Source organism: Streptomyces sp. GL_140 (assembly GCF_057834465.1).
In genome coordinates this window covers 8,214,706-8,272,376 of sequence record NZ_CM174404.1, presented here as the reverse complement: position 1 = coordinate 8,272,376, position 57,671 = coordinate 8,214,706, and the positions used below count along the sequence as shown (strand labels likewise).

Sequence of the window (57,671 nt, the reverse complement as noted above, 5' to 3'; positions counted from 1 at the left end):
AGTGCGACCTCGGCGTAGACCTCCTCGCCGAGCCGCCAGGCCGCCCGCAGGCCCTGGAACACCGGCCCGTATCCGAACCCGGCCTCGGCGAAACGCTCGTACACCTCGGACACGGCGAGGGGCTCAGCGCCCGCGGGGGGCCAGGCCGCCGCGTCGAACACCGGCTCCGGGACCGGGGACACGGCGAGGAAGCCCTCGGCGTGGCGTCCCCATCCGCCGTCGGAGCCGGTGTCCGGGCGTGAGTGCACACTGACCGGCCGGCGGCCGGAGCCGTCCGGCTCCCCCACCCAGACCTGCACCTGTACGCCGCCCTCGGCGGGCAGCACCAGCGGCGCGGCCAGCGTCAGTTCGTCCACCGCCGCGCAGCCGACCTCGTCCCCCGCCCGTATCACCAGTTCGACCAGTGCGGTGCCGGGCACGAGTACGGCGCCCATGACCGAGTGGTCAGCGAGCCACGGGTGCGACTGCACCGACAGTCGTCCGGTGAACAACTGTCCTGCCGATCCGGCCAGTTCGACGGTGCCGGTCAGCAGGGGGTGATCCGCGGGCTTGAGCCCCACGGATTCGGCGCCGCCCGCGTACGCCATGACCGTCGGCCAGAACCGCCGGTGCTGGAAGGCGTAGGTGGGCAGGTCCACGCGCCGGGCTCCGCAGCCCGCGTAGCAGGCGGACCAGTCGACCTTCACACCGTGCGCGTAGAGGCGGGCCACGGCCAGCCGTACGGCGGACTCCTCGGAGGTGTTCCTGCGCAATACGGGGACCAGGGCGGCACCTTCGGTGGCCGACTCCTCGGCCATGGCGGTGAGGACGCCGTCCGGTCCGAGTTCCAGGAAGCGGGTCACACCCAGGGCGGCCAGGGTCCGGATGCCGTCGGCGAAGCGGACCGCCTCACGGACGTGGCTCACCCAGTAGTCCGGGGTGCACAGCCGCTCGCTCTCGGCGAGTTCGCCGGTCAGGTTGGACACGACGGGGATCGAGGGCTTCGAGAAGGACAGTCCGGCCAGGACCGTGCGGAACGCGTCCAGCATCGGGTCCATGAGCGGCGAGTGGAATGCGTGGGAGACCCGCAACGGGGTCGCCTTCCGGCCCCGGGCCTTCAAGTGGGCCCGTACGGCTTCCACTTCCGCCTCCTCGCCGGATACGACCACGGCCGACGGACCGTTGACCGCGGCGATGGACACGGACGACGCGCCCAGCAGCGGAAGGACCTCTTCCTCCGAAGCCCGCACGGCGAGCATCGCGCCACCCGCGGGCAGTGCCTGCATCAGCCGGCCACGCGCCGCCACCAGCCTGCACGCGTCGGCCAGCGAGAACACCCCGGCCACATGGGCTGCGGCCACCTCGCCGATGGAGTGACCGGCCACGAAGTCCGGCGTCACGCCCCACGACTCCACCAGCCGGAACAGCGCGACCTCGACCGCGAACAGCCCGGCCTGCGCGAACACCGTCCGGTTCAGTTCATCGGCGTCCTCGCCCCAGACCACATCCCGCACCGGGACATCCAGCTCCGCGCACACCGCCTCGAAGGCCGTCGCGAACACCGGGAAGCGCGCGTACAGCTCACGTCCCATCCCGAGGCGCTGCGAACCCTGCCCCGAGAAGAGGAAGGCCAGTGGTGCGGCGGTCGCGACGGCCATGGCCGCCTCGCCGCGCGCCACGGCTCCGAGACCGGCGAGGAGTTGATCGCGGTCCGCCGCCGGGAACGCCGAGCGGTGTTCGAGTGCCGCCCGAGTCGTGGCGAGCGAGTGACCGAGGTCGGCGGGACGTATCCCCTCGGTCTCGCGGACCAGCGCCAGCAGGCGTCCTGCCTGGGCCCGCAGGGCCTCCGGGGTCGCGGCGGACACCACGATGGCGGCCGGGGCACCGGCCTCGTCGCCGGGGCCTGAATCGGACGCGGCGACGGGAGCTGCCGGGGACGTCGGGCCGGTCGGGGCCTCCTCGATGATCACGTGTGCGTTGGTGCCGCTGATGCCGAAGGACGAGACGCCCGCGCGGCGCGGTCGCCGGCCGTCGCCGGCCCAGTCGCCGGCCCAGTCGCGGGCCTCGGTGAGCAGCCGTACGGCCCCCGTGCTCCAGTCGACCTCGTGGCTCGGCTCGTCCACGTGCAGGGTCGCCGGCAGGGCCTCATTGCGCATGGCCATGACCATCTTGATGACACCGGCCACGCCGGCGGCGGCCTGCGAGTGGCCGATGTTCGACTTGACCGAGCCCAGCCACAGCGGCCGGTCCGCCGGACGCGCCTGACCGTACGTGGCCAGGAGGGCCTGGGCCTCGATCGGGTCGCCGAGCGTCGTGCCGGTGCCGTGGGCCTCGACGGCGTCGATCTGGTCGGCGGCGAGCCGCGCGTTGGCGAGGGCCTGCCGGATCACCCGGCGCTGCGAAGGGCCGTTCGGGGCGGTCAGGCCGTTGGAGGCGCCGTCCTGATTGACGGCGGAGCCACGGATCACGGCGAGCACCTGGTGCCCGTTGCGTACCGCGTCCGAGAGCCGCTCGACGACGAGGAAGCCGGCGCCCTCGGCGAATCCGGTGCCGTCGGCCGCCGAGGCGAACGACTTGCACCGGCCGTCCGAGGCGAGACCGCCCTGGCGGCCGAACTCGGCGAACACGCCCGGTGTCGCCATCACCGTCACACCACCGGTCAGCGCCAGCGAGCAGTCGCCCTGCCGCAGCGCCTGCACCGCGAGGTGCAGCGCGACGAGCGAGGACGAGCAGGCGGTGTCGACCGCGACCGCGGGGCCTTCGAGGCCGAGCTTGTAGGAGACCCGGCCCGAGACCACACTGCCGTTGCCGTCACTGCCCGGGTAGTCGTGGTACATCACGCCGGCGAACACGCCGGTGCGGCTGCCCCGGAGCGAGGTCGGGTCGATGCCCGCGCGCTCCAGTGCCTCCCACGCCAGCTCCAGGGTGATCCGCTGCTGCGGGTCCATGGCGAGGGCCTCACGCGGTGAGATCCCGAAGAAGGCCGGGTCGAAGTCGGCCGCTCCGTCGAGGAACCCGCCGGTGCGCGTGTAGTACGCGTCCGGGCCGGTTCCGTTCGGGTCGCGCAGGGAGGACAGGTCCCAGCCGCGGTCGGTCGGGAACGCGGAGATCGCGTCGCCGCCGGAGGTGACGAGCCGCCACAGGTCATCGGGGCTGGTCACACCGCCGGGGTAGCGGCAGGCCATGCCGACGATCGCGATGGGCTCGTGCCGGTCGGCGGCGAGCTTGCGGTTGTCGGCGCGCAGCCGGGCGGTCTCCCGGCGGGCGGCCGCCAGTGCGTCGCCGTCGGCGGCGCCCGTGGTGTCCTGGCCCTGGCCCTGGTCCTGGTCCTCGGCGAGGTCCGCGGGGGTGACCCGGACCTCCGCGAGTTCCAGGAGGCTGTCCATCAGCCCCGCGTCGCGCAGCCGGCTCGTCGGGATGGACCGGAGGGCCTCGCGGACCTCGTCCTCGCCCGGGATCCCGCCCGTTGCGTCGGCGCCGAGGAGGGTGAGGACGTGGTCGGTGACGGCTTCGGAGTTGGGGTGGTCGAAGGCGAGGGTGGCGGGCAACCGCAGGCCGGTGGCCCGGTTCAGGTGGTTGCGGAGCTCGGTCGCGGCGAGGGAGTCGAAGCCAAGTTCCTGGAAGGCCCGGTCCGCGCCGACCGCCTCGGCCGACGCGTGCCCGAGCACGGACGCCACCTGCGCCCGGACCAGGTCCAGCACCGTGCGCCGCCGCTCCCCCGCCGACAGACCGGACAGCCGGTCGGTCAGGGTCGGCTCGGCGGAGGCCGTGCCGCTGTCGGCCGTCGCTGCCCGCCGTACGACCGGGGCGAGGGCGCGCAGCAGGGCGGGGACCTCGTCCTTGCGGCTGCGCAGGGCTGTCGTGTCGACCCGTACGGGAACGACGTTGGCGCGCCGGGACCTCAGGGCCGCATCGAACAGGGCGAGGCCGGCCTCGTGGGTCAGGGGCGGTATGCCCTGGGCGGCCATCCGTTTGCGGTCCATGTCGCGCAGGTACGCGCCGAGTCCGCCACCGACCTCCCACAGGCCGAATGCCATGGAGGTGGCGGGCAGGCCCTCGGACGCCCGTTGTGCGGCGAGGGCATCGAGGAAGACGTTCGCAGCCGCGTAGTTGCCCTGCCCGGCGGTCAGCACCAGACCACCCGCCGAGGAGAACAGCACGAACGCCGCCAGGTCCATCCCGCGCGTCAACTCGTGCAGATACCAGGCACCATCCGCCTTCGGCGCGTAGACCGTGTCCACCTGCTCGTGTGTGAGCGCGTTCATGACGGCGCTGTCACCGACGCCGGCGGCGTGGAAGACGGCGGTCAGCGGGCGCTCCGCGACCGTCTCGGCGAGCAGTCGCGCGAGCGCCTCCCGATCCGACACATCACACGCGGCGACACGCACCTCCGCACCCAGCCCCGACAGCTCGGCCACCAACTCCTCGGCACCCGGAGCCGCCAGACCGCTCCGGCTGGTCAGCAGCAAGTACCGCACGCCGTAATCCACCACCAGCCGACGGGCCACCACCGCACCCAGACCACCGGTGCCACCGGTCACCAGGACCGAACCCTCGGCGTCGAAGGCGGGCATCACATCACCGGAGGAGTCCAGCCGGACCAGTCGCGGTACCCACACCTCGCCCGCACGCACCGCGGACTCCGCCTCACCAGCCGCCAACGCGCACACGGCCTCCTCCACGTCCGCACCCGGCTCCACATCCACCAGCACGAACCGGCCCGGATTCTCCGCCTGCGCCGCACGCACCAGACCCCACACCGGAGCCTGCACCACATCCAGACCGACGCCCTCCGACACAGCAACCGCACCACGCGTCACCACCACCAGACGCGACGCCACGAACCTTTCATCGGCCAGCCAAGCACGCACCACATCCAGCACCCGGTACGACACCGCACGCACCCCGGACGGAACATCCGACACAACCCCGGCCCCACAGTCCAGCACCACCACACCCGGCACCGGACCCACGGACGACAACTCCTCCCAACCCACCCACGACACATCCGCCCCACCCGAAACCACCGGAAGAACCGACCAGTCGATCCCGAACAACGGACCCCCGGAAGCCCCGAGCTGCTCCGCCGAGACCGGCCGGCTGACCATCGAGCCGACCGAGAGCACCGGAGCTCCGGTGACATCGGCGAGCGCCAGCGTCCAGCCGTCCTCGCCCACGCGGGTCAGCCGCACCCGTGCCTCGCAGGCGCCGACGGCGTGCAGGGCCACGTCGTTCCACACGAACGGGATCGCGGTCTCGCCCGAACTCGTCAGGATCGCCGCGTGCATCGCGGCATCCAGAAGCGCGGGGTGCAGGCCGAACCGGCCTGCCGCGTCCCGCTCCTCCACCGGCAGCGCGACCTCGGCGAACAGCTCCTCACCGCGCCGCCACACCGCCCGCAGACCACGGAACACCGGCCCGTACCCGAACCCGGCCCCCGCGAAGCCTTCGTAGGCGCCGTCAAGGGACACCGGCTCGGCGCCGGCCGGCGGCCAGGCCGCCGCGTCGAACCCGGTGGCCGTGTCCGCGGAGGCCGTGCCCAGCACACCACCGGCGTGCCGGACCCAGGCTCCGGCCTGCTCCTCGTCCGGCCGGGAGTGCACGGTGACCTGGCGGCACCCGGATCCGTCCGGCTCACCTACCCACACCTGTACCTGTACGCCGCCCTGTTCGGGCAGCACCAGCGGCACGCCGAGCGTCAGCTCCTGAACCACCGCACAGCCGACCTCGGCGCCTGCCCGCAGGGCGAGTTCGAGCAGACCGGTGCCGGGCACCAGAACGGTGCCCATCACCGCATGGTCCGCCAGCCACGGGTGTGTCCGGAGCGACAGCCGGCCCGTGAAGAGGTAGCCGTCGGCGGTGACGAGTTCCATCGCGGCGCCCAGCAGGGGGTGATCCGCTGAGGTGACGCCGACCGAGTCCAGGTCGGCCGCGCCCTGGGCCGCGTCCAGCCAGTACCGCTGTCGCTGGAACGCGTACGTCGGCAGATCGGCCCGGCCGCTGCCCGTGCCGTGGAAGAACGCCCGCCAGTCGACGGCGATTCCGGCGCAGTGCAGTTCGGCGAGCGCCGCGACCACCGTCGCGGCCTCGTCCCGTCCCGCGCGCAGCAGGGGCAGGGCGGGTACGCCGTCCAGGCAGTCCCCGACCATTCCGGAGAGCACCGCGTCGGGGCCCACCTCCAGGAAGCGGGTCACGCCCAGGTCGGCCAGGGTCCGGATGCCGTCGGCGAAGCGGACCGCCTCGCGGACGTGGCTCACCCAGTAGTCCGGGGTGCACAGTCGCTCGGTCTCGGCGACCCGGCCCGTCAGGTTGGAGATCACCGGGACGGACGGTGCGGAGTAGGACAACCCCGACACCACCGCACGGAAGTCGTCCAGCATCGGGTCCATCAGCGGCGAGTGGAAGGCGTGCGAGACGCGCAGGCGGGTCGTCTTGCGGCCCTGTGCCCCGAAGTGGGCCCGGACAAACTCCACGGAATCCTCGGCGCCTGAAACGACCACGGACGAGGGTCCGTTGACGGCGGCGATCGACACGGACCCGTCCAGCAACGGCAGGACTTCCTCCTCGGTGGCCTGTACGGCGAGCATCGCACCGCCCGCGGGCAGCGCGTCCATGAGCCGGCCACGGGCCGCCACCAGCGCACACGCGTCGGCCAGCGAGAACACCCCCGCCACATGGGCCGCGGCCACCTCACCGATGGAGTGACCGGCCACGAAGTCCGGCGTCACGCCCCACGACTCCACCAGCCGGAACAGCGCCACCTCGACCGCGAACAGCCCGGCCTGCGCGAACACAGTCCGGTGGACCAGAGCCACGTCCTCGCCCCAGATCACGTCCTTGACGGGTACGTCCAGTTCCGCGCACACCGCGTCGAAGGCCGCCGCGAACACCGGGAAGCGGCCGTACAGCTCGCGCGCCATCCCGAGTCGCTGCGAACCCTGCCCCGTGAAGAGGAAGGCGCACGTTCCGGCCCCACGGACGGTGGACCGCAGGACACCGCCCGGGAGCACCTGGTCCCCCGCCGCCAACCGGCGCAGTCCCCCGGCCAGTTCTTCGCGTCCGGTTCCGACGACCGCCGCCCGGTGCTCCAGCGCGGACCGGGTGGTCGCCAGCGCCCCGGCCGTCGCCTCCAAATCCAGACCCGGCCGGGACTCGACGTACGTCAGCAGGCGCGCGGCCTGCTCGCGCAGGGCCTCCGCAGTGGCGGCGGACACCAGCCACGGCAGTACGCCGGCCTCCGTCGCGTCGGCACCGGCCGGCCGGGCCGGAAGCTCCGTGGCGGCCTGCTCCAGGATCACGTGCGCGTTGGTGCCGCTGATGCCGAACGCCGAGACGCCCGCCCGGCGGGGCCGGCCGGTCTCCGGCCACTCCACCGCTTCCCCGAGCAACGCCACCGCGCCATCGGTCCACTCCACGTGCGGCGAGGGCTCGTCCACGTGGAGGGTGCGCGGCAGCACGCCCTCCCGCATGGCCATGACCATCTTGATCACGCCGGCGACGCCGGCCGCGGCCTGTGCGTGCCCGATGTTCGACTTGATGGAGCCGAGGTGGAAGGGCCGGTCCTCCGGCCGGTCCTGCCCGTACGTCGCGATGAGTGCCTGGGCCTCGATCGGGTCGCCGAGGGTGGTGCCGGTGCCGTGCGCCTCCACCGCGTCCACCTCGGTGGCGGACAGGCCGGCGGACGCCAGGGCCTGGCGGATGACCCGCTGCTGCGAGGGTCCGTTCGGGGCGGTGAAGCCGTTGCTGGCACCGTCCTGGTTGACGGCGGAGCCGCGGATGACGGCCAGGACCTCGTGCCCGTTGCGCTGCGCGTCGGACAGTCGTTCGACGAGCAGGACGCCCACGCCCTCGGACCAGCCGACGCCGTCCGCGCTGCCCGCGAACGCCTTGCAGCGGCCGTCGACGGACAGGCCGCGCTGACGGCTGAACTCGATGAACATGCCGGGCGTGGACATGACGGTCGCGCCGCCGGCCAGGGCCAGGGAGCACTCTCCCGCCTGCAGGGACTGCACGGCAAGGTGCAGGGCCACCAAGGAGGAGGAGCACGCCGTGTCCACGGTGACGGCCGGGCCTTCGAGGCCCAGCGTGTACGAGACCCGGCCGGACACGACACTGCCGCCACTGGTTCCGGAGGGGTGCGCGCCGAGCGCGTAGTCGTGGTACATCACACCGGCGAACACTCCGGTGCGGCTGCCCTTGAGCGTGGCGGGGTCGATACCGGCCCGCTCCAGGACCTCCCAGGAGGTTTCGAGCAGGAGCCGCTGCTGCGGATCCATGTAGAGGGCCTCGCGGGGCGAGATGCCGAAGAAGGCCGGGTCGAAGTCGGCCGCCTCGTGGAGGAAGCTGCCGCGGCGCGTGTAGCTCCTGCCCTCCTTGCCGGGCTCCGGGTCGTACAGGTCCTCGATGTTCCAGCCGCGGTCGTCGGGCAGGTCGGAGACGGTGTCCCGGCCGTCCATCAGCAGCCGCCACAGATCCTCAGGGCTGGTCACTCCGCCCGGGTATCGGCAGGCCATGCCGACGATCGCGATGGGGTCCTCGTCGACGGGTCCCCGGTGGTCGGTGCCTCGTACTGCCGCGTCCGAGGCCGCCTCGGCCGTGCCGAGGAGGGTGAGGACGTGGTCGGTGACGGCGTGGGCATTGGGGTGGTCGAAGGCGAGGGTGGCGGGCAGCTTCAGACCGGTGACCCGGCTCAGGTGGTTGCGGAGCTCGGTCGCGGCGAGCGAGTCGAAGCCAAGTTCCTGGAAGGCCCGGTCCGCGCCGACCGCCTCGGCCGACGCGTGCCCGAGCACGGACGCCACCTGCGCCCGGACCAGGTCCAGCACCGTGCGCCGCCGCTCCCCCGCCGACAGACCGGACAGCTTCTGTGCCAGCGAGGCGGCTGCGGCGCTGCCGGATCCGGCGGCGGCCCGGCGGGCGCGCCGTGGGGCGAGCCCGCGGAGCAGGGCGGGCATCTCGTCGGTACGGGCGCGCAGGGCCGCGGTGTCGATCGTGGCGGGCACGACGACGGGCCGGGTGGACCGCAGCGCCGAGTGGAAGAGTTCCAGGCCGGTCTCGGCCGACATGACGGGCAGGCCCTGGGTGGCCATCCGCTTGCGGTCCACATCGGAGAGGAGCGTGCCCATGCCGGCTCCCGCCTCCCAGAGGGCGAAGGCCATGGAGGTGGCGGGCAGACCTTCGGCCGCCCGCTGTGCGGCGAGGGCATCGAGGAAGACATTCGCCGCTGCGTAGTTGCCCTGCCCGGCGGTCAGCACCAGACCACCCGCCGAGGAGAACAGCACGAACGCCGCCAGGTCCATCCCGCGCGTCAACTCGTGCAGGTACCAGGCACCATCCGCCTTGGGGGCGAGGACGGCGTCGAAGCGTTCCTCGGTGAGCGCTCCGACGAGCGCGTTGCCGCTGATACCGGCGGCGTGGAAGACGGCGGTCAGCGGGCGCTCCGCGACCGTCTCGGCGAGCAGTCGCGCGAGCGCCTCCCGATCCGACACATCACACGCGGCGACACGCACCTCCGCACCCAGCCCCGACAGCTCGGCCACCAACTCCTCGGCACCCGGAGCCGCCAGACCGCTCCGGCTGGTCAGCAGCAAGTACCGCACGCCGTAATCCACCACCAGCCGACGGGCCACCACCGCACCCAGACCACCGGTGCCACCGGTCACCAGGACCGAACCCTCGGCGTCGAAGGCGGGCATCACATCACCGGAGGAGTCCAGCCGGACCAGTCGCGGTACCCACACCTCGCCCGCACGCACCGCGGACTCCGGCTCACCAGCCGCCAACGCGCACACGGCCTCCTCCACGTCCGCACCCGGCTCCACATCCACCAGCACGAACCGGCCCGGATTCTCCGCCTGCGCCGCACGCACCAGACCCCACACCGGAGCCTGCACCACATCCAGACCGACGCCCTCCGACACAGCAACCGCACCACGCGTCACCACCACCAGACGCGACGCCACGAACCTTTCATCGGCCAGCCAAGCACGCACCACATCCAGCACCCGGTACGACACCGCACGCACCCCGGACGGAACATCCGACACAACCCCGGCCCCACAGTCCAGCACCACCACACCCGGCACCGGACCCACGGACGACAACTCCTCCCAACCCACCCACGACACATCCGCCCCACCCGAAACCACCGGAAGAACCGACCAGTCGATCCCGAACAACGGACCCCCGGAGGACCCGAGCTGCTCCGCCGAGATGAGGCGGCTGAGCATCGAGCCCACGGACAGCACTGGCTGCCCGTCCGTGTCCGCCATCTGCAGGGACAGGCCCGCGTCCCCGACGCGGGTCAGCCGCACCCGCACCTCGGCGGCGCCGACGGCATGCAGCACCACGTCGTTCCACGCGAAGGGAACGACCGTGTCGTCGCTGTCGCCCTCCAGCAGACCCGCGTGCAGTGAGGCATCCAGAAGCGCGGGGTGCAGGCCGAACCGGCCCGCCGCGTCCCGCTCCTTCTCGGGCAGCGCGACCTCGGCGAACAGCTCCTCACCGCGCCGCCACGCCGCCCGCAGCCCGCGGAACACGGGTCCGTACCCGAACCCGGCCTCCGCGAACCGCTCGTAGGCACCCTCGACGGGGATGGCCTCCGCGTCCGCCGGCGGCCATGTCTCCGCGTCGAAGGCGGGGGCGTTCAGCGCGTCCGCGCTCAGCACGCCGCCGGCATGCCGGACCCACACCCCGCCGCCGGTTCCTTCGGTGCACGAGTACACCCCGACCGTACGGCGACCGGTTTCCTCCGGTGCCGACACCCGTACCTGTATCTGTACGCCGCCCTGCTCGGGCAACACGAGCGGTGCGGCGAGCGTCAGTTCCTCCACCACCTCGCAGCCGACTTCGGCACCCGCCCGGAGGGCGAGTTCGAGCAGGCCGGTGCCGGGCACCAGCACGGCGCCCTTGACGGTGTGGTCGACCAGCCACGGGTGGGTCTGCCGCGAGAGACGGCCGGTCAGTACCGTCCCGTCCTCGTCGGCCAGGCTCACGGACGCGCTCAGCATCGGGTGCTCGGCCGCGCCGAGTCCCGCGAACCGCACGTCACCCGCACGCAGCAGCACGCCGGCAGGCCAGTAGCGCTGCCGCTGGAAGGCGTACGTGGGCAGCTCGACCCGGCGGGCGCCCGTCCCGGCGAACAGGGTGCTCCAGTTCGCGCTCACACCGTCGACGTACAGCTCCGCCAGGGCGCGTACGGCCGTCTCCTCCTCGTCGCGGCCCTTGCGCAGGGCGGCGACGAACAGGGCTTCGGGCGCAGCCGACTCCTGTCCCATGGCCGAGAGCACGCTGTCGGGGCCCAGCTCCAGGAAGCGGGTCACGCCCGCCTCGGCGAGGATACGGATGCCGTCGGCGAAGCGGACCGTGTCGCGGACGTGCCTCACCCAGTACTCCGGGTCGCACACCCGGTCCGCGTCCACGGTCATGCCGATCGGCGGAGTCGCGAACGACAGGCCCGACACCACCGCACGGAACTCGTCCAGCATCGGATCCATCAACGGCGAGTGGAACGCGTGCGAAACACGCAGACGGGTCGTTTTGCGGCCCGCGCCCTCGAAGTGCGCACGGATCGCCTCCACCGCGTCCTCGGCCCCCGAGACCACCACGGCCGACGGACCGTTCACCGCCGCGATCGACACGAACTCACCAAGGAACGGAAGGACTTCGTCCTCCGTCGCCGCCACCGCCAGCATCGCGCCGCCCTCGGGCAACGCCTGCATCAGCCGGCCACGCGCCGCCACCAACCTGCACGCGTCAGAGAGGGAGAACACCCCCGCCACGTGCGCCGCGGCCACCTCACCAATGGAATGACCCGCCACGAAGTCCGGCGTCACACCCCACGACTCCACCAGCCGGAACAACGCCACCTCGACCGCGAACAGCCCGGCCTGCGCGAACACCGTCCGGTTCAGCTCATCGGCATCCTCGCCCCAGACCACCTCCCGCACCGGGACATCCAGCTCCGCGCAGACCGCGTCGAAGGCCGCCGCGAACACCGGGAAGCGGCCATACAACTCCCGCCCCATACCCAGCCGCTGCGAACCCTGACCGGTGAACAAGAACGCCGTCCTGCCTGCGCTCGTCCGGCCCTCGATCACCTGCTCGCCGTTCAGCACCACCGCGCGGTGGGCGAAGACCGACCGGCCGAGAGCGGACAGACCCACATCCACCGCCCGCAGCCCCGCCCCCTCCACATACGAACACAGCCGCGCGACCTGATCCTGAAGAGCCTCTTCCGTCTTGCCGGACACCAACCACGGCACCACAACGGGAGCAACCTCCGTTGCCGACACGACATCCGCCGACTCGAACTGCTCCAGCACCACATGCGCGTTCGTCCCGCTGATACCGAACGAAGAGACACCCGCCCGGCGCATCCGGCCCGACTTCGGCCACGCCGTCCTGTCGGTCACGAGCTCAACCGCACCCGCGCTCCAGTCCACATGCGTGGACGGCGCGTCGGCATTGAGCGTCTTGGGCACGATCCCGTGCTCCATCGCCATGACCATCTTGATCACACCAGCAACACCCGCGGCCGCCTGCGCGTGCCCGATGTTCGACTTCACCGAGCCGAGCAACAACGGCAGTTCACGACCCTGGCCATAAGTCGCAATCAGAGCCTGCGCCTCGATCGGGTCACCCAGCGTCGTACCCGTACCGTGCGCCTCCACCACATCCACATCCGACGTGGACAGACCACCACTCGCCAACGCCTGCCGGATCACCCGCTGCTGCGAAGGACCATTCGGAGCCGTCAAACCATTGCTCGCACCGTCCTGGTTCACTGCCGAACCACGCACCACCGCCAGCACCCGATGCCCATTCCGCACCGCATCCGACAACCGCTCCAACACCACCATCCCCACGCCCTCGCCCCAGCCCACACCATCGGCCGAATCCGAGAACGACCGGCACCGGCCGTCGGACGACAAACCACCCTGCCGCGCGAACTCCACAAACGTCGTCGGCGTCGACATCACCGTCACACCACCGGCAACCGCCAACGAACACTCACCCGAGCGCAACGCCTGCGCCGCCAGATGCATCGCCACCAGCGACGACGAACACGCCGTGTCCACCGTCACCGCCGGACCCTCGAACCCAAAGGTGTAAGACACCCGCCCCGAGGCAACGCTGCCCGCGCTGCCGCTGCCCCGGAAGCCGTCGAACTGCTCGGCGTCCAGCAGGCTCCGGTAGTCCGTGTACATGACGCCCGCGAAGACGCCGGTCTGCGAGCCGCGCAACGACGCGGGATCGATGCCGGCCCGCTCGATCGCCTCCCAGGACGTCTCCAGCAGCAGCCGCTGCTGGGCATCCGTGGCCAACGCCTCACGCGGGCTCATCCCGAAGAAGCCGGGATCGAAGTCCGCAGCCCCGTAGAGGAAGCCGCCCGCACGGGCGAACGACTCACCCTCCACGTCCCAGCCACGATCGGCGGGGAAGGAACCGACCGCGTCCACGCCGTCGGCCACCAGGCGCCACAGATCCTCCGGCGACTCCACCCCACCCGGGTACCGGCACGCCATACCCACGATCGCGACCGGATCGTGGGCCGCTACGGCCTCGCGTACGGTCACCGGGGCTTCGTGCCCGAGGACCTCGTCGCGGACGAATCCGGCGAGCGCATCCGCCGTCGGGTAGTCGAAGACCACTGTGGCGGGTAGCCGCAGCCCCGTCACCGAACCCAGCCGGTTGCGGAGCTCGACCGCCGTCAGGGAGTCGAAGCCCAGGTCCTGGAAGGCACGCTCCGGATCGACATCGGCCGCGCTTCCGTGCCCGAGTACCAGCGCGATCTGCGCGCGCACCAGGTCGAGCACCGCCTCGTGCCGTTCCGCCTCGGCGAGGACGGACAGCCTCTTCCGCAGTCCGGCCGCATCGGCCGACCCCGTACGAATGCTGCGGCGCACCCGGGTCCGGATCAGGCTGCGGAGCAGCGCCGGCACCTCACCCTGCGCCCGGATCGCGGCCAGGTCCAGGCGGACCGGCAGGACGACCGGCCGCTCCGCCGACAGTGCGGCGTCGAACAGTGCCAGGCCGTCCGGTACGGACAGCGGAGGCATGCCCAGTCGGGTGATGCGCTCGACTTCGGCGTCGGTCAGCGAGCCGGTCATTCCGCCGGTCCGCTCCCAGGGGCCCCAGGCAAGGGAGACGCCGGGCAGGCCGGCGGCACGCCGGTACTCGGCGAGGGCGTCGAGGAAGGCGTTGCCTGCGGCGTAGTTCGACTGCCCCGCGCTGCCGAATGCGGCGGCGACGGAGGAGAACACGACGAACGCCGCGAGGTCACGGTCCTTCGTCGCCTCGTGCAGGTTCCAGGCCGCGTCCACCTTCGGGCGCAGTACGGCCGAGAGCCGCTCGTCCGTCAACGAGCCGATCACACCGTCGTCGATCACGCCCGCGGTGTGGATCACTGCCCGTACGTCGTGCCGGCCGAGCAGGTCGCGTACGGCAGCGGGCTCGGCGACGTCACAGGACTCGATCACGACCCGTACGTCATGCCGCTCCAGTTCTGCGACGAGATCGGCCGCGCCGTCGGCCGTGTAGCCGCCGCGGCTGACGAGGAGCAGGCTGCGCACACCGTGCTCGGCCACCAAGTGCCGGGCGATCACCCGGCCCAGACCGCCTGTACCACCGGTGATCAGGACCGCGCCCTCGCCCGCCCATTCGGGACCGGCCTCCCGCATTGGCTCGACCCGGGTCAACCGTGCGACGAGGAACCGACCGTCCCGGACCAGCACTTGCGGTTCGTCGAGGGCCAGTACGGACTCCAGCAGACCGGGGGGTTCCTCGCCCTCCACGTCCACCAGCACGAACCGGCCCGGCTGCTCCGACTGCGCCGAACGCACCAGGCCCCACACCGCTGCGGCGGCGAGATCCGTAGCCGAGGCCGCGCCCCGGGTCACCAGCACCAGCCGCGACTCCTCCGGCAGTTCCTGCACCAGGGACAGAGCCCGCGCCGACAGCGCATGCACCGCCCCGGCCATATCGCCTCCGCGTCCGCCTTCGCCGTCGTCGACCAGCCGGTGCACCACCACGTCCGGTGACATCGCCACCGGCGCCGGCACCCGGACCGGCACCCAGTCCACCCCGAACAACCCATCGTTGTGCCGCTCGGCGGAAACCGGGCGCACCGTGAGCGCCGATACCGAGGCGACCGGCTCTCCGGCCGTGTCCGCCATCGCCACCGACACCCCTCCGTCGGGCGTACGGGACAGCCGGACCAGCAGGGCGGACGCACCCGGGGCATGCAGCGACGCACCGGACCAGGAGAAGGGCACGCCGCGTTCCCCCTCACCGAGGAGAACGGACGCGTGCAGGGCGGCGTCGAACAGGGCGGGGTGCAGACCGAATCCGGTCGGGTCCATGTCCTCCGGCAGTGCGACCTCGGCGTAGACCTCGTCCTCGAGCCGCCAGGCCGCGCGCAGGCCCTGGAACACCGGGCCGTACTCGAACCCGGCCTCGGCGAACCGTTCGTACACGTCCGTCACGTCCAGTGCCTCGGCCCTGGCCGGCGGCCAGACCGTCGCGTCGAAGGCCGCGTGCGGAGCCGTGCCGGGCATGAGCACGCCGGTGGCGTGCTGGATCCAGCCGGACTCGTCCGCGCCGTCCGGGCGGGAGTGGACCGTCACCGCGCGGCGGGCGAACTCGTCGAGCCCTCCCACCGTCACCTGTATGGCTACGGCGCCCTGAGCGGGCAGGGCTAGCGGCGTGGCGAGCGTGAGTTCCTCGACGGCCGGACAGCCGGCTTCGTCACCGGCCCGGACCACCAGTTCGACCAGGGCCGTCCCCGGGACCAGAACCTCACCCATGACCCGGTGGTCCGCCAGCCACGGGTGGGTGGTCACCGACAGCCGTCCGGTGAAGAGGAACGTGTCCGAGTCCGCCAGCTCCACGGCTGCGCCGAGCATGGGGTGTTCGGCCGATTCCAGCCCTGCGAGACGTACCTCACCGCCGCGTGCGAAGCCAGTGCCCGAGGGCCAGTAGCGCTGGTGCTGGAAGGCGTAGGTGGGCAGCTCGACCGGGCGGGCGCCGGTTCCGGCGAAGAGGGCCGACCAGTCGGTGGTGCCACCGGACACGTACAGCTCGGCGAGGGCCTGGAGGGCGGATGTCTCCTCGTCGCGATTCCTGCGCAGGAGGGGCACGAGGACGGCGTCGCTGTCTTCGGGCAGGGATGCGGCGGCCATGGCGGACAGGACCCCGTCCGGACCCAGCTCCAGGAACCGCGTCACACCCTGCTCGTACAGGGATCGGACATCGTCGGAGAAGCGGACCGTGTCACGGACGTGCCTCACCCAGTACTCCGGGTCACAGACCCTCTCGGAGCCCGCGACCAGCGCGATCATGGGTGCGGAGAACGACAGACCCGACACCACCGCACGGAACTCGTCCAGCATCGGATCCATCAACGGCGAGTGGAACGCGTGCGAAACACGCAGACGGGTCGTCTTGCGCCCCGCGCCCTCGAAGTGCGCACGGATCGCCTCCACCGCGTCCTCGGCCCCCGAGACCACCACGGCCGAGGGACTGTTGACCGCCGCGATCGACACGGACTCACCCAACAGCGGCCGGACTTCGTCCTCCGTTGCCGCCACCGCGAGCATCGCGCCGCCCTCAGGCAGCGCCTGCATCAGCCGCCCGCGCGCCGCGACCAACCTGCACGCATCGGCCAGCGAGAACACCCCGGCCACGTGCGCCGCGGCCACCTCACCAATGGAATGACCGGCCACGAAGTCCGGCGTCACACCCCAGGACTCCACCAGCCGGAACAACGCCACCTCGACCGCGAACAGCCCGGCCTGCGCGAACACCGTCCGGTTCAGCTCATCGGCATCCTCGCCCCAGACCACGTCCCGCACCGGCACGTCCAGCTCCGCGCAGACCGCGTCGAAGGCCGCCGCGAACACCGGGAAGCGGGCATACAGTTCCCGCCCCATACCGAGACGCTGCGATCCCTGACCGGTGAACAGGAACGCCGTCCTGCCTGCGCTCGCCCGGCCCTCGATCACCTGCTCGCCGTTCAGCACCACCGCGCGGTGGGCGAAGACCGACCGGCCGAGAGCGGACAGACCCACATCCACCGCCCGCAGCCCCGACCCCTCCACATACGAACACAGCCGCGCAACCTGATCCTGAAGCGCCTCTTCCGTCTTGCCGGACACCAACCACGGCACCACAACCGGAGCAACCTCCGTTGCCGACACGACATCCGCCGACTCGAACTGCTCCAGCACCACATGCGCGTTCGTCCCGCTGATACCGAACGAGGACACACCCGCCCGGCGTACCCGGCCCGACTCCGGCCAGACACGCTGCTCCGACAGCAGCTGCACTTCGCCCGCCGCCCAGTCCACGTGTGAGGACGGAGCATCCACGTGCAGGGTCTTCGGGACCAGGCCGTGGCGCATCGCCATGACCATCTTGATCACACCAGCAACACCCGCAGCCGCCTGCGCGTGCCCGATGTTCGACTTCACCGAACCGAGCAACAACGGCAGTTCACGACCCTGGCCATAAGTCGCAATCAGAGCCTGCGCCTCGATCGGGTCACCGAGTGTGGTGCCCGTCCCGTGCGCCTCCACCACATCCACATCCGCGGTGGACAGACCCCCACTCGCCAACGCCTGCCGGATCACCCGCTGCTGCGAAGGACCATTCGGAGCCGTCAAACCATTGCTCGCACCGTCCTGGTTCACTGCCGAACCACGCACCACCGCCAGCACCCGGTGCCCATTCCGCACCGCGTCCGACAACCGCTCCAACACCACCATCCCCACGCCCTCGCCCCAGCCCACACCATCGGCCGAATCCGAGAACGACCGGCACCGGCCGTCGGACGACAAACCACCCTGCCGCGCGAACTCCACAAACGTCGTCGGCGTCGACATCACCGTCACACCACCGGCAACCGCCAACGAACACTCACCCGAGCGCAACGCCTGCGCCGCCAGATGCATCGCCACCAGCGACGACGAACACGCCGTGTCCACCGTCACCGCCGGACCCTCGAACCCAAAGGTGTAAGACACCCGCCCCGAGGCAACGCTGCCCGCGCTGCCGCTGCCCCGGAAGCCGTCGAACTGCTCGGCGTCCAGCAGGCTCCGGTAGTCCGTGTACATGACGCCCGCGAAGACGCCGGTCTGCGAGCCGCGCAGCGACGCGGGATCGATGCCGGCCCGCTCGATCGCCTCCCAGGACGTCTCCAGCAGCAGCCGCTGCTGGGCATCCGTGGCCAACGCCTCACGCGGGCTCATCCCGAAGAAGCCGGGATCGAAGTCCGCAGCCCCGTAGAGGAAGCCGCCCGCACGGGCGAACGACTCACCCTCCACGTCCCAGCCGCGGTCGGCGGGGAGGGAACCGACCGCGTCCACGCCGTCGGCCACCAGCCGCCACAGATCCTCCGGGGACTCCACCCCACCCGGGTACCGGCACGCCATGCCCACGATCACGACCGGATCGTCTTCCAGGACCACCATCCGCGTCGGCAGCGGCGCCGCCGCACGGGGCGTCTCGCCGCCGAGCACCTCGTCCAGGAGGAAGTCCGCCAGCGCCTCGGCCGTCGGGTAGTCGAAGACCAGTGTGGCCGGCAGCCGCAGGCCCGCGGCCGTGCCCAGCCGGTTGCGGAGTTCCACGGCCATGAGGGAGTCGAAGCCCAGGTCCTGGAAGGCACGGGTCGGTTCGACGGCGCCGGCGTCGATGTGACCGAGGACGAGGGCGACGTGCCCGCGTACGAGGTCGAGGAGGACCTCGCGTCGCTCGTCGGCCGTGAGGGCGGAGAGGGTGCGCAGCAGACCGGCCGTCGCGGGCGAACCGGAGGGCCCGGTGGCTGCCGGACGCCGGTTGCGGGTACGAGGCCGGACCAGCCCTCGCAGCAGGGCGGGTATCTCGTCCTGCGTCCGCATGGCCGCGAAGTCGAACCGTACCGGGGCGACCAGCGCCTCGTCCGACCGCAGGGCGGCGTCGAAGAGTGCGGCTCCCTGCTCCGGGGTCAGTTCGGGCATGCCGGTACGGGCGATGCGCCGGATGTCGGCTTCGGACAGGGTGGCGGTCATGCCGCCGTCCCGGGTCCACGGGCCCCATGCGAGCGACGCGCCCGGCAGTCCGGCGGCTCGACGGTACTCGGCGAGGGCGTCCAGGAAGGCGTTTCCGGCGGCGTAGTTGGCCTGGCCGGGCCCGCCGAAGAGTCCGGATACGGAGGAGAAGAGAACGAACGCGGCCAGGTCCAGTTCGCGGGTGGCCTCGTGCAGGTTCCAGGCGGCGTCCGCCTTGGGGCGCAGGACCGTCGACAGTCGCTCGGGGGTCAGCGCCTCGACCACACCGTCGTCGATCACACCCGCCGTGTGGACCACGGCCCGGACCTGATGACGGGAGACCAGCTCGGCCACTGCGGTGGCATCGGCGGTATCGCAGGCTTCTACGACGGCCTCGGCGCCCATCCCGGCCAGCTCCGCGACCAGTTCGGCGGCACCCTCGGCAGCCGCGCCGCTCCGGCTCACCAGCAGCAGGTTGCGTACGCCGTGCTCGACCACCAGGTGCCGGGCGATCGCCCGGCCCAGACCGCCCGTGCCTCCGGTGATCAGGACCGCGCCCTCGCCCGCCCACTGCGGGGCCGTTCCCCGGACCGCCCGGGACCGGGTCAGTCGTGGGGCCAGCAGGTCGCCGTCGCGGATGATCAACTGGGGTTCGCCCGCCGCCAGTACGCTCTCCAGCAGTCCGGTCCCCGGATCCTCGCCCTCGACGTCCACCAGCACGAACCGGCCGGGGTGCTCCGACTGCGCCGACCGCACCAGCCCCCACACGGCGGCAGCCGCCAGGTCCTCGCCGGACACCGCGCCACACGTCACGAACACCAGTCGGGAATCGGCCGACCGCTCCTCCCCCAGCCACTCCTGCACCAGGGACAGCGCCCGAGCCGACAACGCGTGCGCCGACTCCACTACGCCCTCGTCGCCCGAAAGCCGGGCGACGACCACGTCCGGGGAGAGCGCGGGCACCGGCGTCGTCACCCGGACCACCGGCACCCACTCCACGCCGTACACCGGGTCCTGGTCCGCCGGGCGAGCGGCATCGACCGGACGCAGCACCAGCGATTCCACCGATGCCACCGGCTCGCCGGCCGCGTCGGCCACTGCGACGGTGAGTGCGTCCTCGCGCGTACGGGTCACCCGCACCCGGACCGAAGAGGCGCCGGTGGCGTGCAGCGACACGCCCTCCCAGGAGAACGGCACGACTCCGCGCGGCACCCCGTTGAAGGCGGTGACGTGCAGCGCGGCGTCCAGCAGCGCGGGGTGCAGACCGTAGGGGCTGCCGTCGACGCCCTCGGGGAGGGTGACCTCGGCGTACACGTCCTCGCCCCGCTGCCAGGCGGCCCGCAGGCCCTGGAAGACCGGGCCGTAGTCGAATCCGGCCTCGGACATCCGGTTGTAGAGGCCGGTCAGGTCGACGGGGTCGGCGTCGGCCGGGGGCCACGTGCTGCCGGATTCGTAGAGGGCCACGGTCCGCTCGCCGGTCGCCAGTACGCCCGTCGCGTGCGGGAGCCACGCCAGCTCCTCCGCTCCCTCACGGCGGGACCGGATGGTCACGGTGCGGCGGCCGTTGTCGTCGGCAGCGGCCACCCGCAGTTGCAGCTGCACGCCGCCCTCCTCGGGGAGGACGAGCGGCGCGGCGAGCGTCAGCTCCTCGACGGTGCCGCAGCCGACCTCGTCGCCCGCGCGGACGGCGAGCTCCAGGAACGCCGTTCCCGGCAGGAGGGCCGAGCCGCGCACCACGTGGTCGGCGAGCCAGGGGTGCGAATGGGCCGACAGGCGGGAGGTGAACAGCATGCCTTCGGCGTCCGACAGTTCGACGGAGGCGCTGAGGAGCGGGTGCCCCGCGGCGTCGAATCCGGCGGCACGGGCATCACCGGCCGGGGTCGCGCCCGGGGTCGGCCAGAAGCGCCGACGCTGGAAGGCGTAGGTCGGGAGGTCGATGAGGCCGGCGCCCGTTCCGCGCAGCACCGCTGTCCAGTCCACGACCGCGCCGTCGACGAACATCCGGGCTACGGCGGTCAGCACGGCCGTCTCCTCGTCGACGCCCTTACGCAGGAGGGGCACGAGGACGGCGTCGCTGTCTTCGGGCAGGGATGCGGCGGCCATGGCGGACAGGACCCCGTCCGGACCGAGCTCCAGGAACCGCGTCACACCCTTCTCGTACAGGGATCGGACATCGTCGGAGAAGCGGACCGTGTCACGGACGTGCCTCACCCAGTACTCCGGGTCACAGACCCTCTCGGAGCCCGCGACCAGCGCGATCGTGGGTGCGGAGAACGACAGACCGGACACCACCGCACGGAACTCGTCCAGCATCGGATCCATCAGCGGAGAGTGGAACGCGTGCGAAACACGCAGACGGGTCGTCTTGCGGCCCGCGCCCTCGAAGTGCGCGCGGATGGCGTCGACCGCATCCTCGCCGCCGGACACGACCACGGCCGAGGGGCCATTGACTGCGGCGATCGACACGAACTCGTCCAGCAGCGGCCGGACTTCCTCCTCCGTCGCCGCCACCGCCAGCATCGCGCCGCCCTCGGGCAGCGCCTGCATCAGCCGCCCGCGCGCCGCCACCAGCGCACAGGCATCGGCCAGCGAGAACACCCCCGCCACATGCGCCGCGGCCACCTCGCCGACCGAATGACCGGCCACGAAGTCGGGCTTCAGACCCCACGACTCCACCAGCCGGAACAGCGCCACTTCCACCGCGAACAGCCCGGCCTGCGCGTACACGGTCCGGTCGACCGGTTCCGCGTCCTCGCCCCAGATCACGTCCCGGACCGGGACCCCCAGCTCCGCGCACACCGCGTCGAAGGCCGCCGCGAACGCCGGGAAGCGGGCATACAGTGCCCGGCCCATACCGAGACGCTGCGACCCCTGCCCGGAGAACAGGAACGCCGTCTTCCCGCCTCGGGCCACCCCTTCCGCGACCGTCTGCGTGGCGCCCAGCAGCACCGCGCGGTGCCCGAGTACGGACCGAGCGGCCGCGAGGGTCAAGGCGACGTCCACCGAGCGGGGCCCGGACTGCTCCGCGTACGCGTGCAGGCGTGCGATCTGGTCCCGCAGCGCCTCCTGCGTGCGGCCCGTGAGGACCCACGGCACCGCACCGGGCACGGTCGAAGGCCAATCCGTCCCGGTCTCCGTCTGCGCCGCCGCCGCTGACCCTGCCGCATCCGCATCCGCATCCGCATCCGCCGGGGCGTATGCCTCGCCCTGTTCCAGGACCACATGGGCGTTCGTGCCGCTGATGCCGAAGGCGGAGACCGCCGAGCGGCGCGGGCGGCCGGTGGCGGGCCAGTCGGTCCGCTCGGTGAGGAGTTCGACGGCTCCCGCGCTCCAGTCGACGTGCGAGGACGGCCGGTCCACGTGCAGGGTCTCGGGCAGGACCCCGTGCCGCATCGCCATGACCATCTTGATGACACCCGCGACACCGGCCGCGGCCTGCGCGTGGCCGATGTTCGACTTGATGGAGCCGAGCAGCAGCGGGCGGTCCGCCGGACGCGCCTGTCCGTACGTGGCCAGGAGGGCCTGGGCCTCGATCGGGTCGCCCAGCGTGGTGCCGGTGCCGTGGGCCTCGACGGCGTCGATCTGGTCGGTGGTCAGTTGCGCGTTGGCGAGCGCCGCCTGGATGACGCGCTGCTGGGAAGGCCCGTTGGGGGCGGTGAGACGGCTGCTGGCGCCGTCCTGATTGACCGCCGTGCCCCGTACGACGGCCAGCACCCGGTGACCGTTGCGGCGCGCGTCCGACAGTCGCTGCACGAGCAGGACGCCGACGCCCTCGGCCCAGCCGGTGCCGTCGGCGGCCTCGGCGAAGGGCTTGCAGCGGCCGTCGGCGGCCAGGCCCCGCTGGCGGGAGAACTCGGTGAACAGGCGGGGGGTCGGCATGACGGCGACGCCGCCGGCCAGGGCCATGGTGCATTCGCCGGCCCGCAGGGCACGTACGGCGAGGTGCAGGGCGACCAGGGAGGAGGAGCAGGCGGTGTCGACGGTGACGGCCGGGCCCTCCAGGCCGAAGGCGTAGGAGATCCGGCCGGACAGGACGCTGACCGCGCCACCGGTCAGCAGGTGGCCTTCGGTTTCGGTGGTCTGCTTGGCGAGGGAGCCGTAGTCGGTGTCGGCGCCGCCGATGAAGACGCCCGTCTCGGTGCCGCGCAGGGCGGCGGGGCTGATCCGGGCGTGTTCGACGGCCTCCCAGGCGGTTTCCAGCAGAAGACGCTGCTGCGGGTCCATGGCGAGGGCCTCGCGCGGGGCGATGCCGAAGAGGTCGGCATCGAACTCGGCGGCGGCGTCGAGGAAGCCGCCGTGGCGTACGTAGCTCTTCCCGGGGGTTCCCGGGTTGGGGTCGTAGAGCGCTGCGGTGTCCCACCCGCGGTCCTCCGGCAGGTCGCCGACGGCGTCGGTGCCGTCGGCGACCATCTGCCACAGGTCTTCGGGGGAACCGACGCCGCCGGGGAACCGGCAGGCCATGCCCACGATGGCGATCGGCTCGCTGTCCCGGGCCTCGACGGACTCCAGCCTCTGCTTGGTGCGCCGCAGGTCCGCGGTGACCTTCTTGAGGTAGTCGCGGAGCTTGTCTTCGGAGGAGGGGCCGGCCTTGGGTGCCATGGGTGGGAAAACCTCGCAGTCGGTAAAGGGTGTTACGGGTGGTGCGGTGATCGGTCGGATCGGTCGGATCGGTCGGGCCGTCGGCCGACTCGGTCAGGCGAGGCCGAGTTCCTTGTCGATCAGGTCGAACATCTCGTCGTCCGTGGAGGCTGCTTCGAGGTCGGCGTCGGCGTCGGTGCCGTCGGCGTCCCCTTCGCGGGTGTCCTCGGCGGCAGCGTCGAGCTTCCACTGCAGTGCCTTGAGCCGGGCGGCCAGGCGGGCGCGGCCGTCCGCGTCGAGTGCGGAGGCCGCACCGGCCGTCACGGCCTGCTCCAGGTCGTCGAGTCCCGGCAGGAGGGACCCTTCCGGCTCCGCGCTGCCCGGGGAGGCCAGTTGTGCGCGCAGGTGCCGGGCGAGGGCCAGCGGGGTCGGGTGGTCGAAGACCGCCGTCGTCGGCAGCCGGAGCCCGGTGTCGGCGTTCAGGCGGTTGCGCAGTTCCACGGCGGTGAGCGAGCTCATGCCCAGGTCGAGGAAGCCGCGTTCGGCCTCGATCGAGGCGGCCGAGCCATGGCCCAGGACCGTGGCGACATGGCTGGTGATCAGTTGGAGCAGCAGCGCCTCGCGCTCGGCCGCGCCGAGCCCGGCCAGCCGCTGCGCGAAACCGCCGTCCTGCCGGACCCCGTCCGCGGGAGCGGCGGCTCCGATGGTGCTCGCGGCCCTCCGGGTGACCGCCCGTACGGGGGTGAGTGCGCGGAGCAGCGCCGGCGTACGGCCCGCGGCCGCGAAGGCCCTCGGGTCGAGCCGTACGGGGACCAGGAGGGCACGGTCGACGGCCGCGGCGGCGTCGAGCAGGCCGAGTCCTTGGCCTGCCGAGAGCGGCAGCATTCCTGAGCGTTCGAAGCGGGCGACATCCACGGGGGTCAGCCTGGACGTCATTTCACTGGAATCTCCCCAGTATCCCCACGCGAGGGAGACCGCGGTGAGTCCCTGGGCCCGGCGCCGGTGGGCGAGGGCGTCGAGGAAGGAGTTGGCGGCGGCGTAGTTGGCCTGGGCGGGACCTCCGATGACTCCGGCGAAGGAGGAGAAGAGGACGAAGGCGGACAGTTCGGTGTCGCGGGTCAGCTCGTGCAGGTGCCAGGCGGCTTGGGCCTTCGGACGCCATACGCGCTCCAGGTCCTCGGCGGTGAGGTTCTCCAGGAGGCCGTCCTGGAGTACGCCGGCCGCGTGGACCACGGCGGTGAGCGGGTGTTCGGCCGGGACGGCGGCGAGCACCTCGGCGAGGGCGTCGCGGTCGGCGGCGTCGCAGGCGGCGATGGTGACGGCCGCCCCCATCCGGGTGAGTTCTTCGCGCAGTTCCCCGGCGCCCGGGGCGGCGGGGCCCCGGCGGCCGGTGAGCAGCAGGTGCCGGACTCCGTGCTCGGTGACCAGGTGCCTGGCGACGAGTGCGCCGAGGGTCCCGGTGCCGCCGGTGATCAGGACGGTTCCGTCGCCGTGCGTGTCCCACTCCCAGACCGGGGGGCCCGAGCGGTCCTGCGGGAGTGCGGTGCGCCGGAGCCTCGGCACGGTCACCGTGCCGGCGCGCAGGGCGAGGTGGGGTTCGTCGGCGGCCGCGGCGGCCGTGACGGCGGCCGACAGCACGCGTTCGGAGGCCGGGTCCCCGTCGGTGTCGACGAGCAGGAACCGGCCGGGGTGCTCGGCCTGCGCCGAGCGGATCAGTCCGTGAACGGCCGCATCGGTGAGCGCGGCGCCGTCGCCGGGGGCGATGAGAACCAGCCGGGAGTTCGCGCTGCGCGGATCGGCCAGCCATGACTGGACCAGGTGCAGCGTCTCGCGTACGGGGGTGCTGTCCGAGGGGTTCGCAAGGTGGTCGGCCGCGGGCCGGCGCAGCAGCACCGTGTCCGCGAAGGGTGCCGTGTCCTCGGCCCCGAGGACCTCCAGCAGGGCGGGTGGACCGGTGAACGACTGCGTCGTGCCGGTGGCCGGTTCGGTGAGGACGGCAGGGGCCCAGTCGGGCTCCGTCCAGGCGGTTTCGAAGAGTGCCTGGGGTTGCCGGGGTGCCGCGGGCGGGGTGGTGGTGACGGCGGCGGCCGTGAGCACGGCCGTGCCCGTCGCATCGGCGGCGGTCAGGGAGAGGGTGCCGTCCTGGGTGCGGGTGATCCGTACGCGCAGGAGAGCGGCGCCGGTGGCCGTCAGGGTCACCGAGCCCCAGGCGACGGGCAGTTCCGCTCCGCCGCCGGGCCGGGTGGCGGTGGCCATGACCAGGGCGGTCTGCAGCAGGGCCGGGTGGATCCGGAAGCCGGACGCGGCCGTGTGCTGGGCCTGGGGCAGGGCCACTTCGGCGAGGGTGTCGCCGTCGGGCGTGGTCCAGAGCGCGCGGACGGTGCGGTGGAGCGGTCCGGGGTCGTAGCCGCCCTCGGCGAGGACGGCGTACAGCTCGTCGGTGTCGGCCGGGTGTGCGTCGTGCGGCGGCCAGGCCGTCGCGTCGCGGGGCTCGCCCGCCGGTGTGCCCGCCGGTGCGCCCGCCCAGGTCAGCGTGCCGGTGGCGTGGCGGCTCCAGTGTGCGTCCGCGGCGGTCCGGGCGTGGACCGTCAGCGGGCGGGTGCCCGCCTCGACGGCTCCTACGGTCAGCTGGAGTTCCAGGACGTCGTCCTCGGGGACGACCAGCGGGGCCAGTTCGGTGAGTTCCTCGACCATCGTGCATCCGGCCTCGTCGGCGGCCCGGACCGCCCAGTCGAGCAGGGCGGTGCCGGGGACGACGGCAGCGCCGTGCACGGTGTGGTCGGCCAGCCACGGGTGGGTCGCCGTGGCGATCCTGCCGGTGAGGACCAGGGCGCCGTCCCCGTCGGCGAGCCGGACCACGGTGTCGAGGCCGGCGGGATCCGCCGGGGCGGCGGCTGCTGCGGCCGGGGCCGCCTCGAGCCAGTACCGGCTTCGCTGGAAGGCGTACGTGGGCAGGTCCGCCGCCCCGCCGCCGCTCAGGATGCCGCTCCAGTCGACCCGTACGCCGTGCACGTGTGCCTCGGCGAGGGAGGTCAGCAGCCGCTGGGGGCCGCCGTCATGGCGGCGCAGCGAGCCCAGCGCCAGCGCGTCCGTACCGGCGGCGGCGATGGTGTCCTCGATGGCGGAGGTCAGCACCGGATGCGGGCTGGCCTCGACGAACACGTCGTGGCCCTGGACGAGGAGGGTGCGCAGGGCGTCCTCCAGGCGCACGGTGCGGCGCAGGTTCTCGTACCAGTACGAGGCGTCCAGAGGGGTGCCGGCGTCGGCCCACTTCCCGGTAAGGGTGGAGAGGAAGGGGATGTGGGGTTCGCGGGTTTCGATGCCGGCGAGGTCGGCCAGGACGGTCTCGCGGATGCTTTCGACCTGGGCGGAGTGGGAGGCGTAGTCGACGGGGATCTTCCTGGCGCGGACGCCGTCCCGGCCGCAGGCGTCGAGGAGTGCGTCGAGGGCGTCCGGCTCGCCGGAGACCACCACGGAGCCGGGGCCGTTGACGGCGGCTACGGAGATCCGCTCGCCCCAGGGCGTGAGGCGTGCGAGGACGTCCTGGTGGGAGGCGGCGACGGAGACCATGCCCCCGCGGCCGGAGAGCCCGTCGGCGATGGCCCGGCTGCGCAGCGCGACCACGCGGGCGCCGTCTTCCAGTGAGAGCGCGCCGGCCACGCAGGCGGCAGCGATCTCGCCCTGGGAGTGGCCGACGACGGCCGCGGGGCGCAGGCCGTGGGCCTGCCAGACCGCGGCGAGCGCGACCATGACCGCCCACAGGGCGGGCTGGGCCACGTCGACGCGGTCCAGCGGCGGGGCGTCCGGCTCGCCGCGCAGTACGGCGGTCAGGGACCAGTCCGCGTACGGGGCGAGGGCCTGCTCGCAGGCGGCGATGCGGGCTGCGAACTCCAGTGACGCGTCGAGGAGTTCGGCTCCCATGCCGACCCACTGGGAGCCTTGTCCGGGGAAGACCAGGACGGTTTTGCGGTCGCGTCCGGAGGTGTGGCGGCCCTGGGTGAGACCGGGCGCGGGGGCGCCGTCGGCGAGCGCGGCCAGCGCGGCCCGCAGGGTTGCGGGGTCGGCGGCGGTGACGACCGCGCGGTGTTCGAGGACGGCCCGCCGGGTGGCGAGGGAGGCGGCGAGGTCGAGCGGCGCGGCCTGCCTCCCGGCGCGGGTGTCGAGGTGTGCGAGCAGGGCAGCGGCCTGCCCGCGCAGCGCGGGTGCGCTCCGCGCGGACAGCAGCCAGGGCAGGGCCCGGACGGGCAGCGCCTCCGCCCCCTCGGAGGCAGCCGGGGCAGCCGTCGGGGCCGCTGTCGGCGCTGCGGCCCCGGCCGGGTCGGCTATGGGCATGCCGGTGCCCGAAGCCGCCTCGGGCGCTGCGTCCGGGCCCTGTTCCAGGATCACGTGGGCGTTGGTACCGCTGATGCCGAAGGAGGAGACCCCGGCCCTGCGCGGGCGGCCGTCGGCCGTCGGCCAGGCGGCGGCCTCGGACAGGACGCTTACGGCGCCCGCCGACCAGTCCACGTGCGCATTCGGTTCGTCGACGTGCAGCGACTTCGGGAGCGTGCCGTGCCTCATGGCGAGGACCATCTTCATCACCCCGGCGACACCGGCGGCGGCCTGGGTGTGCCCCAGGTTGGACTTGACGGAGCCCAGTCGCAGCGGCTGCTGCGCGTCCCGCTCCCGGCCGTAGGTGGCGAGCAGGGCCTGTGCCTCGATGGGGTCGCCGAGCCGGGTGCCGGTGCCGTGTGCCTCCACCGCGTCGATGTCGGCGCCGGTCAGGCGGGCGTTGGCCAGGGCCTGGCGGATGACCCGCTGCTGGGCGGGGCCGTTGGGGGCGGAGAGTCCGTTGGAGGCACCGTCCTGGTTGACGGCCGAGCCGCGTACGACGGCAAGTATTTGGTGGCCGTTGCGCACGGCGTCGGAGAGGCGTTCCAGGACGATCAGGCCGGCGCCTTCGGAGAAGCCGGTGCCGTCGGCGGCCGCCGAGAAGGGCTTGCAGCGGCCGTCGGCGGCGAGTCCGCGCTGCCGCGAGAAGTCCACGATGATCACCGGCGAGGACATGACGGTCACACCGCCCGCGAGGGCGAGCGAGCATTCGCCGGCCCGCAGCGCCTGGGCGGCCATGTGGAGGGCCACCAGGGAGGAGGAGCAGGCGGTGTCGACGGTGACGGCAGGTCCCTCCAGGCCGAGGGCGTAGGAGACACGGCCGGAGACCACGCTGCCGGCGTTGCCCGTGTTGACGTATCCGGTGAGCGCCTCGGGGATGTCGGCGCCGCGGGTCATGTAGTCGCTGGAGGACAGACCGGCGAAGACCCCGGTCCGGCTGCCGCGCAGGGACCTCGGGTCGATGCCGGCCCGTTCCACGGCCTCCCACGCGGTTTCCAGCAGCAGGCGCTGCTGCGGGTCCATGACGGTGGCCTCGTTGGGGCCGATGCCGAAGAAGTCCGCGTCGAAGTCGGCGGCGTCGTGCAGGAATCCGCCTTCCAGGGTGCGGGAGGCTTCCGGGTGGTCGGGGACGGAGTCGTAGAAGTGCTCCAGGTCCCAGCCCCGGTCCGTGGGGAAACCGCCGATGGCATCGGTACCGGTGGCCAGCAGCGTCCACAGGTCCTCGGGCGAGCGGACGCCGCCCGGATAGCGGCAGGCCATGCCGACGATGACCACGGGGTCGTCGTCCGGGGCGGCCGGGGCCGGGGCCGTCCCGGTCTTGGGTGCGTCGTCGGTCAGCAGGCTGCCGAGGTGTTCTGCGAGGGCGACGGGTGTCGGGTGGTCGAAGACCAGCGTGGCGGGCAGGCGCTGACCGGTCGCGTTGCCCAGCCGGTTGCGCAGCTCGACGGCGGTCAGCGAGTCGAATCCGAGGTCGCGGAAGGCCTTGCCCGCGTGGATGAGGCCGGCGTCGGCGTGGCCGAGTACGGCGGCCGCGTACGTGGTGACCAGCTCGACCAGTTCGGTCCGCCGGTCGGCGGCGGGCAGCCCGGCCAGCCGCAGCGCCAGGCCGCCGCCGGGTTCGGTGCCCGGTCCGGCCTCCACGGCGCGGCGGGCGGTCGCGCCCCGGAACAGGCCCCGCAGGATCGACGGCAACGCCTCGGGGGCGCGGCGACGCAGCACGGCGTGGTCCAGGCGCAGGGGCACGAGCAGCGGGCGGCGGGCCGCGAGGGCCGCGTCGAACAGCGTGAGCCCGTCGCGGGTCGCGAGCGGCAGCGCGCCGGTGGATCGGGCCCGGCCGCGGTGGCCGTCGTCGAGGTGTGCGGTCATTTCGCTGGCCTGGGCCCACAGGCCCCAGGCCAGTGAGGTGGCGGGCAGGCCGGCGGCCCGGCGGTGGCGGGCCAGTCCGTCGAGGAAGGCGTTGGCGGCGGCGTAGTTGCCCTGCCCGGCGTTGCCGAAGGTTCCGGCGGCCGAGGAGAAGAGGACGAAGTCGGCGAGGTCCAGATGCCGGGTCAGTTCGTGCAGGTTCCAGGCCGCGTCCGCCTTGGGGCGCAGTACGGTGCGCAGCCGCTCGGGGGTGAGGGAGGTGACCACGCCGTCGTCGAGCACACCGGCGGCGTGTACGACGGCGGTCAGCGGGTGGGCCTCGTCGACGGAGCCGAGCAGCGCGGTGAGCGCCGTACGGTCGGCGGCGTCGCAGGCGGCGAGGGTGACTTCGGCGCCCAGTTCGGCCAGTTCGGTGCGGAGTTCGGCGGCGCCGGGGCCGTCGGGGCCTCGGCGGCCGACGAGCAGCAGGTGCCGCATGCCGTGTTCCGCGACGAGGTGGCGGGCGAGCGCGCCGCCGAGTTCGCCGGTGCCGCCGGTGATGAGGACGGTGCCCTCGGGGTTCCACGGGCGGGGCACGGTGAGGACCACCTTGCCGGTGTGGCGGGCCCGGGAGACGTACCGGAACGCTTCCGGGGCGTGCTTGACGTCCCAGGCGGTGACCGGGAGCGGGCGCAGGGCGCCCTGTTCGAAGAGGGCGACGAGCTCGGCGAGCATCTCGCCGATCCGCTCGGGGCCGGCTTCGGTCAGGTCGAAGGCGCGGTAGAAGGCTCCGTGGTGGTCCCGGGCGATGTCGGCGGCGTCCCGGATGTCGGTCTTGCCCATCTCGATGAGCCGGCCGCAGGGTGCCAGGAGGCGCAGCGAGGCGTCGACGTACTCGCCGGCGAGGGAGTTGAGTACCACGTCCACTCCCCGGCCGCCGCTCGCCGTCCGGAAGGCGTCCTCGAAGTCGAGGGTGCGGGAGGAGGCCAGGCGGTCGGCGGGCAAGCCGTCGGCGGCGGCGCGCAGCAGGCGCTGCTTGGGCTCGCTCGCGGTGCCGTAGACCTCGGCGCCCCACAGGCGGGCGAGTTGGGTCGCGGCCATGCCGACGCCGCCGGCGGCGGCGTGCACGAGGATCGATTCGCCCTCGGTGAGGCCGGCGAGATCGCGCAGCGCGTAGTACGCGGTGAGGAAGGCTACGGGCACGGCGGCGGCCTGGGCGAAGGTCCAACCCACCGGCATACGGGTGACGACGCGGCCGTCGGCGACGGCGAGAGGACCGAAGCCGCCCACGACCATGCCGAAGACGTGGTCGCCGACGCGCAGGCCGGTGACGTCGGGGGCGGTCTCGACGACGAGGCCGGCGACCTCTGAGCCGAGGAACTCGGCGCCGCCCGGGTACATGCCGAGGGCATTCAGGACGTCCCGGAAGTTGAGTCCGGCGGCGCGGACCTCGATCCGTACCTGGCCCAGTTCGAGCGGCGCGGCCGACTGCGGGGCGGGCAGCAGGGCCAGCTGGTCCAGGCTGCCCTTCTCGGGGATGTCCAGGCGCCAGGGAGCCGTGCCCTCGGGTGCGGTGAGCGCGCCGGAGGTGTGCGTGCGGGCCAGGCGGGGTGCGTACGCCGCCCCCTGGCGCAGGGCCAGCTGGGGCTCGTACCCGGTGGCGATCGCCCGGGGCAGGGCCCGCCAGGAGGCGGGGTCGTCGTCGAGGTCGGCCAGCACGATCCGGCCGGGGTGCTCGGTCTGGGCCGATCGCAGCAGACCCCACAGGGCGGACCCGGGCAGGTCGGTGACCTCACCACCGGGGTCGGGAGTGACGGCCCCACGGGTGGCGACGATCAGCCGGGTCCCGTCGAACCGCTCGTCGGCCAGCCAGGCCTGGAGCGTGACGAGCACAGCGTCCAGGACGGTGGCGGCCCGGGCCGCTGGGGCGTCCGGGCCGGCCGTGTCGGCGGTGAGCAGCACGGCGTCCGGCGTACCGGTCTCGGGCAGCGCGGCCCCGAGGGCGGCCAGGCTGTCCCAGCGTGCCGGGGCTGCGCCGCCCTGGGTGAGGGCGGTCGCGTGGACGAGGTCGTCGGATCCGAGGATCGCCCAGCGGGCGGCCTGCGGCGCTCCGGACGGGGCCGTCGGGGCCGTTGCTCCGGTCGGGGCCGTCGGGAGCGGGGTCCACTCCAGGTGGAAGAGGCCGTCGCGGACCGTACGGGAGACGGCATCGGCGGCGCCGAGGGCGGCGGCGGTGACGGGGCGTACGGCCAGGGCGTCGATGGTGGCGACCGGGCGGCCGAGCGGGTCGGTCATCAGGAGCGACACCGCACCGGGTCCGGCGGGGCGCAGGCGGACCCGCAGGGCGGTGGCGCCGGTGGCGTGGAGGGTGATCCCGGTCCAGGAGAAGGGCAGGCCGGTGCTGCCTTCGGCATTGCCCAGCGGTCCGAATCCGGCCGCGTGCAGCGCCGCGTCCAGCAGTGCCGGGTGGATGCCGTAGCGGGCGGCGTCCGCCAGGCCGGTCTCGGGCAGGGCCACTTCGGCGTACACGTCCGCGCCGAGCCGCCAGGCCGTCCGCAGGCCCTGGAACACCGGGCCGTACTCGTAGCCTTCGGCGCGCAGGGCCGCGTAGTGCCCGTCGATCGCCGGGACGGGCTCGGCCCCGTGCGGGGGCCAGGCGGCGGACGCGTCGGCGAGGGGCTCCGCGCCGGGCTCGGCCAGCGTGCCGTCGGCGTGGTGGGTCCACTGCGCTTCCGGCGCGTCGTCGGGCCGGGTGTGGAGAGTGACGGTCCGCTGCCCGGAGGCGTCGGCGGCGCCGACCGCGATCTGCACCTGGATGCCGCCCCGTTCGGGCAGCAGGACGGGCGCGTGCAGGGTCAGTTCCTCGACCCTGCCACAGCCGAGCTCGTCACCGGCCCGGACGGCCACCTCGACGAGGGCGGCGCCGGGCACTATGACGGTGCCGCCGACCGCGTGGTCGCCGAGCCAGGGGTGGCTGCGCAGCGACCAGCGGGCGGTGGCGACGAGCTCGTCTGCGAGTGCGAGCGGCAGTGCCGCGCCGAGCAGCGGGTGGTCGAGGGAGCCGAGTCCGGCGGAGGCGAGGTCCCCGGCGCCGCCGGTGGCCGGGCGCGGCCAGTAGCGGCGGTGCTGGAAGGCGTACGTGGGCAGTTGCGTCCGGGTACCGGGATACGGGGCTCCGGTGGCGGTCTCGAAGAAGTCGTCCCAGTCGATGCGGGTGCCGTGGTTGCGGGCATCGGCGAGGGACAGCGCGAACCGGGTGAGACCGCCCTCGTCGCGGCGCAGGGTCCCGGTGGCGGCCGCGGCGCAGCCGGTGGCCTCGATGGTCTCCTGCACGCCGGTCGTGACGACGGGGTGCGGGCTGACCTCGATGAACACGCGGTGGCCGGCGTCGAGCAGGGCGCGGGTGGCCTGTTCGAACTCGACGGTGCCGCGCAGGTTGGCGTACCAGTAGGCGCCGTCGAGGAGGGTCGTGTCGAGCTGGGTGCCGGTGACGGTGGAGTAGAAGGGGATGCGTGCCGTACGGGGTGTGACGGGCGCGAGGACGGTGCGGAGTTCCTCCTCCGTACGGGCCACTTGGGCGGAGTGCGAGGCGTAGTCGACGGGGATCCGCCTGGCTCGTACGCCGTCCCGGGCACAGGTGTCGAGGAGGGCGTCCAGGGCGTCGGGCTCGCCGGAGACCACGACGGACGAGGGGCTGTTGACGGCGGCCAGGGAGAGCCGCCCGCCCCAGGGGGCCAGCAGTGCGCGCACCGCGTCGGCGGGCTGGGCGACGGACACCATTCCGCCCTCCCCTGACAGTGCCGTCAGGGCCTTGCTGCGCAGGACGACGACGCGCGCGGCGTCGTCCAGGGTGAGGGCGCCGGCCACGCAGGCGGCGGCGATCTCGCCCTGGGAGTGGCCGACGACGGCCGCGGGGCGCACGCCGTGCGCCTGCCACAGCTCGGCGAGGGACACCATGACGGCGAAGAGCACGGGCTGGACCACGTCGACCCGGTCGAGCGAGGGAGCGCCTTCGGTTCCGCGCAGCACGTCCATCGGGGACCAATCGGCGTACGCACCGAGGGCGGCGGCGCACTCGGCCATGCGGGACGCGAACACCGGTGAGGTGTCGAGCAGTTCGAGCGCCATGCCGGTCCACTGGGAGCCCTGCCCGGGGAAGACGAAGACGGTGTCGCCGTCGCTCCCGGCGGTGCCTTCGAGGACGACGGGCGATGTCCGGCCCCGGCCCTCGGCGAGGGCGTCCAAGCCGGCGAGCAGGGTGGTGGCTTCGGCGGCGACGACGGTGGCTCGGTGTTCCATGGTGGTACGGGTGGTCGCCAGTGCGTGCGCGACGCCGTCCAGCCCGGGGCCGGCCCCTGTGCCCCTCAGGTGCGCCGCCAGCCGCGCCGCCTGCGCGGCCAGTGCCTCCGGGGACTTGGCGGACAGTACGTGGGGCAGGGCGGGCAACGGCTTCGTGGGGACGTCGTGTTCCGCCCCCGCCGCGGAGGCCATGAGCGACAGGGGGTCGGCCGCCTCCAGGATGACGTGGGCGTTGGTGCCGCTGATGCCGAAGGAGGAGACGCCCGCCCGGTGCGGGCGGTCCACCGTCGGCCATGCGGTGGGGGCGGTGAGGAGCTCGACCGCGCCCGCCGACCAGTCGACCTGCGGGGACGGCTCGTCCACGTGCAGGGACTGCGGCAGCACGCCGTGGCGCATGGCCAGGATCATCTTGATGACGCCGGCGGCGCCGGCCGCGGCCTGGGTGTGGCCGATGTTGGACTTGACCGAGCCGAGGAACAACGGCCGGTCCGCCGTCCGGTCCTGCCCGTACGTGGCGAGCAGCGCCTGCGCTTCGATCGGGTCGCCGAGCCGGGTGCCGGTGCCGTGCGCCTCCACCGCGTCGACCTCGGCGGCGCCCAGTCCGGCATCGGCCAGGGCCTGGCGGATGACGCGCTGCTGGGAGGGTCCGTTGGGGGCGGTCAGGCCGTTGGAGGCGCCGTCCTGGTTGACGGCGGAGCCGCGGAGCACGGCCAGCACCTCGTGACCGTTGCGGCGTGCGTCGCAGAGGCGTTCCACCAGCAGCAGGCCCACGCCCTCGGCCCAGCCGGTGCCGTCCGCGGCCCCCGCGAACGGCTTGCAGCGTCCGTCGGCCGCGAGACCGCGCTGCCGGGAGAACTCCACGAACATGTGCGGGGTCGACATGACGGTGACGCCGCCGGCCAGGGCGAGGGTGCATTCGCCGCGGCGCAGCGCCTGCGCCGCCAGGTGCAGGGCGACCAGCGAGGAGGAGCAGGCGGTGTCCACGGTGACGGCCGGGCCTTCGAGGCCGAAGGCGTACGACACCCGGCCGGAGACCACGCTGGCCGCGTTGCCGGTCATCAGGTGCCCGGTGACGTCGTCCGGGGCGGAGCCGAGGACCTGCTGGTAGTCCTGGAAGTTGGAGCCGACGAACACGCCGGTCGCGGTCCCGCGCAGGGTGTCGGGGGCGATGCCGGCCCGCTCGACGGTCTCCCACGCGGTCTCCAGCAGCAGCCGCTGCTGCGGGTCCATGGCCAGGGCCTCGCGCGGGGAGATCCCGAAGAAGTCGGCGTCGAAGTCGGCAGGGCCGGTGAGGAAGCCGCCTTCGCGGACGTAACTGGTGCCCTGGTGTTCCGGGTCGGGGTCGTAGAGCCCGTCGATGTCCCAGCCCCGGTCGGTGGGCAGGTGCGACACGCCGTCGCCGCCCCGGGCGAGCAGTTCCCAGAATTCCTCCGGGGAGCCGACGCCGCCGGGGAAGCGGCAGGCCATGGAGACGATGGCGATCGGCTCGTCCGCGTCCGCCCGTACCGCGACGGCAGTGCTGGCATCCGAGTCCGTGTGCCCGTCCAACAGCTCGGCGCGCAGGTGGGCGGCCACGGCGGCCGCGGTCGGGTGGTCGAACAGGAGCGTGGCGGGCAGGCGCATGCCGGTGACGGCGGTGAGCCGGTTGCGCAGCTCCACGGCGGTCAGGGAGTCGAAGCCCAGTTCACGGAAGGCCCGGTTGACGTCGACGGTGCCCACGGAGGCGTGCCCGAGGACGCCGGCGATCTCCTCACGGAGCAGATCGGTCAGCGCACGTTCCTGTTCCGCGGCGGTCGCCAGGCCCAGCAGCCGCTCACGCAGCGGCGACGTCGCTCCACCGGCCTTCTCCCCGGCACGCGTCAGGCGGCCGCGCACCTCCGGCAGGTCGCCGATCAGCGGACTGGGCCGAGCGGCCGTGAAGGCCGGTGCGTAGACGTCCCAGTCGATGTCGGCGACGGTCACGCAGGCGGCGCCGCGGACGAGGGCCTGCTGGAGGGCGGCGAGGGCCAGCTCGGGCGCCATGGGGGCCATGCCGCTGCGCCGGATCCGGTCGGCGAGGGCCTCGCTGTCGGCGGCCATGCCCGCGTCGGCCCAGGAGCCCCAGGCCACGGAGGTGGCGGGCAGGCCGGCGGCGCGGCGCTGCTCGGCGAGGGCGTCGAGGCAGGCGTTGGCGGCGGCGTAGTTGGCCTGTCCGGCGTTGCCGAGCACACCGGTGACGGAGGAGAACAGCACGAACATCGACAGCCCCGGACCGCCCCGCGGGTCACGGGTGAGCTCGTCCAGCAGCCGGGCGGATTCGGCCTTGGCGCGCAGCACCGTCTCGAACCGCTCGCCGGTCAGGGCGTCCAGAACGCCGTCGTCGAGGATGCCGGCGGCGTGGACGACACCGGTCAGCGGCAGCTCGGCGGGGACGGCTGCGAGGAGGGCGGTGAGCGCGTCGCGGTCGGCGGTGTCGCAGGCCGCGACGGTGACCCGTACGCCCGCCGCCTCCAGCTCGGCGGCCAGTTCGGCCGCACCCTCGGCCGCCGGGCCGCGGCGGCCGGCCAGCAGCAGGTGCTCGGCGCCCGCGCCGGCCAGCCAGCGGGCGACGCGGCCGCCCAGGGCGCCCGTGCCGCCGGTGACGAGGACGGTGCCGCGCGGGGCCGTCCAGGGCTCCGCGTCGCGGGCGGGTTCGACGCGGGCGGGTTCGACCCGGGCGAGGCGCCGCGCGTACGTGCCGCAGGCCCGTACGGCGATCTGGTCCTCGGGCGTGCCCGCACCGAGCACACCGGCCACCCGAGCCGCGAGGTCGCGGCCGTCCACGGCCGCAGGGAGGTCGATCAGCCCGCCCCAGCGCTGCGGGGCCTCCAGCGCGGCGACCCGGCCCAGGCCCCAGATCTGGGCCTGCACGGGGTCGGCGGGCGGCTGCGCGGCGTCGACGGACACCGCGCCGCGGGTCAGGCACCACAGGGGCGCCCGCGCTCCGGCGGCCTCCAGGGCGCGCAGCAGCTCGGCGGTGGCGAGGAGGCCGCGCGGGACCGCCGGGTGGGCGGGGTGCGGGCGCTCGTCCAAGGCGAGGAAGGACAGGACGCCGGACACCGGCCCGGCGGCGGTGGCCAGGGCCTCGCGGACCGCTTCCGCGAGGGATTCGGCACCTTCGGCGGCGGGCACGACGAGCCGCTCGATGTGCCCGCCGAGGCCGTCCAGAGCGGAGAGCAGCCCGGCGAGGGACTCGTCGTCCGCCGCGTGGTCGGGTACGACGGCCAGCCAGCCGGAGCCGGACGGCAGCCCGGCGGGGGGACCCTCGAGGGCGGTCCAGGTGGCCCGGTAGGAGCAGGCGTCGAGCGCGGCGCGGGTGCGCCGCCGGGAGCGCCAGGCTCCGAGAACGGGGAGCAGGTCGTCGAGGGAGGCCTCGGCGGCCTCGCCTTCGATGCCGAGTACGGCGGAGGCGGCGGCGAGGTCACCGCGTTCGGCGGCCTCCCAGAAGGCGCTCTCCACCGCGTCGACGGCGATCGTCCCACTGCCGCCGCCCAGCAGGTCCGTTCCGCCGGACCGGAGCCAGAACCGTTCGCGCTGGAAGGCGTACGTGGGAAGGTCGGCGCGGGCGGCGCCCACGGGGGCGAAGAAGGCGGCCCAGTCGATGTCCACGCCGCCGGTGTGCAGCCGGGCGAGGGCCCGTACGAGTGAGGTCTCCTCGTCCGTGCCCTTGCGCAGGGCGGGTACCAGCATCGCGGTGTCGCCGCCCGCGATCTCGGCGGCCAGCGCGGACAGCACACCGTCCGGGCCGAGTTCCAGGTACCGGGTCACGCCCAGGTCCGCGAGGGTGCGGATGCCGTCGCCGAATCGGACCGCTTCGCGGACATGGCGCACCCAGTAGTCCGGGGTGCACAGCTCGCGGGTCGAGGCGAGCTGTCCGGTGAGGTTGGAGACGAGCGGAAGAGCGGGCACGCCGAAGGACAGCCCTGCCACGACCGCGCGGAACTCGTCCAGCATCGGGTCCATCAGCCGGGAGTGGAAGGCGTGCGAGACCCGCAGGCGGGTCGCCTCGCGTCCCCGCGCCTCGAAGTGGGCGCGTACGGCTTCCACGGCTTTCTCGGCACCCGAGACCACCACGGCCGACGGACCGTTGACGGCGGCGATCGAGACGGACTCGCCCAGAAGCGGGAGGACTTCCTCCTCGGTCGCCCGGAGCGCGAGCATCGCACCGCCGTCCGGCAGGGCCTGCATCAGCCGGCCGCGGGCCGCCACCAGCGCACACGCGTCCGTGAGGGAGAACACGCCGGTCACGTGCGCGGCCACCACCTCGCCGATCGAGTGACCGGCCACGAAATCCGGGCGGACGCCCCACGATTCGACCAGCCGGAACAGCGCGACCTCGAGGGCGAACAGCCCGGTCTGCGCGTACCCGGTCCGGTTCAGCTCATCGGCATCCTCACCCCAGACCACGTCCCGCACCGGCACGTCCAGCTCGGCGCACACCGCGTCGAAGGCCTCCGCGAACACCGGGAAGCGGGCGTACAGTTCCCGGCCCATGCCCAGCCGTTGTGAGCCCTGGCCCGAGAACAGCACGCCCAGGGGGTCCTTGCCCGCGAGGGCCGTCAACCCCAAGCCTTCCGCGAGGGCGTCGAGGCCGGTCAGCAGGGTGGCCCGGTCCCCGGCCACGACCGCGGCCCGGTGTTCCAGCGGGGCGCGCGTGGTGGCGAGCGAGAAGGCGATGTCGGCCGCGGTCAACTCGGTGCGGTCGCGGACGTGTTCGGCCAGCCGCGAGGCCTGGGCGCGCAGCGCCTGCGCGGTCTTCGCCGAGAGCACCCAGGGCAGTACCGTGGAGGCGTCGGATCCGCCACGCACCGTGGCCGTCTCGGCCTGCGCGGCCTGCGCGGCCTGCGGCTGTTCGAGGATCACGTGGGCGTTGGTGCCGCTGACTCCGAACGAGGAGACGGCCGCCCGTCGCGGCCGGCCCTCCACCGCGGGCCAGGCGGCCCCGTCCGTGAGCAGCCGTACGCTTCCGGCCGTCCAGTCCACGTGCGGGGACGGCTCGTCGAGGTGCAGGGTCCCGGGCAGGAAGCCGTGCCGCATGGCGAGCACGGTCTTGATGACGCCCGCGACGCCCGCCGCGGCCTGCGTGTGGCCGATGTTGGACTTCATCGAGCCGAGGAGCAGCGGCCGGTCCGCCGGGCGTCCCTGGCCGTACGTGGCCAGCAGCGCGGTGGCCTCGATGGGGTCGCCGAGCCGGGTGCCGGTGCCGTGCGCCTCCACGGCGTCCACGTCGTCGGCGGCGAGGCCCGCGTCGGAGAGCGCCCGCCGGATGACGCGCTGCTGCGAAGGCCCGTTCGGCGCCGTCAGGCCGTTGCTGGCGCCGTCCTGGTTGACCGCGGAGCCGCGTACGACGGCCAGCACCGGATGGCCGGCCCGGACGGCGTCGGACAGTCGCTCGACCAGGACGACGCCGGCGCCCTCGCTCCACGCGGTGCCGTCGGCGGCAGCCGAGAAGGGCTTGCAGCGGCCGTCGGCGGCCAGGCCGCCCTGGCGCCCGAACTCCACGAACATCTGCGGGGTGGACATGACGGTGACGCCGCCGGCCAGCGCGAGCGCGCACTCACCGCGCCGCAGCGACTGCACCGCCAGGTGCAGGGCGACCAGGGAGGAGGAGCAGGCCGTGTCGACGGTGATGGCCGGGCCTTCCAGGCCCAGGACGTACGAGATGCGCCCGGAGGCGACGCTGACGGTGTTCCCGGTGAGGAGGTGGCCGGCCACTTCCTCGCGGACCTGTCCGGGAGCGGCGGCCGTGGCGGCCGTGTCGTAGCCGCCGTGTCCGGCGCCGATGAACACGCCGGTCTGGGAGCCGCGCAGGTCGTGCGGGGAGATGCCGGCGCGTTCGACGGCCTCCCAGGCCGTCTCCAGCATCAGTCGCTGCTGCGGGTCCATGGCGAGGGCCTCGCGCGGGGAGATCCCGAAGAACGCGGCGTCGAAATCGCCCGCGCCGTGCAGGAAGCCGCTCTCGCGCGGGTACCCGGTCTCGCCGTCGCCTCCCGAGCCGACGCCGCCGTCGCGGCCGTCGAGGTCCCAGCCGCGATCGGTGGGGAAGGCGCCGACCGCGTCGACTCCGCCGCGCACCAGCTCCCACAGTTGCTCGGGCGTATCGGCGCCGCCCGGGTAGCGGCAGGCCATGCCGACGATGGCGATGGGCTCCCGGCTCTTCTCGTGCACCTCTCGCAGCTGCTCGCGCGTCTCGTCGAGGTCGGCGATGGCCCGCTTCAGATAATCGCGAAGCTTCTGCTCGTTCGACATCAGGATGTCAACCTCTCGAGGTGAGATGCCGGGGTTTCCCGGACAGTCTCACCGCGGCCGACTGCGGTTTTCCCTAGGCCTGCTGATCACTGCCGCTGAGCCACTCCTCCACGATCTGTGCGGTCTTGGCCGAGTCCTCGCGGATCATCGAAAGGTGGTCGGCGTCCACAGGTCGCTCGTGTGCTCCGGCCACCAGGGGGGCCCGCTCCGCCGAGGGCCGCTGTTCGATCGGCCGGTCGTCGGCTCCGAAGAGCTGCTTGGCGCATTTCACCAGGAGCACGGGGGCGCTGGTGTGCTGTACCCGGAGCCGGCTGAGCAGGACCATCCAGCGGCCCATGGCGGAGAGCCGGGCGCTGGTCAGCCGGACCACCGAGCTCTCGGCCGAGCGGGCCTGCGGGCCCGTGCCGGTGAAGTTGAGGCGCATCATGCCCTGGTAGTCGACTCCTTCGCCCTCGTTGTGCTGGAAGCTGTACGTGTCCAGCAGCACCACGCCGGCGGGCTTGATTCCCCAGGTGTGTTCCAGCAGTCCGGCTGCCGCGTAGGCGAAGGAGCCGCCGGAGGAGTGGCCGACGAGGACGAACGGTTTGCCGTCGGCGGCCCGCAGGGCGCTTTCGGCGATCACCCGGACGGCGACCTCCGGGGTGGCGGGTAGCCGTTCCCCCGTCTCGAAGCCGACCAGGGGCAGTGCCGCGACTTCGCGCTTGCCGCGGAAGTGGGCGGCGAGCCGGGCGTACTGGTGGACACCCGCGTTGGCGGTGGGCGCGCTGACGCAGATCAGCCGGGGAGCGGCCGGACCGTCGGCGAGGTCGGAGGCGTAGGGCAGGTCCTCCAGTTCGGCCGACGCCTCGAAGGTGGGGCGGAGCGCGGCCACGGCGGCCAGCATGCGCTGGGCCTCGGCGACCTTGCCGTCGGCGAGGGCGTCGGTGAACAGGCGCTCCAGGGAGCCGGGTTCCGGCTCTCCGGACGCCAGGCCGAGGGTGGCACCCGCACTCGCGCCGTCCTCGGCCCGCGCCTGCTGGGCGATTTCGCCATGCAGCCAGAGGGCCAGGTGGGCGGGGGTCTTGTTGTCGAAGACGACCGTCGCGGACAGCCGCATGCCGGTGCAGGCGGCGAGCTTGTTGCGCAGTTCGACGGCCGTCAGCGAGTCGAGGCCGAGCTCGTAGAAGTCCCGGTCGGCCTCGACGGCGTCGGCCGAGGCGTGGCCGAGCACGCCGGCGGCCTCGGTCCGCACCAGGTCGGTGAGGTAGCGCAGGCGGTCCTTCGCGCCGAGCGCGAGGAGCTGCCTGGTCAGGTCGGCGGTGTCCTTGCCGCCCGCCGTGTTGGCGGCGGTGCGCCGGGCGGTGCGGACCAGCCCCCGGAACAGCGGGGGGACCTCGCCCTGGGGGCGCATGCCGGAGCCGGTCAGCCCGATCGGGATTACGAGCGGTTCGGCGGAGCCCAGCGCGGCCTCGAACAGGGCGAGGCCCTGCTCGATGGAGAGCGGGGGCATGCCGCCGGACTGCATGCGCCGCATGTCGGTGTCGCTGAGCTCGCTGGTCATGCCGTCGTCCTGGACCCACGGGCCCCAGGCCAGGGAGGTACCGGGCAGTCCGAGGGCTGCGCGGTGGCCGGCGAGGGTGTCGAGGAAGGAGTTGGCGGCGGCGTAGTTGCCCTGGCCGGGGCTGCCCATGACGCCGGCGATGGACGAGAACGTCACGAAGGCGGCGAGCTCGAGCCCGCGCGTGGCCTCGTGCAGGTTCCAGGCCGCGTCGACCTTCGGCCGCAGGACGTCCGACAGCCGTGCGGGGGTCAGCGAGGTGATGATGCCGTCGTCCAGCACACCGGCCGTGTGGATCACGGCGGTGAGCGGGTGCGCGGCCGGGATGCCCGCGATCAGGGCGTCCGCGGCCCGCCGGTCGGCCGTGTCACAGGCGGCGACGGTGACGGTGACACCCAGGGCCTCCAGTTCGGCGGCCAGTTCGGCGGCGCCGGGCGCGGCCGGGCCGCGGCGGCTGCTGAGCAGCAGGTGCCGGACCCCGCGAGCGGCCAGTCGGCGGGCGAGGTGTCGGCCGAGCGCGCCCGTACCGCCGGTGATCAGGACGGTGCCTACGGGGTTCCACACGGGCGGCATGGTGAGCACCGTGCCGTCCAGGGGACCGCCGTCCGGGGTGCGGGCGCAAAGGGCCGTCCGGGCGTGCCGGATGTCGTACGAGGCGACCGGGCCGACCGGGGCGGCGGCCCGTTCCCAGGTCCACCCGTCGGGGACGGGTGCGAGCCCGCTCCGTTCCACGACGGCGACGGGGCCGACGGCGGCGACCTGTTCCGTGCTCATCACCCGGTCACCCGTGCGCAGCCCGAGCACGCCGGGTCCGACGGCGCTGACGGTGCCGGTGATCCGGGCGGTGGCGCCGGCGGCGGCTTCGCCGGTGAGGCCGGCGGCCGCGACGGCGACACGTACCTCGCCGTCGGTGAGCGGTCGTGCCGCGTCGGGGCCGGGTTCCAGTCGCAGGGCGTCGGCCGCGCCGTCCTCGGGCAGGGCGAGCCGCCAGCCCTCTCCTGCGGGCGGCAGCAGACTTGGGGCGGTGGCCAGCCGGGCGAGCCGGCCGACGAGCAGCGAGCCGTCGCGTACGGCGAACTGGGCCTCGCCTGCGGCGAGCGGGCCGGCGAGCCGGGCGAGGGCGTCGGCGACGTCGGTGTCCTCCTCGGTGTCGAGGAGGACGAACCGGTCGGGGTGCTCGGAGTTGGCCGAGCGCACCAGGCCCCAGGCCGCGCCGCCCGCGAGGTCGGCGACGGTGTCCGCGTCGACGGCGCGGATGGCCCGCCGGGTGACGAGGACGAGCCGTGAGGCGGCGAAGCGCTCCCCCGACAGCCACTCCTGGACCAGGGCCAGTACCTGTGCGGTCAGCGCGTGCACGGCCGCGGGCACATCGCCACCGGTGCACTCGGGCAGCGGTACGACGACCAGGTCGGGCACCCGCGCGCCGGCCCGGGCGAGTTCGGCGAGGCCGGTGGCGCGGGCGCCGAGGCCGTAGGGGTCGCCGGTGCCCGGCGCGAGGACGTCCGGTGCGAGGACGTCCAGCGCGAGGACGTCCAGCGCGACGGCGCTCGGTGCGGGGGCGCTCGGTGCGCCGTCGGCGACGCTGTCCGTGTCGGCCGGTATCCACTCCACATGGAACAGCGGCTCGCGGTCGGTGGCGCGTGCGGTGCCCGACCCGGCGGCGAACTCGGCGCCGGACTCGGCGGTGGCCAGGGTGACCGACGTGGCCGACAGGACGGGGGTGCCTTCGGCGTCGTAGGCGCTCATGACGACCGCGTCCTCGCCGGACCGGGACAGGCGGACCCGCAGGACGCGGGCGCCGCCCGCGTGCAGGGTGAGGTCCTGCCAGGCCCGGGGCTGCGGCAGGTGGTCCTCGTGGCCGAGGCCGAGTAGGGCGGCCGCGTGCAGGGCCGCGGCCGACAGGGCCGGGTGCAGGCCGAACCAGCGGGCGTCGTCGGCGGCCTCACCGGCGAGCCGCACCTCGGCGAACACCTCGTCGCCGTGCAGCCACGCCGCGGTCAGGCCCTGGAAGACGGGTCCGGGCCCGGAGGCTCCGTAGAAGCCGTCGAGGTCGACGGCCGCGGCGCCGATCGGGGGCCACACCAGTGGGGCGGCGGGCGCGGTGAACGGCTGTCCGGTCAGGATGCCGGTGGCGTGCCGGGTCCACGGCTCGTCGGGGGCCGCGTCGCCGGGGCGCGCGTAGCAGGCGACGGTACGGTCCGCGCCGTCCTCTTCGGGTGCGCCCACCCACACCTGGATGACGGGTTCGACGCCGTGCCCGAGCGGCAGCGGTGCGGTGACGGTGAATTCCCTGAGGCTTCCGCAGCCGACCTGGTCGCCCGCCCGGGTGGCGAGTTCGAGGAATGCGGTGGCCGGGAAGTGGGCGGACCCGTCGGTGCGGTGGTCGAGCAGCCACGGGTGGACTCGGAGCGAGAGCCTGCTGGTGAACAGCAGGCCGGCGGCTCCGGCGAGCGGGACGGCCGCGCCGAGCAGCGGGTGTTCGGCGGGTACCAGGCCGGCGGAGGTCACGTCCCCGGACAGGGGTGCGGGGCGCGGCCAGTACCGGTCGTGCTGGAAGGCGTAGGTGGGCAGGGTGGTGCGGCGGGCGCCGGTGCCGTCGAAGAACCGCGGCCAGTCCACGCCGACGCCGGTGACGTGCAGCCGGGCCAGGGCGGTGACCAGGGCGCTCTCCTCGGGCCGGTCCGCCCACAGCGCGGAGGCGCACACGCACTGGTCGGCGTCCTCGCCGAGGCTCTGCGGGGCCAGCGCGGCGAGGGTGGCGTCGGGGCCGACCTCCAGGAAAGCCGAGGCCCCGGCCTCGCGCAGGGTGCGTACGGCGTCGGCGAAGCGGACGGTTTCCCGGACGTGGCGGACCCAGTACTCGGGGTCGCGCAGCTGCGCGACCCCGGCTTGGGCACCCGTGAGGGTGGAGACGAGCGGGAGGTCCGGCTCCGCGACGGCCAGGGTGGCGACGACGGCCCGGAATTCGTCCAGCATCGGGTCCATCAGCGGGGAGTGGAAGGCGTGCGAGACCCGCAGCCGCTTGGTCCGGCGCCCCATGCGTGCGAGGTGGCCCCGTACGGCCTCGACGGCGTCCTCGGCGCCGGAGACGACGAGCGAGGACGGTGCGTTGACCGCTGCGAGGACCACCCGCGCGGTGAGCAGGGGGCGGACTTCGTCCTCGGTGGCCTGTACGGCGGCCATAGCGCCGCCTTCGGGCAGGGCCTGCATCAGCCGGCCCCGGGCGGCCACCAGCGTGCACGCGTCGGCCAGGGTGAACACCCCGGCGACGTGGGCGGCGGCGATCTCGCCGACGGAGTGGCCGGCGACGAACTCGGGGCGTACGCCGAGTGAGGCGAGCAGCCGGAACAGGGCCACCTCGACGGCGAACAGCCCGGTCTGCGCGTACTGCGTCCGGTCGAGCGCCTCGGCGTCGGCTCCCCAGACGACCTCGCGCAGCGGACGCTCCAGATGCGGGTCGAGCTGGGCGCAGACGGCGTCGAAGGCGTCGGAGAAGACCGGGAAGCGGTCGTACAGTTCGCGGCCCATGCCGAGGCGCTGTGCGCCCTGTCCGGAGAACAGGAAGGCGGTGGTGTGGCCGGCGGCTTCGCCGCGGGCCACCTCGGTGCCGTCGACGAGCACGGCGCGGTGCGCGAAGGCGGTCCGGGTGGTGGCGAGGGAGTGGCCGACGTCGAGCGGGTCACGGCCCGCGGTGTGTGCCGCGAGACGGGCGAGCTGCTCGTCCAGGGCCTCCGGTGTGGCTCCGGACACCGGCCACGGCACCGCCGGGGCCGTCACGGACGGCGCCCGGGGAGATTCGGCCGGGGGTTCCTCCGGTGCGTCGGCGGGCGGGGCCTCCTCGATGATCGTGTGGGCGTTGGTGCCGCTGATGCCGAACGAGGACACGCCTGCCCGCCGGGGCCGGTCCGCCTGGGGCCACGGCCGAGCCTCGGTGAGCAGGTCGATGGCTCCGGCCGTCCAGTCGACGTGTGTGGAGGGCTCCTCGATGTGCAGCGACTTGGGCAGGACGCCGTGCCTCAGCGCGAGGACGGTCTTGATGACGCCGGCCACGCCGGCGGCGGCCTGGGTGTGCCCGATGTTGGACTTCAGCGAGCCGAGCAGCAGCGGTCGCTCGGGGTCGCGTCCGCGTCCGTAGGTGGCCAGCAGGGCCTGCGCCTCGATGGGGTCGCCGAGGGCGGTTCCCGTGCCGTGTCCCTCGACGGCGTCCACGTCGTCGGGGGTCAGTCCGGCGGCTGCGAGGGCCTGGCGGATGACGCGCTGCTGGGAGGGGCCGTTGGGGGCCGTGATGCCGTTGGAGGCGCCGTCCTGGTTGACGGCGGAGCCGCGTACGAGCGCCAGGACCTCGTGCCCGTTGGCACGGGCGTCGGAAAGGCGTTCGAGGACGAGCATCCCCACGCCCTCGGACCAGTTGGTGCCGTCTGCGGCGTCGGAGTAGGCCTTGCAGCGGCCGTCGGCGGCGAGGCCGCCCTGGATGGTCATGCCCGCGAAGCCGACGGGGGTCGCCATCACGGTGACGCCGCCGGCCAGGGCCAGCGAGCACTCGCCTGCCCTGAGCGCCTGGGCGGCCGAGTGCAGGGCCACCAGGGAGGAGGAGCAGGCGGTGTCGACGGTGACGGCGGGGCCTTCGAGGCCGAGGGTGTACGAGATGCGCCCGGACAGCACGCTGGAGGCGAGGCCGGTTCCGGCGTGGGCGCCGATGTCCTCACGGGAGTTCATCATCAGCGTCGCGTAGTCGAGGCCGCTGGTGCCGACGAACACGCCGGTGCGGCTGCCGTGCAGGGAGTCCGGTGCGATGCCGGCCCCTTCGAAGGCCTCCCAGGAGGTTTCCAGCAGCAGCCGCTGCTGGGGGTCCATGGCCAGGGCCTCGCGCGGCGAGATGCCGAAGAAGCCCGCGTCGAAGTCGGCGGCGCCGGGGACGAATCCGGCTTCCAGGGTGGCGCTGCGGCCGCGGCCGTCGCGGTCGCCGCCGCCGAGGGTCTTCAGGTCCCAGCCGCGGTCGGTGGGGAAGGGTGCGATGCCGTCCCCGCCGGTGGAGACCAGTTGCCACAGGTCCTGCGGCGTACGGACCCCGCCGGGCAGGCGGCAGGCCATGCCGACGATGGCGATCGGGTCGTCGGCGGAGGCGGCGGCGCGGGATGCGCCGGTGGTCTCGCTGTCCGGCCGCTGCTCGTCGAGGAGTTCGGCGAGCAGGTGCTCTGCGAGGACGGTGGCGGTCGGGTGGTCGTAGACGGCCGTGGCGGAGAGTTTGAGGCCGGTGGCCAGGTTGAGGCGGGCGGGGAGTTCGACGGCGGTGAGCGAGTCGAACCCGAGGTCCCGGAACTTGCGGTCCGCGGCGACGGCCGCCCTGCCGCTGTGGCCGAGCACCGCCGCGACGTGGGTGCGTACCAGGTCGGTGACGAGGGGCAGGCGTTCGGCGGTGGGCAGGGCCCGCAGTCGCAGGGTGAGTTCGTGCGCCTGCGCGGTGATGTCCTCGCGGGCCGCCTCCGCGTCGGCGAGTGCCTGTCGGGCGGCCGGGAGCCCGGCCAGCGACGGGTTGCCGCGCAGTCCGACCAGGGTGTCCAGGATCTGCGGCTGGCGCAGGTCGAGCACGATCAGGGTCGGGGCGGACCGGGTGACGGCCTGCCGCAGCGCGGCGAGCGCCAGCTCGGGGTGCACGGCGGGAATCGCCGTGCGGCGGCCCGCGGTGTCGGCCCGCGCCTCGTCCGCGGGCTCGCCGTCCATCCAGGCGCCCCAGGCCAGCGAGGTCGCGGGCAGGCCCCGTGCGCGGCGCTGCTGGGCGAGCGCGTCGAGGACGGCGTTCGCGGCGGCGACGGCCGCCCGGCCGGGCGTGCCGACGGCTCCTGCCACGGACGAGAAGAGCACGAACGCCGACAGGTCGAGGCCGCGCGTCAGCTCGTCCAGGTGGAGTGCAGTCAGCGCCTTGGCCCGGTGTACGGCGGTCAGCCGCTCCGGGGTCAGGTCGTCGAGCACCCCGTCGTGGACGATGCCGGCCGCGTGGACCACGGCCGTGAGCGGGTGTTCGGCGGGGACGGCCGCCAGTACGGCGGCCAGGGCGTCCCGGTCGGCGGTGTCGCAGGCCGCGACGGTGGCTTGCGCTCCCAGGGCGCGCAGATCGGCGACGAGTTCGGCGGCGCCGGGTGCGGCGGGGCCGCGGCGGCCGACGAGCAGCAGTCGGCGTACGCCGGCGGTCGCGAGCCAGCGGGCGGTACGGCTGCCCCGGACGCCGGTGCCGCCGGTGACGAGCACCGTGCCGTCGGGGTGTGCGGCGGCGGGCTGCCAGCCGGCGTCGGGCGAGCCGGCGGGCGCGGGCACCAGTCGGCGTACGTGGACGGCGGAGTCGCGTACCGCGATCTGGTCCTCGCCGTCGAGCCCGGCCAGGACGGCGCCGAGCCGCCGGGCGGCCCGTGCGTCGAGGGTTTCGGGCAGGTCGATGAGTCCGCCCCAGCGCTGCGGGTGCTCCAGGGCGGCGACCCGGCCGAGTCCCCAGGTGCCGGCCTGGGCCGGGGAGGGCAGGTCCTCGGTGTGGGCGACGGCGACCGCGCCCCGGGTCACGCACCACAGGGGTGCCGTGATCCCGGCGTCGGCCAGGGCCTGGAAGAGCACGGCGGTCGCCGTGGCGGCGACCTCGGCGGGGTCCGGCAGGGCCAGCACGCCCGCGAACCCCGCCTCGGGGCGAGGGAGCTGCTCCAGCAGGACGGCCAGCGCGGTCCGGGGCAGGCCCGCCTCGACGGTGAGGTGCAGGGCGTCGGGCCCGGCCGCCTCGCGCACCGTGGCGGTCCAGTCTCCGTCCGCGCCACCGGCGGGTGTGACCACGAGCCAGGTCCCGGTGGGCCCGGCGCCCCCCACCGCGCCCAGCGGCTGCCACGCCTCGTGGAACCGCAGGGCGTCGAGCAGGGCCTGGTCGCGGCGGTGCCTGCGCCAGTTCGACAGCGCGGGCAGTACGGCGCCCAGCGCCTCGCCGTCCACGTCGAGGTCGGTGGCCAGGGTCGCCAGGTCCTCGCCCTCGACGGCCGTCCAGAACTCCGCGTCGGCGGGATCGGCCGCGGTGGCGGGAGCCGCCCGGAAGGCCGGGGCGGTCCGTGGCCAGTGGCGGTCGCGTTGGAAGGCGTACGTGGGCAGGGCGACGGGCCGGGCGGCGGTGCCGTCGAAGAGCCGCGCCCAGTCGATGCGTACGCCGCTGACGTGCAGGCGGGCGAGCCCCTCGACCAGTGCCCGCTCCTCGGGCCGGCCGGCCCGCAGTGCGGGCACGGCGACACAGGCGCCGTCGTGCACACCGAGGGCGGTACGGGTGGCGGCGGTGAGGATGCCGTCGGGGCCGAGTTCCAGGAAGGCGGAGACCCCGGCCTCGCGCAGCGCGCCGACCCCGTCGGCGAAGCGGACGGTCTCACGGACGTGCCGCACCCAGTAGTCGGGGGTGCACACCAGCTCCGGGCCGGCCAGCGCACCTGTCACGTTCGACACGAGCGCCAGCCGCGGCTCGGCGAAGGCGATCCGGGCCGCCACGGCCCGGAACTCCTCCAGCATCGGGTCCATCAGCGGGGAGTGGAAGGCGTGCGACACCCGCAGCCGAGTGGTCCTGCGGCCCGCGGCCTCGAAGTGCGCGCCGATCCGCGCGAGCGCGTCGGCCGCGCCGGAGACGACCACCGAGGCCGGACCGTTGACCGCCGCGATCGCGACCGACGCCGGGTCGGCGTCGACCAGCGGCCGCACTTCCTCCTCCGCAGCCTGTACGGCCAGCATGGCGCCGCCGTCGGGGAGGGCCTGCATCAGCCGGCCGCGCGCCGCGACGAGCGCGCACGCGTCGGCGAGGCCGAACACGCCGGCGACGTGCGCGGCGGCGATCTCGCCGACCGAATGCCCGGCCACGAACTCAGGTGCCGTGCCGAGCGATTCGACCAGCCGGAAGAGAGCCACCTCGACGGCGAACAGGCCCGCCTGGGCGTACCCGGTACCGTTCAGGGCGTCCTCGTCCTCACCCCACACGACCGTGCGGACGGGACGGGGCAGATGCTCGTCGAGCGCCGCGCACACGGCGTCGAAGGCCTCGGCGAACACCGGGAAGCGCGCGTACAGCTCCCGGCCCATGCCCAGCCGCTGGGATCCCTGGCCCGAGAACAGCACGGCCGTGATCCGGCTCTCCGCTGCCGTCCCGCGGGCGATCTCGGAACCGTCCACCAGCACGGCCCGGTGCTCGAACGTCCCGCGACCCGCCGCCAGCGAGTACGCGACGTCCAGCGCGGGCAGCGCGGGCAGAGCGGTGAGCAGCGGGGCCAGCCGGTCGCACTGCGCGTCGAGGGCGGCCTCGGACTTGCCGGAGACCGTCCAGGGCACCACGGAGGGCACCAGGGCGGGCGCCACGGAGGCGCTTCGGGCCGGTTCCTCGACCGGCGGGGCCTGCTCGATGATCGTGTGCGCGTTCGTGCCGCTGATGCCGAACGCCGAGACGGCGGCCCGGCGGGGCCGGTCGACCGCCGGCCACGGCTCGGTCCGCGTGAGCAGCCGTACGTCACCGGCGGACCAGTCGACGTGGGTGGAGGGCGTGTCCACGTGCAGGGTCCGCGGCACGGTGTCGTGGTGCATGGCCATGACCATCTTGATCACACCGGCCACACCGGCCGCGGCCTGGGTGTGCCCGATGTTCGACTTCAGCGAGCCGAGGAGGAGGGGCCGGCCGCCCTCGCCGCGCTCCCGGCCGTACGTGGCCAGGAGGGCCTGTGCCTCGATCGGGTCGCCGAGGGGCGTGCCCGTGCCGTGCCCCTCGACCACGTCGACGTCGGCGGCCGTCAGGCCCGCGTTGGCGAGGGCCTGACGGATGACCCGCTTCTGTGCGGGCCCGTTGGGGGCGGTGAGGCCGTTGGAGGCACCGTCCTGGTTGACGGCGGAGCCGCGTACGAGCGCCAGGACCTGGTGGCCGTTGCGGCGGGCGTCCGAGAGCCGCTCCAGCACGACCACGCCCACGCCTTCGGACCAGCCGGTGCCGTCGGCGGCGTCCGCGTACGCCTTGCAGCGCCCGTCGCCGGCGAGGCCGCCCTGCCGGGTGAAGCCGGGGAATCCCAGCGAGGAGGACATCACGGTGACGCCGCCTGCGAGGGCGAGCGAGGACTCGCCGCTGCGCAGCGACTGCGCGGCCAGGTGCATGGCCACCAGGGAGGAGGAGCACGCGGTGTCCACGGTCACGGCCGGGCCTTGCAGCCCGAGGGTGTAGGACACTCGGCCCGAGACCACACTGGCCGCGAGGCCGGTGCTCGCGTGGCCCTCTATGTCCTCCGGGGAGTTCATGACGAGGGTGAGGTAGTCCTGGCCTCCGGTGCCTACGAACACTCCGGTCGCGCTGCCGCGCAGCGCGGCCGGGTCGATGGCGGCGCGCTCGATTGCCTCCCAGGAGGTCTCCAGCAGCAGCCGCTGCTGCGGATCCATGGCCAGGGCCTCGCGCGGCGAGATACCGAAGAAGCCCGCGTCGAAGTCGGCCACTCCGTGCAGGAATCCACCCTTGGCGGTGGCGCTGCGACCACGGCCGTCCGGGCCGTGACCGGCGCCGAGGAGGGTGTCCAGATCCCAGCCGCGGTCGGTGGGGAAGTCGGCGATCCCCTCCCGGCCGTCGAGGACGAGGTCCCACAGGTCTTCGGGCGAGTCGATGCCGCCTGGCAGCCGGCAGGCCATCCCGACGATGGCGATCGGGTCGTCGGCCGGCCCGGTGGCCACGGCGGCCGGGAGGCGTGCGTCGCCGTTCTCGTCGAGGAGCTCGGCGAGGAGGTGGGCGCCGAGCGCCGTGGGGGTGGGGTGGTCGAAGACGAGGGTGGCGGGCAGCCGCAGGCCGGTGACCTGGCCCAGCCGGTTGCGGAGTTCCAGCGCGGTGAGGGAGTCGAGCCCCAGGTCCTGGAATTCCCGGTCCGCGCCGACGGTCTGCGCGGAGGCGTGTCCGAGGACGGACGCGGCCTCCGTACGCACCATCTCGACGACGGTGCGGATGCGGTCCGCCTCGCGCAGCTCCCACAGCCGGGCGGTGAGCGCGAGGGCCGTACCGGCCCCGCCCGCAGTGGTGGCGGCCATCCGCCGCCCACCGCGGACCAGCCCGCGGAACATGGTGGGCACTTCGCCGCGCATTCGCGCCCCGGTTCCGGTCGCTAGGCGGCCGAGGGGGACGAGGTGGGCGGTGTCGGTGGCCATGGCCGCGTCGAGGAGGGCCAGCCCCTGCTCGACGGAGAGCGGCGGGACACCGGAGGAAGCAATCCGCTGCCGGTCGGCCTCGGACAGGGTCGCGGTCATACCGCCCGTGGGCGCCCAGGCACCCCATGCGAGGGACTGGGCCGGAAGACCCTGAGCACGGCGGTGTGCGGCGAGAGCGTCCAGGAACACGTTCGCGGCCGCGTAGTTGCCCTGCCCGGCCGAGCCCATCACACCCGATATCGAGGAGAAGAGGACGAACGCCGAGAGGTCCATGGCCCGGGTCAGCTCCTGCAGGTTCCAGGCCGCGTCCACCTTCGGACGCAACACCTTCGAGAGCCGCTCGGCCGTCAGAGAGGTCACCACACCGTCGTCGAGCACGCCTGCGGTGTGGATCACCGCCGACAGCTCCACCCCGGCCAGCACGCCGGACAGCGCGTCCCGGTCGGCTGCATCGCACGCGACGACCGAGACCTCCGCACCGGCGGCGGCCAGCTCATCCCGCAACTCCACCGCACCCGGAGCATCCAGCCCCCGACGCGACACCAGCAAGAGGCTCCGCACCCCATGGACGGCCACCAGATGCCGGGCCACCTCACGGCCCAGACCACCCGTACCACCCGTCACCAGGACCGTGCCGTCCCCCAACTGGACCTCCACCAGGCCCACGTCGCGACCCAGCCGGGCCAGCCGGCCCACGTGCACCACGCCATCACGGACCAGCACCTGCGACTCACCCGCCGCGAGCACCTCCGCCACCGGCAGCTCGCCACCGCCCTCGATGTCCACCAGCAGGAACCGCCCCGGGTTCTCCGACTCCGCCGCCCGCACCAGACCCCACACCGCGGCACCCGCCAGATCGGCCCCCGACACCGCGCCCCGCGTCAGAACGACCAGACGCGAACCCTCGGCGCCTTCAACGGCCTCCTGCACCGCGTCAAGAGCCCGGGCACACGCCTCATGGACGGCGTCCGGCGTCATCCCACCCGGAACGGGGAACGCCGTCAGCTCCGTCCCATCGGCAGCCGAACCCACCGACACGTCGGCCGGAATCCACTCCAGGCGCAGCAGCCCCTCCCGCCCCGGCACGACCCCCACCGGCACCACCGGAGCCCCGAGAACCAGCTCCTCCACCGAGAGCACCGGCGTGCCCTCGACATCCACCAGCGCGAGCGATACCGAGTCCTCCGCCGTACGGCGGATCCTCGCCCGCACCACCGACGCGCCCGCCGCATGCAGCGAGACCCCCCGCCAGGAGACGGGCACCAAGTCCCGCTCCCCCGCCGCCTCCCGCACCACCTCGGCGAGCAACGCCGGATGCAGACCAAACCGATCAGCCTCCCGCGCCACGCCACCCGACAGCGCGAACTCCATCTCGGCGCCGCCGGTGTCCGTCACTGCGATCGGTGAACCGGTGACCAGCACACCTGATGCGTGCTCGGTCCACTCGGCGTCCGAGTCCTGCTCACGCCGCGCGTGCAGCCTGACCGGCCGGGCCCCGCTCTCGTCCGGTGTACCCACCCACACCTGGACGGCCACCGCGCCGTCCAGGGCGAGCGCGAGCGGTTCGGTGTGGGTCAGCTCGCCGACACGACTGCAGCCGACCTGGTCGGCGGCCCGGAGGGCGAGTTCGAGCAGGCCCGTGGCCGGGAAGACCACTTGGCCGTCCACGACGTGCTCCGCCAGCCAGGGCTGTGAGCCACACGACAGGCGTCCCGTGAGCACCGTCCCGTCCGAGCCGGCCAGGAAGACAGCGGCACTCAGCAGGGGGTGATCGGCAGGCCGCAAACCGGCACCGACGACATCTCCCGAGGGCAGCGCGGGCCGCGGCCAGTAGCGCTCGTGCTGGAAGGCGTACGTCGGCAGGTCGACCCGCCGGGCACCCGTACCGTCGTACCAGCGCGCCCAGTCCACCTCCACACCCGCGCAGTGCAGCCTGGCCAGCCCTTCGACGAGCGTGCGCTCCTCGCCCCGGCCCTTGCGCAGCACTGGAACGGCCATCACCGCATCCATGCTCAACTGCGCCAGCGCGCACAGACTTCCGTCCGGGCCGAGTTCCAGGAAGGTGTCCACACCCTGCCCGGCCAGCGAACGCACCGCATCGGCGAACCGTACGGACTCCCGCACGTGCCGCACCCAGTACTCCGGGTCACACACCAGATCGGCATCAGCCGCCAGCGCGATCTCCGGCGCCGAAAACGTCAGCCCCGACACCACCGCACGGAACTCATCCAACATCGGGTCCATCAGCGGGGAATGGAAAGCATGCGAAACCCGCAGCCGCGTGACCTTGCGACCCAACCCCTCGAAATGAACCCGCACAGCCTCCACCGCATCCCGCGCACCCGAGACCACCACAGCAGACGGACCGTTGACAGCGGCGATGGACACGAACTCACCGAGCAGCGACTGGACTTCGTACTCCGTGGCCTGGACCGCGAACATTGCACCGCCCTCCGGCAGCGCCTCCATCAGCCGACCACGAGCCGCGACCAACGCACACGCGTCCGCCAGCGACAACACCCCCGCCACATGCGCGGCCGCAATCTCACCCACCGAATGCCCCGCCACAAAGTCCGGCCTCACACCCAACGACTCCACCAACCGGAACAACGCCACCTCGACCGCGAACAACGCCGACTGCGCGAACCCAGTCCGGTCCAACGCCTCGCCGTCCCCACCCCACACCACATCCCGCACCGGTGCGTCCAACCCGCCACACACTGCATCGAATGCGGCCGCGAACACCGGGAAACGGGCATACAACTCCCGCCCCATCCCCAACCGCTGCGAACCCTGCCCCGAAAACAGCACCGCTAGCGACCGTCCGGACGCCTCGCCGCGGGCGATCTGGACCCCGTCCACCAGCACCGCCCGGTGTCCCAGGCTCGCGCGCCGCGCGGCCAGCGAGAAGCCCACGTCCGGCGCGGATTTCCCGGACGCTGCGGCCAGTCGCTCCAGCTGAGAGTCCAGCGCGGCCGCCGACTTCCCCGACACCACCCAGGGCGCGACGGCGGGAGCCACGGTCGGCTCCATCGCCTCCACTTCGACCGGCGGGGCCTGCTCGATGATCGTGTGGGCGTTGGTGCCACTGATTCCGAAGGCCGACACGGCGGCCCGGCGCGGCCGGCCCGTGGCCGGCCAGTCCGTCTGCTGGGTCAGCAGCGAGACCTCACCAACCGACCAGTCGACGTGCGTGGTGGGTTTGTCCACGTGCAGGGTGCGCGGCAGCACGCCCGCCCGCATCGCCATCACCATCTTGATCACACCCGCCACACCGGCAGCCGCCTGCGTATGACCTATGTTCGACTTGAGCGAACCAAGCAGCAGCGGCCTGCCCTCGGGACGGTTCTCGCCGTACGTGGCCAGGAGCGCCTGCGCTTCGATCGGGTCACCCAACGGCGTACCCGTACCGTGCCCCTCCACCACATCCACATCAGCCGCAGACAGACCGGCCGCCGCCAAAGCCTGCCGGATCACCCGCTGCTGCGACGGACCGTTCGGCGCGGTCAGACCGTTCGACGCACCGTCCTGATTCACCGCAGAGCTACGAATCACGGCCAGTACCTCGTGACCATGACGGCGGGCGTCCGAGAGCCGCTCCAGGACCAGCACGCCCACACCCTCCGACCAGCCCGTACCGTCCGCCGCATCCGCGAACGCCTTGCACCGCCCGTCACCCGCCAGCCCGCCCTGCCGACTGAAACCGGCGAAGCTCATCGGCGTGGACAGGACGGTCACACCACCGGCCAGGGCCATGGTGCACTCGCCCGAGCGCAAGGCGTGGGCGGCGACGTGGAGCGCGACGAGCGAGGACGAGCACGCGGTGTCCAGGGTCAACGCCGGGCCCTCCAGGCCGAAGGCGTACGAGACGCGGCCGGACAGGACGCTGGCCGTAAGGCCGGTCGTCGCGTGGCCTTCCACATCCTCCAGGGAGTTCATGACCACGCCCACGTAGTCCACGCCCGCCGTGCCGACGAACACGCCGGTCCGGCTGCCGCGCAGGGTCGCCGGGTCGATCCCGGCCTGTTCGAAGGCTTCCCAGGAGGTCTCCAGCAGCAGCCGCTGCTGCGGGTCCATCGCCATCGCCTCGCGCGGCGAGATCCCGAAGAAGTCCGCGTCGAAGGCCGCGGCATCGACGAAGCCGCCCTCCATCGATGCACTGCTGCCGTTCCCGTCGCCGGACAGGGCCTCCAGATTCCAGCCGCGGTCGGTGGGGAAGGCGGAGATGCCGTCGCCGCCCTCCGTCACCAGCCGCCACAGGTCCTCGGGCGAGCGCACACCGCCCGGCAGGCGGCAGGACATTCCGACGATCGCGATCGGCTCCTGCTGCTCCGACTCGACTTCCAGCAGTCGTTGGCGAGTCTGGTGCAGATCAGCGGTGACCCACTTGAGGTACTCAACGAGCTTGCTGTCGTTCGACATGGGGGTGGAGCCTTCCTACAGCGAAAGATGAAGAGGTGAAGGACGACGGACGGCCGGACGGACGGCAGGCCGGATCAGCGGTCGCTCAGCCGGCCGAGCTCGTTGTCGATGAACGCGAGGACTTCGTCGGCGGTGGCGGATTCGATCCGCTCCGCGACATGGGCGGATTCGCCGTCCTCGTCGTCGGCACGCCACTTCTCCAGGAGATGGCGCAGCCGCAGGGACACTGCCGTGCGGGTCTGGACGTCGGGCTCGGCCGCCGTCAACGCGGCGTCCACCCGGTCGAGTTCCGCAAGGAGCGCGGACTGCTCGTCCCCACTGTCCCCTTGGTCCGGGAGCAGGGCGGCCAGCAGGTGCCCGGCCAGGGCATTGGGCGTCGGATAGTCGAAGACGAGGGTGGCGGGCAGCCGTAGTCCGGTGACGGCCGTGAGCCCGTTGCGCAGTTCCAGCGCGGTGAGGGAGTCGACTCCGAGGTCCTTGAACTCCCGCTCGGCATCCACGGCTTGCGCGGATGCGTGCCGCAGCACGTTCGCCGCCTCGGCCTGTACGAGTTCCCGTACGTGCCGCAGCCGATCCGCTTCGCGCAGTTCCCGCAGCCGGGCAGCCAGCATGTCCTGGGTGCCGGCCGCAGGGCCGCCGCCAGCGGCGGCCTGCCGCTTGGCGCTCCTGACGAGCCCGCGCAGCAGCGGGGGCACTTCACCGCGCATCCGGGGCCCGCCCGTGCCGGACATCCGACCGAGGGGGACGAGGTGGGCGGTGTCGGTGGCCATGGCCGCGTCGAGGAGGGCCAGCCCCTGCTCGACGGAGAGCGGCGGGACACCGGAGGAAGCAATCCGCTGCCGGTCGGCCTCGGACAGGGTCGCGGTCATACCGCCCGTGGGCGCCCAGGCACCCCACGCGAGGGACTGGGCCGGCAGGCCCTGAGCACGGCGGTGTGCGGCGAGAGCGTCCAGGAACACGTTCGCGGCCGCGTAGTTGCCCTGCCCGGCCGAGCCCATCACACCCGATATCGAGGAGAAGAGGACGAACGCCGAGAGGTCCATGGCCCGGGTCAGCTCGTGCAGGTTCCAGGCCGCGTCCACCTTCGGGCGCAGGACCTTCGAGAGCCGATCAGCCGTCAGAGAGGTCACCACACCGTCGTCGAGCACGCCGGCGGTGTGGATCACCGCCGACAGCTCCACCCCGGC

The 57,671-nt window shown here is 73.6% G+C and carries 3 protein-coding genes and 3 pseudogenes (2 of these 6 only partly in view); all 6 read right to left on the bottom strand.

What is annotated here, in order from left to right:
* A protein-coding gene (locus AC3IYJ_RS38085; protein ID WP_489399073.1) for an SDR family NAD(P)-dependent oxidoreductase crosses the window boundary here: on the bottom strand, positions 1–23,600 show its 5' portion. Its footprint begins 7,231 nt before the window's first position; 23,600 of the gene's 30,831 nt are visible here — the first part of the coding sequence; the start codon lies at positions 23,598–23,600; its stop codon lies beyond the left edge, outside the window.
* 93 nt (positions 23,601–23,693) lie between these two features.
* A complete protein-coding gene (locus tag AC3IYJ_RS38080; protein WP_489403049.1) occupies positions 23,694–40,277 on the bottom strand; it encodes a type I polyketide synthase in 16,584 nt (5,527 codons plus the stop codon).
* A 33-nt stretch (positions 40,278–40,310) separates the two neighbouring features.
* Positions 40,311–40,358: pseudogene (locus tag AC3IYJ_RS38075) on the bottom strand (polyketide synthase docking domain-containing protein); the annotation flags it as partial.
* 73 nt (positions 40,359–40,431) lie between these two features.
* Positions 40,432–56,484 carry a type I polyketide synthase gene (locus AC3IYJ_RS38070; protein WP_489399072.1) on the bottom strand — a complete coding sequence of 5,351 codons (16,053 nt, stop codon included), beginning with the start codon at positions 56,482–56,484 and terminating at the stop codon, positions 40,432–40,434.
* A gap of 74 nt (positions 56,485–56,558) precedes the next feature.
* A pseudogene (locus AC3IYJ_RS38065) lies at positions 56,559–56,741 on the bottom strand (hypothetical protein); the annotation flags it as partial.
* Between the two features lie 101 nt (positions 56,742–56,842).
* A pseudogene (locus AC3IYJ_RS38060) lies at positions 56,843–57,671 on the bottom strand (SDR family NAD(P)-dependent oxidoreductase) (its annotated part continues 8,832 nt past the right edge of the window); the annotation flags it as partial.

What these genes read in the sequence shown, in the direction of transcription:
- AC3IYJ_RS38070 (WP_489399072.1), bottom strand. Translation starts at nt 56,484, where the DNA reads ATGTCGAACGACAGCAAGCTCGTTGAGTACCTCAAGTGGGTCACCGCT.